60 protein-coding genes and 1 tRNA gene (1 of these 61 running past the window's edge) are annotated in these 57,671 nt (G+C 61.2%); 59 read left to right on the top strand and 2 right to left on the bottom strand.

Annotated features, from left to right (window positions below; all coding sequences use genetic code 11):
• The 48 genes from OSA81_09180 to OSA81_08945 form a co-directional block, all read left to right on the top strand.
• On the top strand, positions 1-210 hold the final stretch of the coding sequence (locus OSA81_09180; GenBank protein ID MDE0899176.1) for an outer membrane lipoprotein carrier protein LolA. The gene continues 474 nt to the left of window position 1, outside the view; the window shows 210 of its 684 coding nt (coding positions 475-684); its start codon lies beyond the left edge, outside the window; the stop codon is at positions 208-210.
• A gap of 16 nt (positions 211-226) precedes the next feature.
• Positions 227-1,690, top strand: coding sequence for a 30S ribosomal protein S12 methylthiotransferase RimO (rimO, locus tag OSA81_09175; GenBank protein ID MDE0899175.1), 1,464 nt, complete (start codon positions 227-229; stop codon positions 1,688-1,690).
• Between the two features lie 16 nt (positions 1,691-1,706).
• Complete coding sequence (locus tag OSA81_09170) at positions 1,707-2,384, top strand: hypothetical protein (GenBank protein MDE0899174.1); 678 nt, start codon at positions 1,707-1,709, stop codon at positions 2,382-2,384.
• Positions 2,385-2,416: 32 nt separating this feature from the next.
• On the top strand, positions 2,417-2,731 hold the full coding sequence (locus tag OSA81_09165; GenBank protein MDE0899173.1) for a Gfo/Idh/MocA family oxidoreductase: 315 nt from the start codon (positions 2,417-2,419) through the stop codon (positions 2,729-2,731).
• A 394-nt stretch (positions 2,732-3,125) separates the two neighbouring features.
• The gene (gene lnt, locus OSA81_09160; GenBank protein MDE0899172.1) at positions 3,126-4,664 is read left to right on the top strand and encodes an apolipoprotein N-acyltransferase; all 1,539 of its coding nucleotides are present in this window, start codon (positions 3,126-3,128) and stop codon (positions 4,662-4,664) included.
• A gap of 100 nt (positions 4,665-4,764) precedes the next feature.
• On the top strand, positions 4,765-4,977 hold the full coding sequence (gene rpmE, locus OSA81_09155; protein MDE0899171.1) for a 50S ribosomal protein L31: 213 nt from the start codon (positions 4,765-4,767) through the stop codon (positions 4,975-4,977).
• A 45-nt stretch (positions 4,978-5,022) separates the two neighbouring features.
• Positions 5,023-6,120, top strand: a complete 1,098-nt coding sequence (gene prfA / locus OSA81_09150) for a peptide chain release factor 1 (protein ID MDE0899170.1) — start codon at positions 5,023-5,025, stop codon at positions 6,118-6,120.
• A complete protein-coding gene (gene prmC / locus OSA81_09145; protein MDE0899169.1) occupies positions 6,117-7,010 on the top strand; it encodes a peptide chain release factor N(5)-glutamine methyltransferase in 894 nt (297 codons plus the stop codon). Before prfA ends, prmC begins: the two co-directional genes overlap by 4 nt.
• 48 nt (positions 7,011-7,058) lie before the next feature.
• The gene (locus OSA81_09140; protein ID MDE0899168.1) at positions 7,059-7,418 is read left to right on the top strand and encodes a YlbF family regulator; all 360 of its coding nucleotides are present in this window, start codon (positions 7,059-7,061) and stop codon (positions 7,416-7,418) included.
• A gap of 50 nt (positions 7,419-7,468) precedes the next feature.
• Positions 7,469-8,782, top strand: coding sequence for an inositol-3-phosphate synthase (locus OSA81_09135; GenBank protein ID MDE0899167.1), 1,314 nt, complete (start codon positions 7,469-7,471; stop codon positions 8,780-8,782).
• A 19-nt stretch (positions 8,783-8,801) separates the two neighbouring features.
• Entirely contained in the window at positions 8,802-9,449 is a 648-nt protein-coding gene (gene tmk, locus OSA81_09130; GenBank protein ID MDE0899166.1) for a dTMP kinase, read from the top strand.
• Between the two features lie 82 nt (positions 9,450-9,531).
• Positions 9,532-11,157, top strand: coding sequence for a S41 family peptidase (locus OSA81_09125; GenBank protein ID MDE0899165.1), 1,626 nt, complete (start codon positions 9,532-9,534; stop codon positions 11,155-11,157).
• Between the two features lie 148 nt (positions 11,158-11,305).
• Entirely contained in the window at positions 11,306-12,313 is a 1,008-nt protein-coding gene (locus OSA81_09120) for an asparaginase (GenBank protein ID MDE0899164.1), read from the top strand.
• Between the two features lie 2 nt (positions 12,314-12,315).
• Positions 12,316-13,341: a GTPase ObgE gene (obgE, locus tag OSA81_09115; protein ID MDE0899163.1), complete on the top strand. Its 1,026-nt coding sequence runs from the start codon at positions 12,316-12,318 to the stop codon at positions 13,339-13,341.
• A 108-nt stretch (positions 13,342-13,449) separates the two neighbouring features.
• Positions 13,450-14,637, top strand: coding sequence for a radical SAM family heme chaperone HemW (hemW, locus tag OSA81_09110; GenBank protein MDE0899162.1), 1,188 nt, complete (start codon positions 13,450-13,452; stop codon positions 14,635-14,637).
• A gap of 31 nt (positions 14,638-14,668) precedes the next feature.
• Positions 14,669-15,739 carry a heat-inducible transcriptional repressor HrcA gene (gene hrcA / locus OSA81_09105; GenBank protein ID MDE0899161.1) on the top strand — a complete coding sequence of 357 codons (1,071 nt, stop codon included), beginning with the start codon at positions 14,669-14,671 and terminating at the stop codon, positions 15,737-15,739.
• Between the two features lie 43 nt (positions 15,740-15,782).
• Entirely contained in the window at positions 15,783-16,934 is a 1,152-nt protein-coding gene (gene dnaJ / locus OSA81_09100; GenBank protein ID MDE0899160.1) for a molecular chaperone DnaJ, read from the top strand.
• A complete protein-coding gene (prmA, locus tag OSA81_09095) occupies positions 16,931-17,800 on the top strand; it encodes a 50S ribosomal protein L11 methyltransferase (protein ID MDE0899159.1) in 870 nt (289 codons plus the stop codon). The genes dnaJ and prmA overlap by 4 nt, the downstream gene beginning before the upstream one ends.
• 683 nt (positions 17,801-18,483) lie before the next feature.
• Positions 18,484-18,831, top strand: a complete 348-nt coding sequence (locus OSA81_09090; protein ID MDE0899158.1) for a histidine triad nucleotide-binding protein — start codon at positions 18,484-18,486, stop codon at positions 18,829-18,831.
• Between the two features lie 114 nt (positions 18,832-18,945).
• The gene (locus OSA81_09085; GenBank protein MDE0899157.1) at positions 18,946-19,386 is read left to right on the top strand and encodes a GatB/YqeY domain-containing protein; all 441 of its coding nucleotides are present in this window, start codon (positions 18,946-18,948) and stop codon (positions 19,384-19,386) included.
• Positions 19,367-21,766: an endonuclease MutS2 gene (locus tag OSA81_09080; protein ID MDE0899156.1), complete on the top strand. Its 2,400-nt coding sequence runs from the start codon at positions 19,367-19,369 to the stop codon at positions 21,764-21,766. Before OSA81_09085 ends, OSA81_09080 begins: the two co-directional genes overlap by 20 nt.
• Positions 21,759-23,612 carry a DNA primase gene (gene dnaG, locus OSA81_09075; protein MDE0899155.1) on the top strand — a complete coding sequence of 618 codons (1,854 nt, stop codon included), beginning with the start codon at positions 21,759-21,761 and terminating at the stop codon, positions 23,610-23,612. The genes OSA81_09080 and dnaG overlap by 8 nt, the downstream gene beginning before the upstream one ends.
• The gene (locus OSA81_09070) at positions 23,609-24,451 is read left to right on the top strand and encodes a hypothetical protein (protein MDE0899154.1); all 843 of its coding nucleotides are present in this window, start codon (positions 23,609-23,611) and stop codon (positions 24,449-24,451) included. The genes dnaG and OSA81_09070 overlap by 4 nt, the downstream gene beginning before the upstream one ends.
• The gene (recJ, locus tag OSA81_09065) at positions 24,448-26,205 is read left to right on the top strand and encodes a single-stranded-DNA-specific exonuclease RecJ (GenBank protein ID MDE0899153.1); all 1,758 of its coding nucleotides are present in this window, start codon (positions 24,448-24,450) and stop codon (positions 26,203-26,205) included. The genes OSA81_09070 and recJ overlap by 4 nt, the downstream gene beginning before the upstream one ends.
• Positions 26,206-26,254: 49 nt before the next feature.
• Positions 26,255-26,779, top strand: a complete 525-nt coding sequence (gene rsmD, locus OSA81_09060; GenBank protein ID MDE0899152.1) for a 16S rRNA (guanine(966)-N(2))-methyltransferase RsmD — start codon at positions 26,255-26,257, stop codon at positions 26,777-26,779.
• The gene (gene coaD / locus OSA81_09055; GenBank protein MDE0899151.1) at positions 26,776-27,276 is read left to right on the top strand and encodes a pantetheine-phosphate adenylyltransferase; all 501 of its coding nucleotides are present in this window, start codon (positions 26,776-26,778) and stop codon (positions 27,274-27,276) included. The genes rsmD and coaD overlap by 4 nt, the downstream gene beginning before the upstream one ends.
• A complete protein-coding gene (locus tag OSA81_09050) occupies positions 27,273-28,295 on the top strand; it encodes a phosphate acyltransferase (protein ID MDE0899150.1) in 1,023 nt (340 codons plus the stop codon). The genes coaD and OSA81_09050 overlap by 4 nt, the downstream gene beginning before the upstream one ends.
• Before the next feature lie 131 nt (positions 28,296-28,426).
• Positions 28,427-28,759 carry an STAS domain-containing protein gene (locus tag OSA81_09045; protein ID MDE0899149.1) on the top strand — a complete coding sequence of 111 codons (333 nt, stop codon included), beginning with the start codon at positions 28,427-28,429 and terminating at the stop codon, positions 28,757-28,759.
• 26 nt (positions 28,760-28,785) lie between these two features.
• Positions 28,786-29,226: an ATP-binding protein gene (locus OSA81_09040; GenBank protein MDE0899148.1), complete on the top strand. Its 441-nt coding sequence runs from the start codon at positions 28,786-28,788 to the stop codon at positions 29,224-29,226.
• 50 nt (positions 29,227-29,276) lie between these two features.
• Positions 29,277-30,812: a SpoIIE family protein phosphatase gene (locus OSA81_09035; GenBank protein MDE0899147.1), complete on the top strand. Its 1,536-nt coding sequence runs from the start codon at positions 29,277-29,279 to the stop codon at positions 30,810-30,812.
• A 7-nt stretch (positions 30,813-30,819) separates the two neighbouring features.
• Positions 30,820-31,647 carry a 16S rRNA (adenine(1518)-N(6)/adenine(1519)-N(6))-dimethyltransferase RsmA gene (rsmA, locus tag OSA81_09030; protein MDE0899146.1) on the top strand — a complete coding sequence of 276 codons (828 nt, stop codon included), beginning with the start codon at positions 30,820-30,822 and terminating at the stop codon, positions 31,645-31,647.
• 100 nt (positions 31,648-31,747) lie between these two features.
• Positions 31,748-32,380, top strand: coding sequence for a redox-sensing transcriptional repressor Rex (locus OSA81_09025; protein MDE0899145.1), 633 nt, complete (start codon positions 31,748-31,750; stop codon positions 32,378-32,380).
• The gene (locus OSA81_09020) at positions 32,377-33,243 is read left to right on the top strand and encodes an exonuclease domain-containing protein (GenBank protein ID MDE0899144.1); all 867 of its coding nucleotides are present in this window, start codon (positions 32,377-32,379) and stop codon (positions 33,241-33,243) included. The genes OSA81_09025 and OSA81_09020 overlap by 4 nt, the downstream gene beginning before the upstream one ends.
• Positions 33,244-33,248: 5 nt before the next feature.
• Positions 33,249-34,121 (top strand): MBL fold metallo-hydrolase, encoded by an 873-nt coding sequence (locus OSA81_09015; GenBank protein ID MDE0899143.1) that lies wholly within the window; start codon positions 33,249-33,251, stop codon positions 34,119-34,121.
• 102 nt (positions 34,122-34,223) lie between these two features.
• Positions 34,224-35,438, top strand: a complete 1,215-nt coding sequence (locus tag OSA81_09010; protein MDE0899142.1) for an acetyl-CoA C-acyltransferase — start codon at positions 34,224-34,226, stop codon at positions 35,436-35,438.
• 34 nt (positions 35,439-35,472) lie between these two features.
• A complete protein-coding gene (locus OSA81_09005; protein ID MDE0899141.1) occupies positions 35,473-36,057 on the top strand; it encodes a biotin transporter BioY in 585 nt (194 codons plus the stop codon).
• A 37-nt stretch (positions 36,058-36,094) separates the two neighbouring features.
• Complete coding sequence (locus tag OSA81_09000; protein MDE0899140.1) at positions 36,095-36,973, top strand: type II CAAX endopeptidase family protein; 879 nt, start codon at positions 36,095-36,097, stop codon at positions 36,971-36,973.
• A 1-nt stretch (position 36,974) separates the two neighbouring features.
• Positions 36,975-37,829 (top strand): 3-hydroxybutyryl-CoA dehydrogenase, encoded by an 855-nt coding sequence (locus OSA81_08995; protein MDE0899139.1) that lies wholly within the window; start codon positions 36,975-36,977, stop codon positions 37,827-37,829.
• Positions 37,830-37,857: 28 nt separating this feature from the next.
• Positions 37,858-39,024: an acyl-CoA dehydrogenase family protein gene (locus tag OSA81_08990; protein MDE0899138.1), complete on the top strand. Its 1,167-nt coding sequence runs from the start codon at positions 37,858-37,860 to the stop codon at positions 39,022-39,024.
• 12 nt (positions 39,025-39,036) lie between these two features.
• Positions 39,037-40,092, top strand: a complete 1,056-nt coding sequence (locus OSA81_08985) for a hypothetical protein (GenBank protein MDE0899137.1) — start codon at positions 39,037-39,039, stop codon at positions 40,090-40,092.
• Between the two features lie 4 nt (positions 40,093-40,096).
• Complete coding sequence (locus OSA81_08980; protein MDE0899136.1) at positions 40,097-41,353, top strand: serine hydroxymethyltransferase; 1,257 nt, start codon at positions 40,097-40,099, stop codon at positions 41,351-41,353.
• A gap of 36 nt (positions 41,354-41,389) precedes the next feature.
• Positions 41,390-41,770, top strand: coding sequence for a hypothetical protein (locus OSA81_08975; protein ID MDE0899135.1), 381 nt, complete (start codon positions 41,390-41,392; stop codon positions 41,768-41,770).
• Between the two features lie 99 nt (positions 41,771-41,869).
• Positions 41,870-42,073 carry a hypothetical protein gene (locus OSA81_08970; GenBank protein ID MDE0899134.1) on the top strand — a complete coding sequence of 68 codons (204 nt, stop codon included), beginning with the start codon at positions 41,870-41,872 and terminating at the stop codon, positions 42,071-42,073.
• 101 nt (positions 42,074-42,174) lie between these two features.
• Positions 42,175-43,695, top strand: coding sequence for an NAD(P)H-hydrate dehydratase (locus OSA81_08965; GenBank protein ID MDE0899133.1), 1,521 nt, complete (start codon positions 42,175-42,177; stop codon positions 43,693-43,695).
• Between the two features lie 28 nt (positions 43,696-43,723).
• A complete protein-coding gene (gene thiL, locus OSA81_08960) occupies positions 43,724-44,731 on the top strand; it encodes a thiamine-phosphate kinase (protein ID MDE0899132.1) in 1,008 nt (335 codons plus the stop codon).
• Positions 44,731-45,459 (top strand): lysophospholipid acyltransferase family protein, encoded by a 729-nt coding sequence (locus OSA81_08955; GenBank protein ID MDE0899131.1) that lies wholly within the window; start codon positions 44,731-44,733, stop codon positions 45,457-45,459. Before thiL ends, OSA81_08955 begins: the two co-directional genes overlap by 1 nt.
• Before the next feature lie 22 nt (positions 45,460-45,481).
• On the top strand, positions 45,482-46,765 hold the full coding sequence (eno, locus tag OSA81_08950; protein MDE0899130.1) for a phosphopyruvate hydratase: 1,284 nt from the start codon (positions 45,482-45,484) through the stop codon (positions 46,763-46,765).
• Between the two features lie 5 nt (positions 46,766-46,770).
• Entirely contained in the window at positions 46,771-47,112 is a 342-nt protein-coding gene (locus OSA81_08945) for a septum formation initiator family protein (GenBank protein MDE0899129.1), read from the top strand.
• Positions 47,113-47,117: 5 nt separating this feature from the next.
• Here OSA81_08945 and OSA81_08940 read toward each other — a convergent pair whose 3' ends face one another.
• Positions 47,118-48,059 carry a slipin family protein gene (locus tag OSA81_08940; GenBank protein MDE0899128.1) on the bottom strand — a complete coding sequence of 314 codons (942 nt, stop codon included), beginning with the start codon at positions 48,057-48,059 and terminating at the stop codon, positions 47,118-47,120.
• An 80-nt stretch (positions 48,060-48,139) separates the two neighbouring features.
• Between OSA81_08940 and OSA81_08935 the strand changes: the two genes are divergently transcribed.
• Positions 48,140-48,213 (top strand) — tRNA-Met (locus tag OSA81_08935).
• Positions 48,214-48,351: 138 nt separating this feature from the next.
• Here the strand turns inward: OSA81_08935 and OSA81_08930 are convergent.
• A complete protein-coding gene (locus OSA81_08930) occupies positions 48,352-48,555 on the bottom strand; it encodes a hypothetical protein (protein ID MDE0899127.1) in 204 nt (67 codons plus the stop codon).
• A gap of 300 nt (positions 48,556-48,855) precedes the next feature.
• Between OSA81_08930 and OSA81_08925 the strand changes: the two genes are divergently transcribed.
• The 10 genes from OSA81_08925 to OSA81_08880 all read left to right on the top strand — a co-directional run bounded on the left by OSA81_08925 (position 48,856) and on the right by OSA81_08880 (position 57,627).
• Positions 48,856-49,371 carry a hypothetical protein gene (locus tag OSA81_08925; GenBank protein ID MDE0899126.1) on the top strand — a complete coding sequence of 172 codons (516 nt, stop codon included), beginning with the start codon at positions 48,856-48,858 and terminating at the stop codon, positions 49,369-49,371.
• Positions 49,372-49,443: 72 nt separating this feature from the next.
• The gene (locus tag OSA81_08920) at positions 49,444-50,247 is read left to right on the top strand and encodes a glycerophosphodiester phosphodiesterase (GenBank protein ID MDE0899125.1); all 804 of its coding nucleotides are present in this window, start codon (positions 49,444-49,446) and stop codon (positions 50,245-50,247) included.
• Positions 50,244-51,608: a tRNA lysidine(34) synthetase TilS gene (gene tilS / locus OSA81_08915; protein ID MDE0899124.1), complete on the top strand. Its 1,365-nt coding sequence runs from the start codon at positions 50,244-50,246 to the stop codon at positions 51,606-51,608. Before OSA81_08920 ends, tilS begins: the two co-directional genes overlap by 4 nt.
• Positions 51,605-52,150 (top strand): hypoxanthine phosphoribosyltransferase, encoded by a 546-nt coding sequence (hpt, locus tag OSA81_08910; protein MDE0899123.1) that lies wholly within the window; start codon positions 51,605-51,607, stop codon positions 52,148-52,150. Before tilS ends, hpt begins: the two co-directional genes overlap by 4 nt.
• 57 nt (positions 52,151-52,207) lie before the next feature.
• Positions 52,208-54,217: an ATP-dependent zinc metalloprotease FtsH gene (ftsH, locus tag OSA81_08905; protein MDE0899122.1), complete on the top strand. Its 2,010-nt coding sequence runs from the start codon at positions 52,208-52,210 to the stop codon at positions 54,215-54,217.
• A gap of 140 nt (positions 54,218-54,357) precedes the next feature.
• A complete protein-coding gene (gene cdaA, locus OSA81_08900) occupies positions 54,358-55,164 on the top strand; it encodes a diadenylate cyclase CdaA (protein ID MDE0899121.1) in 807 nt (268 codons plus the stop codon).
• A gap of 140 nt (positions 55,165-55,304) precedes the next feature.
• Entirely contained in the window at positions 55,305-55,979 is a 675-nt protein-coding gene (locus OSA81_08895) for a MotA/TolQ/ExbB proton channel family protein (protein MDE0899120.1), read from the top strand.
• A gap of 95 nt (positions 55,980-56,074) precedes the next feature.
• Entirely contained in the window at positions 56,075-56,500 is a 426-nt protein-coding gene (locus OSA81_08890) for a biopolymer transporter ExbD (protein MDE0899119.1), read from the top strand.
• A 3-nt stretch (positions 56,501-56,503) separates the two neighbouring features.
• Positions 56,504-56,953, top strand: coding sequence for a biopolymer transporter ExbD (locus OSA81_08885; GenBank protein ID MDE0899118.1), 450 nt, complete (start codon positions 56,504-56,506; stop codon positions 56,951-56,953).
• Entirely contained in the window at positions 56,950-57,627 is a 678-nt protein-coding gene (locus OSA81_08880; GenBank protein ID MDE0899117.1) for a TonB family protein, read from the top strand. Before OSA81_08885 ends, OSA81_08880 begins: the two co-directional genes overlap by 4 nt.
• The last annotated feature ends 44 nt before the right edge of the window (positions 57,628-57,671 follow it).

Genomic DNA, 57,671 nt, shown 5'->3' with positions numbered 1-57,671 from the left:
CTCCTGATGGTACCCAAGAACCCCATGTCGTATCGCGCAGCCTTGGTCTGGATCGATGAAGGGCAGCCCGTACTTCGACGAGTTCGACTCGAGGAAGAGAACGGAAACGTGCGGACGATCACGCTTGAGAATGTCGGGTTTGGTGCTGATCCGGGTAGTGGGTTCTTTTCGTTCACCCCGCCGCCTGGCGCCTTGGTAATGGAGCGATGATCAGGATGCCTGCTCAATGACGATGAAAACCCGGGATCTTCCCGTATTCCCGATTTCTCCTGGCCCGGTCCGCCCTGGCGTCTCGCCTGATGTCGCTCCGGTTCATGTCGAGATCGACGCGACAGGCGATGAGAATGGTCCGCGCATCGCGCTGATCACGCTCGGATGTGACAAAAACACCGTCGACTCTGAACGGATGATGGCGGCGCTCGTTGGATACGGCGCACGCGTTTCGTCCGACGTCGCCGACGCCGAAGTCGTCATCGTAAACACGTGTGGATTCATCCAGTCGGCCAAAGAGCAGTCGATTGAGACGATCCTCGAAGCATGTGAGCTGAAGGACGAGGGCGACCTGAAGGCAGTTGTCGCGGTTGGTTGTCTCGTACAGCGCCACGGTGACGAACTTGAGCAGGAGATCCCCGAGGTCGACCTGTTCCTTGGGCTCACCGAGTTGCCGACGCTCATCCCGGAACTTCGAAGCCGTGGACTTCTTCCAGATGAAGAGTCGTTCGTTCCCACGATGGAGCAGCCTCTCCGAATTCTTTCGACAGAGACACCGCACACCTCTTTTTTGAAGATCAGTGAAGGTTGTGACCACACGTGTGCCTTCTGTGCGATTCCCCTAATGAGAGGGCTGCACCGGTCGCAACCGGTCGGCGAGCTCGTTCGTGAGGCTGCCGGACTCGGTGCAGCGGGCGTGAGAGAGATCAACATCATTTCGCAGGATACGACCTGGTACGGCCGGGATTTGCGGAGGCACGATCGGTCGGCGCCGCTGCTACCGGACCTGCTCAGGGCGCTGATCGCAGGCACTGATGTCCCGTGGTATCGGCTCTTTTACATGTATCCCTCGGGGATGACGCGTGAGTTGGTCGATTTGATTGCGAGCGAGGAGCGGATCGTCCCGTATCTCGACATGCCGCTTCAGCACGGGAGCGATCGAATCCTCGAGCTTATGCGGCGACCCGAGCGGAAGAACACGATTCGTGAGCGTGTGGGCTGGCTTCGCGATGCAGTGCCGGATCTGACGCTTCGGACGACGGTGATCGTCGGCTTTCCTGGCGAGACCGATGACGATTTCCGCGAGATGCTCGATCTCCTCGATGAGATGCGGTTTGAGCGGGTGGGCGCGTTCCCCTACTCGGTCGAAGTGGGGACCCGTGCGGTGGATCTTCCGGACCGGGTACCGGAAGACATCATCGAAGAACGCCTCGAAGAGGTCATGGAGGTGCAGCGCGGCATCTCCCTTGAGCGGAATCTCGAGCTTGTCGGATCGACGATGACTGTCCTGGTCGACGAACGTATTGAGAACGATCCTGATTTCACAGCCGCTGGCCGAACCGTCGGACAGGCGATCGACGTAGACGGGATTACACATCTTCGGGCCCCGGATAATATCCGCCCGGGGGATCTCGTGACCGCTACGATTGTCGAAGCCCTGGACTATGATCTGATCGCTGAAGTGAACGACTCCGTCTGACCTTTCCGGGATTACCATGATCCGACCAAGACGATTCGCTGTCGCTGTCGCTGCGGGTCTGTTTACCCTCGGTGGTTCGGCCGGGGCTCAGGACGTCTCCGCCGTCGACTATGCGCATCTCTCGCTTCGCGGTGTCGGACTGGAGGTCGGTTACATCTGGCCGAATCGAGTCCAGCCGACCGAGACATATACACTTCGCTTCGATCTCGGGTATGCCGGACCAGGGCTCCGCATAGCCCCGTCGGTCACCTATATGTCTTCGCGGCTCGAGGGCAGCGAGATCATGAAGTTCGAGGATCGGGTCCGTGATTTGGTAGCCGCGCAGAACAATGGCGTGCAGCCGAACCTCGACCTCGGGACGATCGAATACACGGACATCGCTATCACGGTCGACGCTCATGTAGTCTGGGAATTGCCGCTCCACCTGCTCACCTTCGGCGGTCTTGGCGTTTCGGCTCACGTCATCGACGGCGATGGCGTGGTGATTGCCGGGACCTTTGTCGAGGATCTTCTGGACTCCGTTGATCCAGGATTCAATCTCCACCTTGGGACCGAGTTCCCACTCACCAAGCGGCTCCGCATCTACGGATCGGGCCGCTATGAAGTGATGCCGAACCTGCAGTACTTCCAAGTGAGAGGGGGCCTGCAGTTCATGATCGGACCCAACGCGCCGGGGGAGGGTCGTGACAACTGACCGAGCTTCCCTGCGACGGGGGATCATCGGACTTGGGGCCGATCAGTCAGGTCGTGCACCTGCCCATCTTTGCGGAACGTGAGGACGTGGACCTGGTTGCGGTCGCAGACTCGGATCATCACAATGCGGAGACGCTCTCTCGCCGGTTCTTGGTACCGCTCGTGATCGCCGCGGTCGTTCTTTGTACAACGAACAGCATCCATGAGGATATGGCGGTATCGGCGCTCGAACACGACAGGCACGTGCTGGTGGAACGGCCGCTGGCCGCTATGTCGGAAGGAGCTTCACGACTGGCTGAGGCGGTTGTGCAGACCGGCTTGGTGCTCTCCGCACGGATGCCAGGATGATCGGGACTCGCGACAGGCTCTTCTCGCGAGAGGACTGGTTCTACCTGCCGTTTATGGGTTCGGGAAGGTCTGGATTAATCTCGCCTCTCCAAGTTTTCAAGCAGCTGGGTGGGCGCCCCCCAGACGAGATGCCCCGACAGCCGCGACCGTCAAGCGGAGAGAATCCGCATACCAACGTTTACCGTCGACTACTGGACGACTTCGTGCGACAGGACCGTGGCGTAGCTGAAGTATCGGCTCCGGTGGAGCAGGTCGGTCTCGCTCAACTTGTCGAAGCCGCTTATCGGTCGACGGAAACCGGGCGAGAGGGGGACTTATAGGTCGCAGGTCTTTTAAGGCCGGGTGGTTCCCTCGCCGTGGGGAGCGACTGCTTCCGGCGCTTTCAGCCGTTCTGCTGGCACTGTCCTTTCCGCCGCTTCACCCGCTGATTCTTCCCTTTGTAGGGCTGATTCCGCTTGCGCTCTGGATCCACGGGCTGCCGAAAGGGGCGGAGGGCCGGCGTGCGGCGCAACGCGGAGGACTCGTATTCGGGACGATCTACTTCGGCTCCGTCTTCTATTGGCTACTGGTCGCGTTGATCTGGTTCACTGGTCTCGCGCTCCCGGCGTATCTGGCGGCGCTGGCGCTCATTGTCTCGATCGCTGCGGTCTTCATGGGACTTCTGCACCGCACCCTCACGGATGCGCGGATTCCCCTTTGGATCGCGCTGCCCGTCGTGTGGACCGCGCTGGAGTGGACGCGAGCTCATCTCCCGAGCACGCTTGCATTCCCTTGGCTCGGCCTCGGAACGTCGCTCACTGGCTTCCCGGAGCTGGTCGGCGTCGCCGAACTGGTCGGGGCTAGGGGAGTCACGTTCTGGATCGCGCTGGTCAACGGCATCCTGGCCACTGCGCTGCTTCGCGTTCGTGAAGGCTTGGACTGGCGGCGCCCGGCCTTCGCGACGGTCGTGGTGCTGGCAGTGCCCATGGCATGGGGCGTCTGGCGGGCGAACACGATCGAGATGCGCCCGGCTGGCAGGGTAGCGGTGGTCCAGCCCAACATCGCGGAGCACCTCAAACTCGAAGCTGAGGTGGGCCTCGACAGTACGTTTGCTGCGCTCGATCGACTTATGGTGGACATCGAGCCGGGCAGTGCATCCCTCGTCGTTCTGCCAGAGATGGCACTCCCGATTGCGCCGAAGGCACCGGCATGGGGCGGAGAGGTGAGAGATCTGCAGCATTACAGCCGAGAAGTCGGCGCGCCGATTCTGTTCGGCGCCTACGGCTTCGTCGAGCGCGACGACGGAGGCGCGACCCCGTACAACTCTGCGTTCATGGTTAACCCTCAGGGGTTGATGGACTTCCAGTACGACAAGCACCACCTGGTGCCGGTTGTCGAGAGGGTGCCGTTTGTCCCCATGAGTCTGTTTCGCGGATTCCCGTTCTTCGGCGAGTACGGAATCGGAGAGGGGTGGCCGCTGGCGATGGTCGATGAGACCGCGTACGGAGTACTCATCTGCTATGAGTCGGTTTTTCCTGAGGCTTCCCGAGCGTTTCGCCGCGCCGGCGCGGATGTGCTGATCAACATTACGAACGATGCGTGGTACGGCCGCGAGCCGCTGTACTCCCGAACGACGGCGCTCTGGCAGCATCCGGCCCACATGGTCATGCGGGCGATCGAGAATCGCACGGGTGTGGCCAGATCTGCGAACACCGGGATCTCACTCTTCATCGATCCGGTCGGCCGGGTCCACCGGGCAACTCGCCTGTTCGAGGAGGACGTGGCGATCGAGGAGATCGTGACGACTGACGTTCTGACGTTCTATACCCGATATGGAGACTTGCTCGGGCAGGCTTCTGCGGCCCTGACGTTGCTGGTGGCTTTGTGGGGAATCGCAGAGAGTCGACGCCACAGGCAGAGCTTGTCACTAGACCGCCCTTCCCAGGTCGTTTAAGTTTTCCGGGCTAAGCACCGACGCGCTCAACAGGCGCTCGGTTCCGGGCCTAGGTCGATTCGACCCGGTCCGTTTTCAACTCAGCCGTTTGGAGCAGGACATGAGGCAGGGCATCCATCCCGACTATATGACAGCGACGGTGTCTTGCGCCTGTGGCAACAAGTTCGAGACCATGGCTACGCAGGAAGAAGTGCACTTGGACATCTGCTCTGTGTGTCACCCTTTCTACACTGGCAAACAGCGTCTCGTCGATACCGCAGGTCGCGTCGACCGATTCAAGAAGAAGTACGGCGAGCCGGCGGCTCAGCCGTAAGCCGATGATGGGCCGCTACGGCGGTCTTTGGTTCGACTTCGAATCATGAAGGCCGCGACGCTCGACCCGAGGTTGGACGACCGTCTGGCGGACGCTGAGCGTCGCTTTACCGGCGTCCAGGAAGCGCTCGGCAGCCCTGGAGTCCTATCGAGCCCGGACATGCTTCGGGAGCTGGGACAGGAGCGGGCGTATCTCGAGCCCATCGTCACTGCGGGGCAGGCCCTGCGTGATGCTCTTGGCGAGCACGCGGATGCGGTCGAGCTGATCGAGGAGTCAGTGGACCCCGAGATGAAGGCGATGGCGGAAGAGGAGGCCGAGTCGCTGGCCGGGCAGATCGAGACTCTCAGCGTGCGACTGAAAGAGCTTCTGATTCCGCCTGACCCTCTAGGGGATCGTCCGGCTGTGATTGAGATCCGCGCAGGTACGGGCGGCGACGAAGCGGGACTTTTTGCGGCCGACCTCATGCGGATGTACCGGCTGTACGCCGAGCGCAACAAGTGGAAAATGGAACTCATGAACGTCTCCGAAGGCATTCCGGGGTCCATCAAGGAAGCGATCTTCACGCTCCGTGGCCGAGGCGTATACAGCCGACTTCGTTACGAGTCTGGTGTGCATCGGGTGCAGCGGGTCCCTACGACCGAGAGCTCCGGCCGAATTCACACCTCAGCGGCGACCGTGGCTGTACTTCCTGAGGCGGAAGAGGTCGACCTGGAGATCGACCCGAATGATCTCCGTATCGACGTCTATCGATCATCGGGTCCCGGTGGTCAGTCGGTCAACACCACCGACTCTGCGGTGCGGATTACGCATATCCCGTCTGGGCTCGTTGTTTCGATCCAGGACGAGAAATCGCAGCTCAAGAACAAGGCGAAGGCACTGAAGGTGCTTCGGAGCCGACTGCTGGATCACATGGTTGCGGAATCCGAGGCAAAGCGTGCACGGGAACGGAGAACCCAGGTCGGTACCGGAGACAGGTCGGCGAAAATTCGCACCTACAACTTTCCCCAGAGTCGCGTGACTGACCATCGAATTGGCCTGACGCTACATCGACTGAACGATGTGCTGGGCGGTGATCTCGATGAACTGACGAGCGCGCTGCGGCTGGCTGATCAGGAAGAACAGATGGAGGCCGACGAGGCGTGAGCGCCAATGGCGCGGACTCCTCGAAAGAAAGCTGGACTGTCCTGCGTATGATTCTGTGGAGTGCGGACTACCTCGCAGACAAGGGCGTATCCTCAAGCCGACTGGATGCGGAGCACCTGCTCGCGCACGTCGTCGGTGTTGGCAGACTGCAGCTCTATCTGGAATTCGAGCGACCACTGTCACGCTATGAACTCGACGGATTCCGGCCGCTTCTCAAGCGGCGCGCTGCTCGAGAACCGCTCCAGTACATCATTGGGAGACAGCCATTCCGGGAGCTCGACCTTGAAGTCTGTCCGGGCGTCCTGATCCCGCGACCCGAGACGGAAGTGCTCGTGGATGTCATCCATGAGTGGACTGAGGTGGCGGCCCCGGTCAACCCGGTAGCCCTCGATATCGGCACGGGTTCTGGGGCAATAGCGCTATCCCTCGCCCATGAGGGGTATATTACACACGTCACGGCAACTGACATTATGGAGGTGGCGCTCGAGGTCGCGCGACGCAACCGTGATGCCGCCGAGCTGGTCGACAAGGTCGATTTGCGGTGGGGCTCGCTCTTCGAGCCCCTGTTGGAAGGGGAACGCTTCGATGTAATCGTTTCCAATCCACCCTATGTGGCAGAGGCAGATGAAGTGATGCTGGAACCCGAGGTTCGTCACTGGGAGCCGCGTGAGGCTCTCTTTGCCGGACCTGACGGACTTGATGTAATTCGCCGGATGGTTGGAGAAGCACGAGATCACCTGAAGGCTGGCGGATTGCTGGCCCTAGAGGTCGGCTCTGGGCACGCGCCGTATGTGGCGAGCCTGCTTGAGGGAGTCGGTCACTACGAAGAGATTCGAGTCCTGAGGGACTACGCGGGGAGAGAACGCTTCGTGCTCGCGCACGGGGTCTGACACTGCATTTGAACAGCGGTTCGACCGCTGCTGAAAGAGGAGATTGGGATGGCTGGAATTCAGGAGATGGCACAGGAGCTCGGTGGGGCGCTCGCTCGCACTGATGAGTACCAGGCGCTGAAGAGGGCGACGGACGCGGCCGATGAAGATCGAGATCTGGTCACGCTCCGGAACCGTATCCAGGAGCTGGAGGCGCAACTCGAGGCCCAGATGCGTGGAGGGCAGGAGCCCGATGAGGAGCTCCGGAGCCAGTATACGGCGACGGCGGAAGAGCTACAGGCGCTGCCGTCGTTTCAGAGAGTCATCTCGGCTCAGACGAATTTCGAGAAGGTCATGTACAAGGTGAATGAGACCGTGGCCAAGGGCATCGAAGAAGGCGCCGCCAGCCGCATCATCATCTCTTCATAGATCGACCACTTTGGTGATTGATCAGAACCACATAAAAATTGAGAGAAGACGTGGGAAGACCAAGAGAGATTACGCCGGCTGAGGGTAAGCTCGGTGTTCTGCTCCCGGGCTTAGGCGCGGTCGCGACGACGTTCGTCGCCGGCGTGGAAGGTACCCGGCAGGGGATCGCGAGGCCGATCGGCAGTCTGACTCAGATGAGCACGATCCGGCTTGGAAAGCGGACAGACGAGAATGCCCCCCTCATCAAGGATTTTGTCCCGCTGGCGGGGCTCGAAGACCTGGTGTTTGGCTCGTGGGATCCGATTCCGGACAATGGATATGAAAGCGCCCTAAACGCCGGAGTTCTCCACAAGGAGAACCACCTGGATCCGATCAAGGATTTCATGTCTTCGATCAAGCCGATGAAGGCCGCGTTCAGCTCGGCCTACGTAAAGAAATTGGAAGGCCCGAATACCAAAACTGGGACCAAGTTCGAGCAGGCCGAGGAGATCCGTGGCGACATCCGTCGCTTCATGAAGCAGAACGGTTGCGCTCGGGCCGTAATGATCTGGTGTGCTTCCACGGAGATCTTCCTTCGCGCAGGGGCCGCGCACGAAACGATTGAGTCGTTCGAGGCTGCGATGAAGGCTGATGATCCGACGGTAGCGCCGAGCATGCTGTACGCGTATGCGGCCATCATGGAAGGCATCCCTTATGCGAACGGTGCTCCGAACCTGTCCGCTGACTTCCCGGCGCTGGAGGACTTGGCCAAGGAGAGGGGTGTTCCGATCGGAGGAAAGGACTTCAAGACGGGTCAGACCCTCATGAAGACCATACTTGCGCCGGGCTTCAAGACGCGGATGCTCGGGCTGTCGGGCTGGTTCAGTACGAATATCCTGGGTAACCGGGACGGCGAGGTTCTGGACGATCCGGAGTCATTCAAGACGAAAGAGGAGTCGAAGCTCGGAGCACTTGAGCACATCCTTCAGCCGGAGCTCTACCCGGAGCTCTACGGCGACATGTACCACAAGGTGCGGATCAACTACTACCCGCCACGTGGTGACAATAAAGAGGGTTGGGACAACATCGACATCTTCGGATGGATGGGGTACCACATGCAAATCAAAGTGGACTTCCTCTGCCGTGACTCGATCCTGGCAGCCCCGCTCGTTCTGGACCTCGCCCTCTTTCTCGACCTCGCGGGTCGGTCAGGAATGGATGGCATTCAGGAGTGGCTGTCCTTCTACTTCAAGGCTCCGCAGACCGTCCCCGGTCTGTACCCCGAGCACGACATCTTCATTCAGCACTGGAAGCTCAAGAACACGCTTCGCTGGATGATGGGTGAAGAGATGGTTACGCATCTTGGTGTCGAGTACTACGACTAAAACTTGGGAGTAGCGCAGTATGACCGGGACGGCACGATTCATCGTTCTCGAAGGTGGGGATGGGGTTGGTAAGACGACTCAGATTGCGCTGTTGTCTGCCTGGTTCGATGCCATTGGGCTTCCTCATGTTTCGACACGGGAGCCCGGGGGCACGCCTGTGGGCGAGGCGATCCGGGAGCTTGTTCTTAGGCGGCGAGACCTGGATATGCCCCCCGAGTCCGAACTGCTGTTGATCCTCGCAGCCCGGGCCGCCTTTATCCGAGATGTCGTGCGGCCTGCACTTGATGCCGGTACGACGGTCCTCGCGGACCGATTCTCTCTTTCGACGCTGGCATACCAGGGATACGGGCGTGGGCTCGACCTCGACCAGGTTCGTAGCGGGATTGAGATTTCGACCGGAGGCCTCGCCCCCGATCTCTGCCTCGTACTGGATTTGCCGGCGTCCGAGGGTGAGCAGCGCCAGGCGAGGGACGGGGCTGAGCCGGATCGGATCGAACTGGCGGGCTCAGGATTCAGACAGGCCGTACGCGACGGGTATCTCTCTCTTGCGGCGTCTGAGCCCGGCGTCGAGGTCGTGAACGCTCGCGGATTGACTGAGGATGTTCACACACGGATCCGCGATCGACTCATCGCGCGTTTTCCGACAATCTTTCCCCCGTTCGGGTGACCGAAGATGTTCGGGTGGAGTATGCTAGGGTCTGGCGATCGTCTCTCCGACGATTCCTACAGACGAGGATGACAAGGGGATCATGAAACGAAGTGTTGTCGCGCCATTCCTGGTCGTGTTCTTTTCGGTTATCACCGGTGGGTGGCTGCTGCAAGAGGGCGTGGATCGGGCCGAAAACGTCTATGTGCGCGCCCGTGTGTTGCAGGAGGTCGTGGACCGTGTCGAATCTAGCTTCGTCGACGACGTTGATATGGAAGGGCTCTACAACTCCGCGATCGACGGCCTGCTCCGTGACCTTGGTGACCCTCATTCGTCCTTTCTTCCTGCGTCCGACTACGAAAACCTCCGAATCCGTACGGAAGGTGAGTACGGCGGCGTCGGGCTCGAGGTCATCGACCGTGGCGGCTATGTCACCGTCGTGAGCCCGATTCCTGGTGGCCCCGGTGGGCGAATGGGCATCCGGACTGGCGATCAGTTCTTCGAAATCGAAGGAGTCCGAGCAGATACGATGGTGACGGATGAGGCTGTGGAGCTTCTCCGAGGCCGGCCGGGGGATACGGTCACGATTCAGATGCTCCGACCGGGTGTTGAGGAACCGATCGAATTCACGATTGCCCGTGAGGTCATTCGCCTGAAAGCGGTCCCTTTCGCCCAGATGCTCGAGGATGGTGTCGGGTATGTGCCGCTTTTGACGTTCCGTGAGACCTCGGCCACCGAAGTACGGGCTGCCGTCGATTCACTCCTGCAGGAGGGAATGACTGGCCTGGTCCTCGATCTCCGTGGTAACCCCGGAGGATTGCTTGACCAGGGAATCGCCGTGACGGATCTCTTTCTGGCGCCGGGCCAGTCCGTCGTCGAGACGCGTGGACGGGCCGACGACCAGAACCAAACGTTCTCGTCTTCAACCCCCGATCGTTTTCCGGGGCTACCTGTCGTGACATTGGTCGACGGGTCGTCGGCGTCGGCGTCGGAGATCGTGGCGGGTGCGCTGCAGGACTACGATCGAGCGATCCTGATCGGTGAGGCGAGCTTTGGAAAGGGATCTGTCCAAAGCCTTTTCCGGCTGACGGGCGGCGACGTTCTCCGTCTGACCACGGCGAAATGGTTCACGCCGATTGGGCGTTCCATTCATCTTGAGTCCGGAGATCGAGGGGAGACTGAACCTTCCCACGTACTTTCGATCGCGGGACAACTCGTACAGCCGTCGAGTATTGAGGGGCGCCCGACGTTTGAATCCGAGTCCGGTCGCACCCTCTACGGTGGAGGCGGGATTACCCCAGATCTTTTTGTGGCTCCGGAGACGCTCGTACCGCGTGAAGTAGATGCGGTGCGTGGACTCTTCGCACGGGCAGGCGCTTTCTCGTTGACGCTTTTCAATTACGCTGTCGGTTATGTGGCCGAGCACCCGGAGTTGGAGATCGGCTTCACCGTCGGTACGGCTGAAATCGAGACGTTCTACACCATGCTTCCCGAGTACGGGGCGACGATTGATCGAGCTGATTTCGACAATGCGGAGCGCTTCGTCCGATATCACCTCGAGCGTGAAATCGCATTGCAGGCGTGGGGTGATCCAGGAGCATTCAGTCAGCTTCTTGCCCATGATCTGCAGCTTCTTCGGGCGGTCGAGATTCTGGGAAGTGCGCCGACACCTGGCCAGTTGATCACGGACGTGACCGGCCTGCAGACAGAGGCTGAACCCCAGGGCTGAGCTGGCAACTTGGGGTATCGATTGTCGGCGTGTCCCAGTCGGGTATTTCCGTGCCTCGCACTCTGTGATTGATTTCCCGCATGTTCAGTCATTCTGAGGTGCACCGAATCGCGCCCCCAAGCACGGTGCTGCCCTGCGAGGACGCGTCGTGAGCGGTGTCGTCTCCGTCGTTCGCGGTGACGTTGTGGAGTCGAGGCATGCCGTGTCTGTTGCGGTGTGGCACGAAACCGAAGGGCAGGTCGGGAGTGTGGGCGACGAGACGACGATGACCTTCTATCGATCGGCGGCAAAGCCGATGCAAGCCCTTCCGCTGGTGGAGGAGGGTGTAGTTGGGCGATTCGGACTGACCCCGGAAGAACTCGCGCTATGCTGTGCCTCACATGAAGGGGAACTGGCCCACGTTACAGGGGCGCGATCCATCCTTGCCAAAGCGGGTGCGGATGAATCACTGCTCCAGTGCGGCGCGCACGCTCCATTTTCGCCCTTCGCTGCGCAAATACTGGCGGCGGGTGGACATGCGCCTGATCGGATCCACAACAATTGCTCAGGGAAGCACGCCGGCATGATCGCCTTTGCTCTGGCCATGGGATGGGACCCCGAGCACTACCAGGAGGCGTGGCACCCGGTCCAGCAACGCATGCTCACGGAAGTGGAGCGGTGGACTGGTGTCGCTCGGGACGGCATCCGGAAGGGCATCGATGGATGTGGCATTCCGTGCTTTGCTGTGCCACTGGACGTCATGGCGGCCTCGTTCGCACGCTATGCTGCAGCCGCGTCGAGAGGGGAGCCAGCGGCCGTTGTCGTCGACGCTATGACGACGAATTCGTTCATGGTCGGTGGCACGGGCCGCACATGCACAGAGGTCATGGAAGTCGCGGGCGACCGGGTCTTTGTGAAGCTTGGCGCCGAGGGTGTGTACGGCGGAGGCGTGCCTTCACAGGGCCTCGGCTTCGCCATCAAGGTCCCGGACGGAGGACGACGAGCTGTTGAGGTGGCACTCATTCGGACGCTGGAGTGCCTCGGGGTGCTTGACGCGACAGAGGTGGAGCGGCTCCGGGTGCACGCGAATCCGGACGTGATGAACACGCGCGGTGAGATCGTCGGTGAGATTCGAGCTGAGTTTGATCTGCCAGCCATTGCGACGGCGGGGGCCTGACGATGTTCGTTGATCGCTCAGTAGTGGAGGTCATCGCCGGGACTGGCGGCTCTGGCTCGGCGGCTTTTCGCCGAGAGACCGGAGTGCCGAGGGGCGGTCCGGCGGGCGGAGACGGCGGGAAGGGTGGCGATGTACATCTCCAAGCCGACAGCCAGCTCGCGACCCTGCTCGACTTCGGCTACGGACGCCACTACAAAGCTGAACGGGGCATGCACGGGGCTGGAAAAGACATGACAGGCCGGTCCGGCGAAGACCTGGTTCTCCGGGTCCCACCTGGCACCGTAGCGTACGACGCCCAAACCGAGGAGTTGATCGGCGAACTCCTCACGGATGGCGAGTCGATTGTTATTGCGAAGGGTGGCCGTGGAGGGCGGGGGAACACTCGCTTTAAGACCGCGACAACCCAGGCTCCTAGGCACTGCGAACCGGGTGAAGAGGGGGAAGAGCGGACGATCCGGCTGGAGTTGAAGCTGATCGCGGACGTCGGCCTCGTCGGGGAGCCCAATGCAGGAAAGTCGACGATGCTGGCCGCGGTGACCGCTGCGACACCCAAGGTCGCCGCCTACCCGTTCACGACGCTCCAACCCAACCTCGGGGTCGTTCAGCTTTCGGGCTTCCGTTCGTTTGTCATCGCGGATATTCCGGGAATCATTGAGGGTGCGCATGAAGGGAAGGGCCTCGGGCACCAGTTCCTTCGGCACATCGAACGAACCAGAGTGCTCCTCCTCATGATTCCCGTCGACGCGGAGGACCCTCAGGCGGAATACGAGCGTATTCGTGCCGAACTCGAAGCGTATTCAGTAGATCTTGCTACGACCCCGTTCGTCGTGGGACTTAGCAAGACCGACATGCTCGGCCCGGACGATCCGGGTCCGACCGTATTAGCGGACAACGCACTGGGCGTTTTCTCTTTTTCGGCGATCGCTCGGAAAGGGCTGCCCGAGCTTCTCGAAAAGCTCTGGGAGGCGCGTGACGCGGTGACGGCCGAGGAACGAGGATCTTCGCCGGACGAGTGGTGGACGCCCTGATGCGAGACGGCCAGGGTTTCCCGAAGTGACGTCTGACGGCATTCCGGAGGATGCCGTCGATCTCTTGGTTCTCGATCAGCTGCCGGGAATGCGCTTCAGGCGAGCCGCATGACAGGGCGGGAGAACACCGCTCACGAGTCTGTCGCTCCTCAGGACGCTATCGAAACCGGCTCGGTATACGTGCACGCGCCATTTTGCGCCCGCAGATGCGTGTACTGTGATTTTGCGGTGACGGTGCGTCGTACCGGTGACCTGCCGGCCTGGATCGAAGCTCTTGGTCAGGAACTCACTCTTGTTCGCAAAGAAGGTTTGTTCGTTCTCTCGGAACGCCTCGACACCTTGTATGTCGGCGGAGGAACTCCATCGCTTCTTGGCCCGGGAGCGATGGAGGGGCTTGCTTCACTTTTCGGACGCGACCGTCTCGCCGACCCGGAGTTCGAGTGGACGGCGGAGGCGAACCCGGAGAGCCTGACCCGGGACGTCGCGTCGGCCTGGGCGAGCGCTGGAGTGAATCGCATCAGCCTTGGGCTTCAGACCTTCGACCCAGCCGGACTTAAGTGGATGGGACGCCTTCACGGTGCCGAAGGGCCGATCGCGGCGCTGGCGGCCGCTCGAGACGCCGGGATCCAGAACGTGAGTGTCGACCTGATTTTCGGACTGCCAGCCCGACTCGGACGTTCATGGGACGATGACCTCGAGCGAGTGCTGGATCTCGATGTGTCTCATGTCAGCCTGTACGGACTTACCGTCGAGTCCGGGACCGCGCTCGGCCGGGCTGTCCGCGAAAACCGAGAGGCTCCAGTCGATGAGGACCAGTATCAGGAGGAGTATATCAGGGCCGTCGAGGTTCTCACTGCTGCGGGTTACCGGCACTATGAAGTCTCGAATTTTGCCCGCCCGGGATCCGAGGCTCGCCACAACGCTGCCTATTGGTCGGACGTCCCCTACCTGGGTCTAGGCAACGGGGCCCATAGCTTCGCCTCCCCGATCCGGAGGTGGAATGTGAGGGATTGGGAAGCGTACCGACTCGAGGTCGCCGCGGGTCGATCGCCAGAGGCAGAGCGAGAGGCCATTGACGATGAGGCTCGACGCCTCGAGTCGGCCTGGCTCGGCCTCAGAACCGATGACGGGATCCCACGCCCGGCGCTAGGGTCCGACCAAGACAGCGTGACCTCCGGTTGGGTTCGCCGCGGGCTGGCGACTCGGGACGAGACCCGTGTTCGTCTCACCACAGAAGGGTGGCTTCTGCTCGATCAGCTTGCTGTTGAGCTCGACGAATCTGGCACGGCGGGTTGACCCGCACGTAACAGAGTTTCGATCTTCGACTATGGCTACCAACGATCGACGTGACATAGTCGGAACAGATTTGTCCGACCGAGAACGACAGGTTCTTGAGGCCGTCGTGCGCACCTATGTCGATACTGCGGAGCCTGCGGGAAGCCGGACTGTGTCGAAGGTTTTCGATCTAGGCGTCTCCGCGGCAACCATTCGGAACACGATGAGCGACCTCGAGGAGAAGGGTTACCTCTTCCACCCGCACACCTCTGCTGGTCGGATTCCGACCGATTTGGCATATCGGTTTTTTGTCGATCGCCTCATGGAGCCGTCGGAGCCGACGCCTCAGGATCGACAGAACCTGGAGCGGGAGCTCCAGGGCGCGAGTACTTCAGCGGTCGAGCGACTCGTATTTCACGCAACGCGGGCACTCAGTCTCATTTCTAACGAGCTCGGTGTGGCGGTTGCGCCAACGCTGGAAGAGGCCGTGTTGGACAAGCTCGAGCTGGTCAGGGTCTCGAGTAGCAAGGTGCTGTTGGTCGCGACGATCCGGGGCGGGGTGGTTCGAACGGTATACGTCGATCTTCCTGTCGAAATCCCTAGTGCGACTCTCGTGACGATCACCGTCGCTCTGAACGAGCGGCTGGCTGGTCAGACGCTGACCGAGATACGCCGCACGCTCCCGGAACGGCTTCGAGATTCGATCGATGATGAGCGCGGAGCGGAGTTATTGAATGTCTTCGTTCAGTCGAGCGCGGAGCTTTTCGATCTGAATTCACTCGCGTCGTCGAGACTTCACTTGGGCCCCGCGAGTGTGCTGGCAGCCCAGCCGGAGTTCGAGAGCGGGCAGCAGTTGAAGAACCTCATCAGCCTCACGGAAGAGCGGGATCTTCTGGCTGAGGCGGTGGGTACGCGCACCCACGGAGGAAGCCTCCGTATTACCATTGGCGGCGAGAACGATTCGAGTATTCTTTCGGACTTCACACTCGTGACCGCGGAGTACCGCGTGGGCGACCTGAAGGGCGTCATCGGGGTGATTGGCCCGACCCGCATGCCGTACGAAAAAATTGTAACGATCGTGGACTACACTTCATCTCTCGTTACGCGAATTCTCGCGACTTGACTCCTGCGCCTCGCAGGCGACGAGGGAGACCAACAGGAATTAGATGTCGGACTACTATACAGAGCTCGGGGTCCCGAAAGACGCGGACGCCGATCAGATCAAGAAGGCCTATCGGAAGCTGGCCATGCAGTACCATCCTGATAAAAATCAGGGGTCGGCAGAGGCCGAGGCGCGCTTTAAGGAAGTCACTGAAGCGTATGAGGTTCTCAGGGACTCCGAGAAGCGGACGATCTACGATCGCCACGGGAAGCAGGGGGTGCGGGGCGCTGGCGGAGGTGGCCACTCGGGCGCAGGGTTCGGCTTCGACGAAGCGATCGACGTTTTCATGCGCGACTTCGGAGGCTTCTCCAACTTCGGCATGGGTGGTGGCCGAAGCCAGCAGGGGGCGAGCCGGAAGGGAAAAACCGTTCGTATTCGCCTGTCGCTCACACTTTCCGAAGTCGCGGCCGGGGTCACGAAGAACGTCCGGGTCGCCTTGCTCGATGAGTGCGACACCTGCACCGGTTCAGGTGCCGCTGCGGGCAGCGCACCCACAGCGTGCCAGACGTGTGGTGGCTCCGGCGAGGAACGCTTGGTGCAGCGATCCATTCTAGGGCAGTTCGTCAGCGTCCAGCCCTGCCGCACGTGCCAGGGAGAGGGCCGTGTCATTGATAGGCCCTGTTCTAAGTGCTCGGGAGAGGGCCGGCGGCGACAGGAACGCGATCTTGAAGTCGAAGTTCCGGCGGGTGTGACGTCCGAGAACTATCTCACGCTACAGGGGCGGGGGAGTGTTGGCCCACGCGGCGGGCATCGTGGTGATCTGATCGTTTTACTCGAAGTGCAGGATGACCCGCGTTTCGTACGCGACGGATCGGATCTGGTTCACGAGCTGCCCGTCACGTTTACTCAGGCGGCACTCGGGACTGAAGTGGAAGTGCCGACGATTGACGGCCCGGCTAATCTCACGATCCCCGATGGAATCCAGAGTGGTGAAATCCTGCGCCTGAAAGGCCTGGGTGTCCCCGAGGTCAACGGTTCGGTCCGCGGCGATCAGTTGGTGCGGGTCGTGGTGTGGACGCCCTCGGACCTGACTGGCGAGCAGGAAGAGCTCCTGCGAAGTCTGGCCGAGATCGAGCGTGCGGCGCCAGACAAGGTGCGCAGAGGCTCCCACAAAGGGTTCTGGTCGCGTGTGAAGGAGGCGTTCACCGGCGGATGAGCCAGTCTCGCCGATGGCTGGAAGTGCGAGTTCGCTCTCCCGCGTCTGCCGATCGGAGTGCGTTACTGGCTGACGCGATAGTCGGGTCGGGCGCCCGTGGCGTCGAGGAGCGCGCAGGCTGGTTCATCGCGTGGTTTGAAGAGCCAGACGACTCGGTGGCCTTCGTCGCTGAGTTGCATGAGACACTGACCAGGGAGACGTACCTCGACCGGATTCACCTTGAGCACGACTGGCAGGAGCATGAGGAGTGGGCGGAGACGTGGAAACGCGGTCTGGTGTCCCGTCGGGTCACCGATCGGATCGTCATCCACCCTTCGTGGATCGACCCGCCAGACGTCTCGGAGGCAGACATCGTCATCGAGCTTGATCCGGGCATGGCCTTCGGTACCGCTGAACACGGAACGACGCGGGGCTGCCTGCGTCTGTTGGACGGGTTAGTCCAGCCTGGTGATCGGCTGTTGGATATCGGCGCGGGTTCCGGTATCCTCGCGATCGCAGCGGCTCGATTGGGGGCCGCTTCCGTGGTCGCGATCGAGGCGGATTCGCTCGCCTGCGAGGCAATGCGGGAGAACGTGGAGCGAAACGGAGTCGACGAGCAGATCGAAATCGTTGAGGGTTTTGCGACGACGGAGAACATCGCGGACCGGGGGGCGGTATCCGGTATCGTGGCCAATATCGAGGCGGGGTTGCTCGCACCGTTGTTCGATGGATGCGCCTCCGCGTTGCCCGCGGGAAGCTGGATGATCGTCTCCGGCATTCTCGACCATGAGTGGGCCGATGTCGAAGAGTCGATCGTCGCGCGCGGTTTTTCCGTTCAGGCGGTCGACGCAGACGGCGAGTGGCGCTCGGGGCGGTTCGACCGCTAGCCCGCTTGCTCCTTGCGGGATCAGAGCCAGTCCCCGACAGTGCCGGAACGTGTCGGCACACCGCTTCGCGGGCCGAGCGCTCTGGAATTTTAAGCGCAGCGCCTGACCGCCATGCGGGACCGACTGCCGAGATGTCGCGCCAACTGGCGCACGTTGGCGCTGGGGCTCCGAGGGTCCGGCCTTGAGCGCTCCGGTCCGGAGCAGTGGCACCTTTTGCGGCGCCCTGATCGCGAGTCCAGGGCTCGGTGATCGAGCCGACCCAGCTCCTTGATGCAGCCCCGCCTCCCTCCCGCGCGTACCCAAGTGTCCAGGTGTCGATGACTCTGAAGTGCTCAGGATGAGCGTTCGGGGCCAAGCGAACGCGATCTGCCGTAGCAGAGCTGGCCACGTCTGAGGCGACGCGCTCCACGAGATCACTTAGGGGAAGAGTCGGGTGTGGATGTCCGCGCAGGACCGTGTCCGCGGCGCTCGCAATTGCGTTCATGGGTTATTCGGTGGATGGTTCCCGCGGGCTGTCGCCCTCGGATCGGTTGTGGGGCTAGAAAAATCCGATGCAACTTAGGGCGGCTCCATGTCATGGAGGGACGGATAGATTTCCACCTCCGTACTGCCTACCGTGCGATGAATCGGCCTTGGCATAGCCAGGTTCGGTACCCTGCCGTCCGACTCTGAGGATATTCCCGGTGACCGACTCCTGTCTTTTCTGCAGCATCGTTGCCCGTGACATCCCTGCGGACATCGTCTATGAGACGGACGCGGTCATCGCGTTCCGGGACATCGGGCCGCAGGCGCCGGTTCACATACTCGTGATCCCGAAGCGACACATACCGTCGCTGGCCCAAGCAGCCGTCGAGGACGCTGAGCTGATGGGGGAGGTGCTGCTGGCTGTGCGCGAGGTGGCGGAAAGGGAAGGGCTCGCAGAGGTAGGTTTTCGTACTGTCCTGAATACCGGTGATGACGGGGGACAGACGGTCCACCACCTGCACGCGCACGTTCTTGGTGGACGTGGGCTGGGTTGGCCTCCGGGATGAAATATTAAGCCCAGGCTGACTGCCCCTGCCGATCGTGTTCGCGTTGATTGGTGCTCCTTTCGACGATAGCTTCACTCCCCCGAACGAGAACCGAAGCTCTGAGGTGATCCCGCCGTGGCCAGCGAACTCAAGACACGTCTCCAGAACGATCTCAACGCCGCCCGCAAAGACCGGGATAAGCTTCGCACACTCGTGATCTCGACCGCGATTTCCGAGGTCCGGAACGTGGAAATCAATACCAAGGAAGAGATCGACGACGACGGTGTGATGCAGGTCGTGTCGCGTGGAATCAAGCAACGAAAAGACGCTTCTGAACAGATGCGAGAAGCGGACCGTGGCGAGCTGGCAGACAATGAAGACGCTCAGGCGGCGGTGCTTGCCGAATACCTTCCTGAGGGCATGACGGAGGATGCCGTGCGCGCTGTGGTCCGCGAGTTGATCGACTCCGGTGTCGATCAGATGGGCGCACTGATGGGGCAGGTGATGCCGCGAATTCGGGGTCGCTTCGACGGGAAGGCTGCCAACCGGATCGTGCGTGAGGAGCTGGCGGGGTGATCGTCTCGCGATGAGCGGGCACGCGCTCGAAGTTCTGGAGTTCGAGCGTGTCCTCGAGCATGTGGCCCGCCGTGCGTCGAGCGACGTCGGCCGCGCGCGCGTGTTGGCGCTCCGCCCACGTGACAACGCAGAGTCGATCGTCCGTGAACTGAGCCGCGTGGCAGCTGCGATGCGTTTCCTTGACGCGACATCTTCGTGGGGACCGGGGGCGATTCCAGACGTTCGGAATGAGCTCGCGCAACTCGTTGTCGACGGCGCGGTTCTGGACCCGATCGGGATCTTTCGGATTGGAGTGCTGCTTTCGTCCACGCGACTCCTTCTCAAGGAGATGTCGGCGCACCCCGGCGGCTACCCTGAGCTCGCGACGACCACCGATCGTCTCTTTGAGCGGCGTGAGCTGGAGAAGGCGATCGAGCGATGCGTCGATGTCGATGGCACCGTGTTGAGCACGGCTTCCCCTGAGCTGAAGAAGATTCGGGATCAGTTGAGGGGTGCACACGCTCGCATCGTGCGCAGCCTCGAGAAGTACATGGCGAATCTGCCGGACCGTTTCCTCGTGCCGGACGCGTCGGTCACGATCCGTGAGGGTCGGTATGTCGTTCCGGTGCGCCGCGAGGGGAAGGGTGAAGTCGGAGGGATCATTCATGATGAGTCCCAAACAGGAGCCACTCTCTTCGTCGAACCTCCAATGGCGCAGGAGGCGATGAATCAGCTCCGGGACCTCGAGCGTGCCGAGAACCGGGAGGTTCGTCGCGTGCTTGGTCAAATGACCGAACGGCTTTCGCCAGACCGCGACGAGATCATGGGCGCATTTGAGGCGCTGTCAGACTTTGACAGCCTCTATGCACGCGCTCGAACAGCCAACGCCTGGGGAGGGACGCCCCCGCGAGTGATTTCAGGCGACCCTTCTGGGATCGAACTCTATGAGGCTCGCCACCCTCTTCTGATCGAAGCCGGGGAGGGTCCGGTCGTGCCCTATGATCTGGTGATCGAAGGAGACGAGCGATGCCTCGTCATTTCTGGACCCAACACCGGAGGGAAGAGCGTATTTTTAAAGGCCACCGGCCTCATTTCTGCGCTCGCACAAAGCGGGATCGTTCCGCCTGTAGGTGATGGGACAAAGCTCCCGGTCTTTGGTTCTTTTTTTGCGGATATCGGAGATGGGCAGTCGATCTCCCAAAGCCTGTCGACCTTTTCTGCACACCTCGCAAATCTTTCTGCGCTCGTCGGCGAAGCAGACGCGCGGTCCCTGGTGCTCATCGACGAGATGGGCACGGGCACGGACCCGTCCGAAGGGGCTGCGCTCTCACGAGCTGTACTCGAAGAGCTCGTCTTTCGAGGCGCGACGACACTCGCCTCATCCCACCTCGGCGAGCTGAAGCAGCTGGATGCTCCGGGCAGTGGCATCGTGAATGCGTCACTCCAGTTCGATACCGACCGGATGGAGCCCACGTACCGACTCATTAAGGGGCGTCCGGGCAGGAGCTTCGGTCTGGCGATCGCCAGACGTCTCGGATTCCCCGGACAGGTACTCGACCGAGCTGACACATATCGCGACGAGGGTGCCGCCAGTATGGAGGACGTCCTTGCACGCCTCGACCAGCAGGAAAATGAGGTCGAGCGTCTTCTAGCCGAGCTCGCGATCGAGCGCATACAGACCGAACGTCAGAAATCGGACGTTGAGAGCCGGGAACTGACCGTCAAGAAAGCCGAACGCAGCGCCGAGGACCGAGCGCGTGCCGACGCGCGTCGTCTCCTCATGGACGCACGGAACGAGGTCGAGTCTGCGATCGCGGATTTGAAGAGAGCGGTCGACGCTGGTGCATCATTGGATGAGGCTTCGAAAGAGGCACGGAGGCGTGTTGAAAAGGCCGCCGGTCGTCAGAAAGTCGATCGCGCGAAGCTGACGAGGTCCAAGAAAGGACGGCATTCGGGTGCAGCTCCGACCACTGGCGAGTCCGTTCGTGTGAGAGCGAGCGGCGCCCGCGGAAAGGTCGTCAGCGTACGCGGCGATCGTGTCCAGCTTGTGGTCGGGGGGCTCCGACTGGAGGTGCCAGCGGCGGACCTCGAACCGATTGATTTGCCGGGGCCAGCGAAACGGGGAGGCGGGTGGTCGGGTCCGCCGACGAAACAGGCACGCATCGAAGTGGATATGCGGGGCATGCGCGTGGATGAGCTGGGGCTCGCCCTGGATCGAGCCCTCGACGACGCCGTGTTCGAGGACCTCGAGCAACTTCGGATTATTCACGGGAAGGGGACGGGGGCTCTCCGACAGCGCGTTAGCGAAGTCCTCTCCAACGATGCGCGCGTCCGGGATTTCCGTATGGGTGGCCCGACCGAGGGTGGGGCTGGCGTAACGGTGGCGGTTTTCCGTGGCTGACGGCCTGATTCCGCAGAGCATCATCGACGAGGTGCGGGAGAGAGCCGACCTCGTCGACATCGTTGGCGACTCGGTATCGCTGAAGAAGGCCGGCCGAGAGTTCAAGGCGTGTTGCCCGTTCCATGATGAGAAGACGGCCAGTTTTTACGTCGTACCGGACAAGGGCTTCTACAAGTGCTTTGGCTGTGGCAAGTCGGGCAGTGTCTTCGATTTCGTTATGGAGCACCTGGGCATGGACTTCGTCGAGGCTGTGGAGCACGTAGCAGGGCGTGTCGGAGTCGAGGTGCGCCGCGAGCACCGAGTGCGGCCCGAGGATGACCCTGACCGCCCGTACTACGAGATCGCTGCCTTCGCCCAGTCGTGGTTCCGCGAGCAGCTCCTCGCAGAGGATGTGGGGGCTACGGCGAGGAGTTATCTCGAGAACCGAGGGGTCGACGCGGCGACCGCTGAACGGTTTGGGATCGGTTATGCGCCTGACGAGTGGCGTGCCTTTCGGGAGGCCGCCCTGGTACATGGCTTCGACGAAGAGGTGATGCTGGTATCCGGGTTGCTCAAGAAGAGTGAGAAGAGCAAGGAGCCCTACGACGGATTCCGCGGACGGGTCATGTTCCCGATCGAGTCCCTGGGTGGAAAGGTCATCGGTTTTGGGGGCCGGATCCTGGAAGGAGACGCGCCGAAGTACATCAACTCGCCAGAGACCCCCATCTACGAGAAAGGTAAGAATCTCTACGGGCTTTCTTGGGCGAAGAATACGATTCGTCTCGAGAAGTGCGCTCTCGTAGTCGAGGGGTATATGGATGCCGTCTCCCTTGCGGCCGCGGGCTTCGAAAATGTCGTTGCCCAGCTCGGCACGGCCCTGACGGAGGCCCAGGCGGTCAGGCTGACGCGTTACACGACTCGCGTTGTTCTCCTCTTCGATTCTGACAAGGCGGGTCTCAAGGCGACGTTCAAGAACGGCGACATCTTGCTCGAGGCCGGTCTGCGCCCTGCGGTGGTCAGTCTTCCAGAAGGAGAGGACCCCGACACCTACGTACGCTCCAACGGTTCGGTTGCGATGGCCCAGATGATTGGAGACGCCATCGATGTCCTCGATCGGAAGATCCAGATCCTGCAGGCGGGCAACTATTTCGCTTCGATCGAACGCAAGCGAATGGCGGTCGACAAGCTTCTCCCCACGCTCCGTGCCGCCACAGACCCGTCGCTGCGGGATATGTATGTGGCGCGAGCTGCCGAGATGACCGGGGTACGGAGAGAAACTCTAGAGGCGGAGATGGAGCGGGAGCGACTGAATCACGGCCGACAAGGCACGCGAGCCGAGCATGGCAATCGAGGCATGTCGAGGCCTGCGCCAAGCGCCCCACCGAGCCTGAGGCCGGCGATAAGGAACATGGGCGCCGAGCCACAGCTACTGAAGGTGATGGTACGTGGCGTCGAGTGGGTGGAGCGAGCCGCCGAAGTCATATCGCCGGAGGACTTTGAAGATTCATACCACAGAGCCATCTTTGAGGTGCTTCTCGAAGACCCCGAGGTGCGCGCTCCACCAGTGGCCATGGATTTCGTGGCTGCCCAGAGGTTCGAGGAGATTCTCGCGGACCAGGAAGAGCTCTCGCACGGGATCAATGTCTTCACCGAGTCAGTGAATCGAATTCGTGTGCTGGCCCTCGACCGCCGTGTCCAGGACCTTCAGCGACAGATTGAGGCTGCGGCGGGTGAAGAGGAGAAGCTGGAGTTGATGTCGAACAAGACGAAGCTCGCCGCGGAACTGAGGACGTTGGACCCCAATTACTGGGCATCGGCGATGCGCCGAGACCCGGTCAATCGAAACCCGAACGAATCGAGCAGATGACGCAGCAGCGCCGCACCGCACTCAAGGAACTCCAGAAACTGGACATCCGGATTCAGGGGGCCCGCCAGGCGATCCGCGAGTTCGATCCACTTTTCGAAGCGGCGGAGGAGCCGGCACTGCTCCTCGAGAGCGAACTCAACACCGCTCGGAAACGAGCGACTGAGATGAAGCTCGAAGAAGCCCGTTTGGAGCTTTCAAGCGTGGACAAGGGCGAACGCCTTCGTCAGCTCGAGGAGCGTCTCAATGGGGTGCGGAATCTCCGCGAGGAGGCTGCGGTGAGTGCAGAACTCGAGATGATGCGGCGCTCTCTCGAGAGTGACGAAGGAGAGGCGCTCAACCTGATTGACTCGGTTCGGAAGGGTGAAGATCGAGTAACTGAACTCGAAGCTGCTCTGGCTGAGGCCAGGGGCATCTGGGAGCCGCGTAAGGCCGAGTTGCTCGCTGAGCGTGAGACAGCGAAAGCCGATCGCGTGTCCATGCAGAGTGAGCGCGATGTGTTTACGGATGGCATGGATCCGCGGGAACTCAAGATCTACGATGCGATCCGAGGTGACGGACGCCGTGCGGCGGTCGCTGAGCTCACCCAGGACGGTGCGTGCGCCCACTGCTTTGGGATCGTGCCGCTACAGCATCAGAATGACATTCGGCACAGCGAAACTCTCATTCGGTGTGAGGCCTGCGGCGTGATTCTGGCGGCACCGGATCCGGTTGAAGAAGGTGCGGAAGAGGAGATGACTGAGGACGCCGGCCCGGCCGATTCTGAAGGAACAGGAGAGGCCGCTGCGGAGTCCGACGAGACATCGGCCGTCGGTGCCGACGAGGACAAAGAAGCGGAGTGACCCAGGCCGGGCGTTCGGGGAGCGAGCATTCGCGTCTTCACGCCCCGTCGCCGCGATGGATGGAGCCCGAAGCGCCCGCCGCGTCTGCGGTGGCCCTGCTTGAGAAGGAACTAAGGCTTCCAGGGGCCGTGTGTACGGTGCTCGCCGCCCGGGGGTATGTTGATCCTGAGCAGGCGAAGCGACACCTTCGCCCCAAGTGGGAGCACCTGGGCGATCCAGCTGAGCTCGCCGATGGCGTTCGAGCGGCCAGCAGAATCGCCCAAGCGGTTCGGGATGGAGAACGCATCTTTGTTCACGGCGACTATGACGTCGATGGTATTTGTGCGACGGCGCTCCTCACCCGCTGGCTCAGAAGCATCGGCGGGGATGTCGTGCCGTTCGTGCCGCACAGGGTTCGGGACGGCTACGATTTTTCTGCATCAGGCCTTGCCGCCGCGATTGCGGCGGATGCCCGACTGATCGTCACCGCCGATTGCGGCACCGTCGCCCATGAAACTGTGGCGAGCGCGAATGAAGCTGGCCTCGAGGTGATCGTTACTGACCATCACATGGTGAGCGAGGCGCTTCCGGACGCGTACGCTGTGGTGAACCCCCAGCGGTCGGATTGTCCGTATCCTGAGAAGGGACTGTGTGGCACGGGATTGGCGTTTCGGGTCGCGGAACTGGTTGCAGTCCAGCTCGGTGTCGATGCGGAGTCGTTGTTCGGGCTTCTCGATCTCGTAGCCCTCGCAACCGTAGCGGACCTCGTGCCGTTGGACGGTGAGAATCGAGTGCTGGTGCACTTCGGTTTGAAGACGTTTCGCAAGACGCAAGTGACCGGTATTCGCGCCTTGGCGAAGGTCGCGAAGGTCGAGATCGACCAGATCAATGCAGGACATCTCGGCTTTCAGTTAGCGCCACGGATCAATGCCGCGGGTCGCATCGGCGATTCTGCCGATGCATTGGAGATGCTTCTCGTCGAGGATGAGAAGGAAGCCACGCGGATGGCCCGGCAGCTCGATGAAACGAATCGAGAAAGACGCGAAGAAGATCAGCGGATGTTTGAAGAGGCTCTGCTGGACCTCGAGTCTTGGTATGACCCGGCCGTCCACAGAGGCGTCGTCGTGGCGGGAACTGGCTGGCATCCGGGTGTCATCGGCATCGTGGCTTCCCGTGTAGTCGAGCGAGTCTATCGCCCGGTGGTCGTGGTGGCCCTTGGCGACGAATTCGCACGTGGCAGCGCGCGCTCGATCTCCGGTTTTCATCTGTACGAGGCTCTGTCCGATTGTTCGGAACACCTCGAACGGTTTGGTGGCCACAAGCAGGCAGCCGGCATGGACCTTCTCCCCGAGGCACTACCAGCGTTCAGGGATGCGTTCAATCAGGCGGCGTCAGCCCGGCTGGGTGATGAGAATCCACGCCCCGTGCTGCGGCCCGACATCGAGATCGACTTCGCTCAAATCAATGTTCAGCTGATCCATTGGCTCGGCTACCTCGGTCCCCATGGTATGGGGAATCCTGGACCGCTGTTCGTAGCCAAGCACATCTATGTCACCGGCGCCCACACGGTAGGCAAGAACCACCTGAAGGCCACGCTACGAAAGGGCGAGGGCATGCTGGAGGCGATCGGATTCGGTCTCTCCGATCGACACGCGCCCGAGTCCATAGGAGACGGTGCCTACGACGTGATTTTTCGTCTTGAGAAGAACGAGTGGCGGGGGCGGGTCACCGCCCAAGCGAAACTGGCCGACCTCAGACTCTCGGCTTCCGCGTGAATAGGAAGCATTGTTGCCCACGGCAGCTATGCTCTTCGGGGAGGACTTGTTGAGAATCATTGCGGGCCAATGGAAGGGGCATAGCCTCCGACCGCTCAAGGGGCGCGATGTTCGGCCCACGACCGATCGCGTGCGCGAGGCGTGGATGTCCGCCCTGGGGCCACGACTGCATGACGCCTCCGTGCTGGATCTGTTCTCCGGCTCCGGTGCGCTGGGCCTCGAGGCACTGAGTCGAGGAGCCCGCTCGGTCACGTGTGTCGAGCAGGCCCGAAAGTCGCTCGATGTGATTCGGGCCAACGTGGATCAACTCAGAGCTCGCGACGAGTGTGTGGTTGTAGGAGATGATGTCTTTCGCTTCCTCTCTCGGCTGACCGTACCAGCGGACCTGGCCCTCGCTGATCCACCCTATTCTACAGGGGCCGCCTCTCGACTGGTTGAACTGTTTCGCGAGCAGCCGTTTGCCAAGGAACTCTGGTTGGAGCATCCTTTTCGCGAAGAGTTGCCCCTGCCACCCGGCGTGAAGACCCGTCGCTACGGGGATACTGCCATCACGACCCTCCTGCGCGACCCATGAGCCGACCCAACCCGATCATCGCCCTTTACCCGGGCTCTTTCGACCCAATCACACGCGGGCACGAAGACATCGTGCGACGTGGCCTCCGGGTCGCTGACGAAGTCATCGTGGCTGTCGCTCACACGAGCACAGAATCGAAGCGTGGCCTCTTTTCGGTCGACGAACGAGTGGCCCTCATCTCGGAGGTGTTTCGGGAGGAACCGCGAATTCGAGCGATTCCGTTCTCCGGATTGACCGTCGATTTCGCCGAGGCACAGGGCGCACATCTCGTCATTCGTGGTCTGAGAGCGGTGTCTGATTTCGAGTACGAGCTCCAGATGGCGCAGATGAACCAGGAGCTCCGATCCGAACTGGAGACGCTGTTTCTGGTGCCCGAGGTTCATCATTCGTTTATCTCGTCCTCACTCGTACGAGAAGTCGCAGCTCTTGGCGGGGACGTGTCGAGTTTCGTCTCCTCGTCTGTATTGGCTGAGCTGGAGCAGAAATTCGCCGGATGACCGCGGGTGCCGGCGTACCTGCCTCCGCCGACTTCCGGACGTCGCTCCGCTCGCGTGCGGCTGCGCGAGTGCGCCACATCGTCTTCCCGGAGTCCGATGACCCGAGAGTACAGCGCGCCGTTGCTGAACTCTCCCGCGAGCGACTCGTCGTTCCGGTTCTAATGGGCGACGCACAGACGCTGAACGAAGGACTTTCCGTCGCCGGTGCCGACCTGTCGGCCGTAAAAATCATGGACTCGGACGCCAATGATTTGCGTGCGAGCACGCTGGCACATGTGCAGTGTCGGAGGGCAGGGCGGGGCGACAGCGAATCTGCGCTGAATACGATGGCCGAGGACCCGTTGATGCAGGCGGCTTCGCTTGTTGCCACAGGTGTCGTCGACGGAGCCGTCGCAGGCTGCGTGCGGCCCACGGCGGAGGTCGTTCGGGCGGGACTCGTTTGCGTAGGTCTGGCCGAGGGGATCAGCACGCTCAGCTCCGCCTTCTACATGGTGTTCGGCCACGAACACCATGCGGGGCCATCTGTCCTGACCTTCACCGACGCCGGCGTCGTGCCCGACCCCGATGCAGCACGCTTGAGCGATATCGCGGTCTCGGCCGCCTCGGCGCGCTCGAAGATCGTCGGTGACGAGCCTCGAGTTGCCTTCCTGTCCTATTCGACGCACGGATCAGCTGAAGGGGACTCGGTCGCCAAGGTTAGGGAGGCCCTCACGCTGTTCCTCCAGCGTATGCCCGAAGTGATGGCAGATGGTGAACTGCAGGGCGACGCAGCGCTCTCGGCTGCTGTATCTGAGCGAAAGGCGCCGAATTCGCCGCTGAGGGGACGGGCGAACGTGCTCGTCTTTCCAGACCTTGGTGCCGCGAATATCGCCTACAAGCTCGTCCAGTACCTCGGAGGCGCTGAGGCACTAGGTCCGATTCTGCAGGGACTGGCTCGCCCGTTCAATGATCTTTCGCGTGGCGCTGCCGCCGCAGACATCGTGCAGGTCGCCTGTATCACTGCGTTGATGTGCGAATAGCAAATGTATGCGGACGACTTCCTTGCCTGTTCATTTGTTTCCTTTTTATTATTACCGATGCTGATCGGGAGATGGGGCGTGCCCTCTCTGGCTTGCGCCTCCCCTTACCACACGCGAGGAGCGACAAATCCATGAGCTTTCAGGTGTCGAAGAGCAGCGAGGTCACGCTCATCGAGGTCGAGGGCCAACTCATTGTCGGTAACCGTCAGTTGCTCAAGCAGCGGGTGCTTGAGCAACTAGAAGGTGGTGACATGAAGTTTGTCATCGATTTTTCCAACACCGATTACATCGACTCGTCGGGTCTTGGAGTTCTGGTCAGCCTTTCGAAGAAGATTCGGGAACAGGGCGGAGAGCTCCGCCTTTCGAGTCTCAACGAGGATCTGCGGATGCTTTTTGAGCTCACGAAGCTCGATACGCTATTCCGGATCACGGACAACAAGGAAGAGGCACTCGAGGGATTTTGAGGTCAATTCGGGCCGTGACAGGCGGCATGGATAAGGACCTCGTACTTGAGCTTCCGACCGACGTTCAGTCGATCGAGGGCGCGGTTGATTTCGTCATGGGCCGCTGTTCCGGTTGTCTGGAGCAGGGGCGTAAGCTGAATCTAAACTTCCGGGTCGGGCTCACGGAGGCGTTGTCGAACGCGATGCTTTATGGCAACATCAAAGATCCTTCGCAGAGCGTGACACTGGAAGTGACGATCGAGTCGGGTCGCCTCAAGGCTACAGTGCGTGACCAGGGAGCGGGCTTCGACCCTGCGTCGATACCTGACCCGACACGGCCGGAAAATGTGAGTCGACCTTGCGGCCGTGGCCTGTTCCTCATGCGGCAGCTACTGGATGAAGTCTGGCACAACGACCGCGGTAACGAGGTGACGCTGGTTCTTCGGCTCGACTCGGGCAGCGCCCTCGAAGGCGGCGCCCAGGCTTGAGTACTCCGGACCGGCTCGTCCTTGGGGCGTTGCCGGAACCGGTCCTTTCGATGCTTCAGCACTTCGAAGAAGCGTTTGGAGCCACACTACGCATCATTGTCCCCGCCGGGGAGATGGGCGCAGCTGACGAGGTCCTGTACCAATCGGCGGGTGCCGAGCACGGCGAGGCTCCACCGACGTCCTCCACGATCGTGCCTCACCTTGGAGCCGAACTTGAGCTTCAAGTTCTGGCGGCCACGGGAGGTGCTACAGAGGCAGTGTCCGCAGCTCTGACCCCTGCACTGGTGCAGGGCTTCGCGCATACTCGCGAGGTCGACTTCTTCACCACCGAGCTTTCGGAGCGATTCGAAGAGATCAATCTCCTCTACTCGATCAGCGAAACGCTCGGGTCCACGCTCGATATGGATACCGGGGCCGCCATGATTTTGGGCGAAGTCCGGGACGTCATGGGTGCCAAGCGGGGTTCGCTCTGGGTGCACGAGTCTGCCGACGATGAACTCCACCTCGCGGCAGAGGTCGGTGATGATGGGCGGTCTGGCCCGTTGTCGCCCGATGATCCTGATACCATCACCTCGATGGTCTTTCGAGAGGGCCGCTCCATTATCGCCTCCCGTCAGCCGAACTCGAAGAAACGCGCCGCTAGAGCCGGGGGGGATTCATTCCTCTCTGTTCCCATTCGCTATTCGCCGGGGACCGGGAGGTCAAGGACGGTCGGAGTCATCAACCTCATCGGGCGGCTCGACGGAGGGAAGTTCAGCCCTGCGAATCAAAAACTACTGGCGGCGATCGCGTCTCAGATTGGTGCTGCGATCGAGAATCACCGGCTCGTTCAGGAGAGTCTATCTTCGGCTCGCATGGCAAAAGAGATGGAGCTGGCGCATGATCTTCAGATGAAGCTGCTGCCGGTCGCTGAGCGTTTCGAGGCGGCTGATGCAGCCGGTCGGGTTCAGCCCACGGAACAGGTCGGGGGCGATTTCTACCAGCTTTTCGAGCTGCCGGGCGGGCGAGTCGGCGTGATGCTTGGTGACGTGTCTCTCCACGGGTTCCCGTCGGCACTGATCATGACGCTGACCATGAGCGCCGCGGGCATCTACGCTCGGGAAGCAGAGTCGCCCGCCCAGGTTCTGCGGAAACTCGATGATGCTCTGGCGGAGGAGCTCGCAAACACCGAAATGTTTCTCACCGTGTTCTATGGCGTGATCGATCCAGCCGCAGGGGTCCTCACATACGCAAACGCCGGCCACCCTCATGCGTTCGCAATCCGAAAGGATGGGACGCCGGAGCGACTCACCGCGACCGATCCGCCGCTCGGGTTTGCAGGGCCGGATTCCTATGGGGAAGAGAGCGTTGTCTGGAGCGAACAGGAGGACCTCCTGTTTCTGTTTACCGACGGCCTGTCCGATACCCTTCCAACGCGAGGCCTCAAGAATGGCGAGTCGCAGGTTCTCGACGCTGTGATCGAGTACCGCTTCCGCAGTCCACCGGAGATTATCGAGTCGCTCTTCGAACTGTCGCCCGATGCACATCTATCGACACTCGGCGACGACCGCACGGCCCTCGTCGTCCGAGGCCGACGGCCGAGCTGATACGCGTGTGAGCCAGCAGCCGTCCTACGCACGAGCGAAGAAGTCGCTGGGCCAGAATTTTCTGGTCGATCCGAACCTGCAACGGAAGATTGTGCGCGCGCTCGAAGTTGGGCCAGGCGATGAGGTACTCGAGATCGGCCCGGGGCAGGGTGCGCTGACCTCTCACCTGGTCGAAAAGGCAGGCCGGGTCGTAGCCGTAGAACTCGACGATGATCTTGCCAGCATTCTTGTGTCTCGCTACGTGGACGAGCCGTCAGTTGAGATTGTCCACGGCGATGTCCTCAAGGTCCCGCTGGACGAGCACCTGCATCGGCCCGACGAGACTTTGGTGATTGGCAACATCCCCTACAACATCACGACCCCGATCATCTTTCGCCTTCTCCAGCGGCCGCGACCACGTCGCATCGTCCTGATGATCCAAGGGGAGGTCGCGGACCGGATTGTGGCGCCTGTTGGTTCCAAGGCGTACGGCGCGCTTTCCGTCGGTATTCGAAGTGTGGCGAAGGTCGAGAAGCTGTTTCGAGTTCGTCGCGGCGCGTTCCGGCCTGTACCGGGCGTCGACTCGGCCATCATCCGGATCACTCCATTCTTACCCGCTCCTCTTGAAGCTGCAGAGGAGGAGGCCCTTCGTCGACTTGTGCGAGCCGCCTTCCAGTGGCGGCGCAAGCAGCTGGGTAAGATTCTTCGCGATCACCCCGACCTTGAGGTTGCCGAGCCTCGCCTGGAGTCCGCGGTTGATCAGGCCGGGATAGAGATCATGGATCGGCCCGAGCGGCTCGCTCCAGAAGACTTCATCCGGCTGTCTTTCGCTCTGGCCCTCACGAAGCGCCTGTAGCGATCAGGCGCTCGTTGCCGTGGCCTCTCCCCGCTCCTACATTCGTGAAGAATTTCACAAGAGCGGATTCACCGCATAAACGTTGGATTCTCGGCGTATTTTGAACAAGAAGATCCCTGACAGTACGGTTCGCCGGCTTTCGCACTATCTGCGCTCGCTTGAAGGGTTTGAGGGCGAAGGTGGAACTGTTTCGAGTGAGGAGCTGGCGGCTCGGGGTCAGACTACGGCAGCGCAGGTTCGAAAGGACCTCTCTCACTTCGGTTCCTTCGGGAAGCGTGGACTAGGCTATCGAGTCGAAGAACTCCGCGAACGCCTGGGAACGATTCTGGGCGTGGATCGGACGTGGCGGGTCGCCCTTGTCGGGGCCGGCCGCATCGGTCTCGCTCTTTTTGAATACCCGGCCCTTCGGTCTCGAGGCTACGAGTGTGTCGCGATCTTCGACTCCGACCTGGAGAAGGTCGGCTGCCTGTGGGGGGATCTTCCCATTCGTGGACCTGAGGAATTCGAGTCCACTCTTTCGGAACTCGACGTCGAGCTCGTCATCCTCGCGATACCTGCAGCAGGGGCTCAAGACATGGCAGCGCGAGCTGTGGAAGTGGGTGTGAAGGGGATACTCAATTTCGCGCCGATTCGTCTGAACCTCCCTCCGGCGGTTTCCGTGGAAGACGTGAACCTCGTGATGGAGCTGGAAGCGTTGTCGTTCTCGATTACCCAAAAAGAGCAGGAAGGGTGACTAAGGGAGGCGACTCCTCTCTAGTCCGCTCGGCCGCGGATGTACTCGCGGTCGGACCCACACACACACTGGAACTCGCGAAGAAAGTCCTCGGGCTCAGCAGGCATCCAGGGGCGGCCGCAACGGCGGTTTTACACCTCCTCGGAGCCGACCCACGGTTTCAGGTGGATGGCGAAGGTATCTGGACGCGTGACCCCAACGTGGTACCGTTCGGCGCGCCTCTCGACACGGTTCCTTTTGCGGTCGTCGATGTCGAAACAACGGGCGGCGCTTCGTGGCGAGGCCACCGCATCACGGACATTTCGATTGTCGAGGTGCTTGGCGGTGAAATCGTGGCAGAGTACGAGACTCTGGTGAATCCGGACCGCGCGATCCCGCCGATGATTACTGGGTTGACCGGCATCACCAACGACATGGTGAGCGCTGCCCCGTACTTCGACGATGTCGCAGACGAGATCGACCAGAGGCTGAGAGGGCGGGTCTTCGTTGCCCACAACGCGACATTCGACTGGGGCTTCGTGTCCAGCGAGCTACTTCGTGCCTCGCGCGATGCGCCCGACGTGCCCCGTCTCTGCACGGTTCGAATGTGCCGACGTCTGGTCCCGGCGCTGCGGCGGCGCAACCTGGACGAGGTGACACGCCACTTCGGCATCGACATACACGCGCGTCATCGTGCGCACGGAGATGCACTGGCCACTGCGCGGGTGCTGTTGCGGCTTCTCGACGAAGCCGCGGGCCGGGGCATCGAAGACCTCGAAGCGCTACAATGGTATCTCAAGAGAGACCGACTCAAAAAACACTTCGACTCGGAGCAGTATTCGCTTGATCTCCCGGGCTACGAATCCACACGAAGACAAGGATAGGCGAGATGCACGAAGGGTTGCCGCTTAGCCGGTCCACGCAGGTTGGTTCAATTCGTATCCACGGTATCGAAGCAGGTGTTCAGCAACTCGACGGTGGGGCGATGTTCGGAGTTGTTCCAAAGCCCCTCTGGGAGCGGCGTATACCTGCCGACAATCGGAATCGAATCCCTTTGGCCATGCGGTGCTTACTTGTCGAGGCTCCGAACGCTCTCGTCCTCATCGATACCGGAGTGGGGAACAAGTACAGCGAGAAATTCGCTGACATTTATGGGATCTCGAACGCAGGAGATCCGACCCGACTTGAGGATGGTATTCGAGACGCCGGGTTCGATCCTTCCGATATCGACATCGTGCTTAGTACGCACCTTCACTTCGACCATGCAGGCGGAAACACGTTTCGCCGAGATGATGGCGAGATTGTGCCGGCCTTCCCGGAAGCTCGTTATGTCGTGCAGAGGGGTGAACTTGATTTCGCCCACAGTCAGAATGAACGCATCAGGGCCAGCTACCTGCGCGAGAATTTTGAGGCGGTCGGAGCAGCTGGGCTCTGGGATCTAGTTGAGGGCGAGGGGCAAGTCACGGAGGGAATTGAGGTCACACTGACCCCGGGACATACGCCGTTCCATCAGTCCGTACTCATCAGAAGTGGGGGGGAGACGGCGTGTTTCTTGGCGGACGTATGTCCGACGTCCGCGCATCTGCCTTTGCCGTGGATCATGGGATACGATCTCGAGCCACTCCTGACCCTTGAGTCGAAGCGCGTCCTCTGGGAGCGAGCCCTCGAGGAGGACTGGCTACTCGTGTTCGAACATGATCCTCGGGTTCCGTGGGGTCGACTCGATCCCGACGCGGGCCGGATACAGCTTCGCGAGGAATAACCGCGATATTCGTGCATTAGGGTGACCCGAGCCATGACCCGATGTGGGATGTTTGTTATCTTCACGGGCTAACAACGGTACGAATCGAAGGGCTTTGAATAGATGAGTGACGCATCCCGTACCGCGGTTATCCTGAAGGGTGGCGCCCGTACGCCGATCGGTCGTTTCCTGGGCGGTCTCGCCGGCTTCTCTGCGCCCGATCTGGGCGCGATTGCCGTTCGAGCCGCGACAGACCGTGCGGGCATCAATGTGGGCGATATCGATGAGGTGATCATGGGGCATGTGGTCGCTGCGGGAGCCGGCCAAGCTCCTGCGCGTCAGGCTGCGGTCAACGGCGGGGTGCCCGCGACCGTGCCGGCACTCACGATCAACAAGGTGTGCGGTTCCGGGCTCAAAGCAGTCATGTTGGCTGCACAGTCGATTCGTGCGGGCGATAGCCGCCTCGTGGTAGCTGGCGGAATGGAGTCGATGTCGAGCGTCCCTTACTACGTCCGCGGTATGCGTGGAGGTGTGAAATTCGGAAATCAGACCATGGAAGACGGGCTCATCCAAGACGGGCTCTGGTGCTCTTTCGGGGACTGTCACATGGGTGGTCACGCGGAGTACACGGCGACGAAGGCCGGCGTGTCGCGCGATGATGCCGACGACTTTTCACTTCGTTCGCACCAGAAGGCTGTGGAGGCCACCGAGGCCGGCCGTTTCCGCAATGAAATTGTGCCCGTCGAGGTGAAGACGCGGAAGGGAGTCACGGTGTTCGCTGCCGATGAGAGCCCCCGAGCCGACACTTCCGTCGAGGCCCTGGGACGCCTTCGCCCCGCCTTCGTGCGCGATGCTCCCGACGACATCGAGGAGCACGTCGTCACAGCTGGGAACGCGCCTGGCCTGAACGATGGTGCGGCGTCGGTCGTGGTGGCTTCGCTCGAGTATGCCCAGGCACACGGGCTTGAGATCGACGCGGTGATCTCTTCCTATGCCACCGGTGCCATGGAGCCACAGGATCTCTTCTTCGCGCCCATCGCTGCGGTACAGAATGTGATGGCGAAGGAAGGGAAAGTGATCGACGACTATGGACTGTTCGAGGTGAACGAGGCGTTCGCTGTTCAGGCGATCGCCGATATGCGTGCCCTCAACATGGACGAATCACTGGTGAACGTGAACGGCGGTGCGGTGGCACTGGGACACCCGATTGGTGCGTCAGGAACGAGAATCCTGGTCACGCTGCTCGGCGCCATGCAGGCCCGGGGTGTTAGCACCGGCCTCGCAACACTCTGCCTCGGTGGTGGAAACGCCGTGGCCCTCTCGGTCGAGAAGGTCTGACACGGGTCAGACCAAGAGAAAACGGAGACTGCAAATGAATACGATGACGGAAACCCTAAGAGACCGTACCCAGCTTATCTGGGTCGAAGACACGCGCGGCCGGACCGCTGTAAGTGTGGTGGTGTTCGCACTTCTGGCAGCGTTCAGTGCGCAGATTGCCGTTCATCTTCCGCTCACTCCTGTACCGGTCACGTTCCAGCCGCTCATCGTCGTGCTGGCGGGTGTACTGCTCGGGCCTCGGGCCGGTGCACTTTCTATGGCAGCGTACGTCACCGTGGGTGCGATGGGTGCGCCGATCTTCTCGTTTGGGGGCGCGGGGCTGCCTTGGCTATTGGGCCCTACAGGTGGCTACCTGCTTGCTGCTCCGGCAGCAGCGTTCGTCGCTGGCTTGGTGTCTGGGCGTGGTGATGTAGCGTGGCGCCTGTTCCTCGGGCTTACGCTCGGTGTCTCAACCATGTACGCGGGTGGTGTCGCGCAACTGATGATGATGACGAGCCAGGGTCTTGGTGCAGCGATGGCACTGGGTGTCATTCCTTTTGTCGTGGGTGACGTCATGAAGGTCCTGTTCGGGTTCTTCGCGGTGTTCGGGGTCCGTAAGACGCTGGGCCGGAACGGCTAGAGAACCTGTTCGGCGAACCTCGAACCTCCGAGGTCGTGTGACACTCGCGACCCTTCTCAGTACTGCTGAGGGGCGGCTGCGACTGGGGTGGCGCCTGACCCTGTTCGTGTTCGGCACGGTCTCGGTCACGTTGCTCCTGAGTGCTCTTCTGCCCGCTGGTTTGATCGGCGGGTCGGCGGGGCTCCTGTGCGGGGCGCTGCTCACTGGCTCCGGGTTGTTGAAGCTGGATGGGATGGGACCGGGGTCACTGGGTTTTTACGCCTCCGCGGAGGCGGTGAGCGAAACCGGGAAGGGCTTCGGGCTCGGGGTGACTCTCGGTCTGGTCGTTGTCGGACTTATGGCGGCTATGGGTGGCCTCCAGTGGGAGGTCGGTGTGGGATCGCCAACCGAGTGGGTGTGGAGCGGCATGTCTGGCGCGCTCCTACTCTTGTTGCCGGCGGCCGCAGAGGAAGCGTTCCTCCGCGGCTACCCGCTGCAGGCGTTGGCAGAAGTGTGGGGACGGTCGAATGCGGTCGCGGTTACTGCGTTCGCATTTGGGCTTCTCCACTTGGGAAACCCGGGCGCGGGCGTGTTGTCGACGGCAAATGTGATGGTCGCTGGAGTGTTGCTCGGTGTGGTCTACATCAAGACGCTGAGCCTTTGGTGGGCGACGGGCGTGCATCTGGGGTGGAACTGGGCCCATGGTTTTGTAGCCGATGTGCCCGTGAGCGGCCTCGAGGTCATGGACACGCCGATGTATGACGGTGTGCCTATGGGATCGCCCTGGATTGGAGGCGGATCCTTCGGCCCAGAAGGGAGTGTTGTGGCCACGGTGGTTATACTCGGCGTGGCTGGGGCTTGTTGGTATGGACCTTGGCTCCGACCAGGCAATGCGGCGCGTGCCGTGGGATCATTGAGCACAAGAAACGAGGATTGAGATGAGCATTGATCGAATCGCGGTCATTGGTGGTGGCACTATGGGCAACGGGATCGCGCATGTCGCGGCCCAGCACGGGAAGTCGGTCCGGCTGATCGACTTATCGGATGATGTACTCTCTTCTGCCGTCGCGACGATTTCTAGGAATCTGGATCGTCAGGTGAAAAAGAAGATCATCGATCGGGCTGAGCTGGACGCCACCCTGAGCCGGATCGAAACTGTGAATTCGATTGAAGAAGGATCGACTGGAGTGGACCTGGTCGTGGAAGCGGTTCCCGAGCGTGCAGATCTCAAGTACGGCATCTTCGAGACCCTCGATCGGGTTACTGATCCAGGAACGATCCTCGCGTCGAACACGTCGTCGATCTCGATTACTGAGATCGCGGCGCGGACGAGTCGCCCCGAGGACGTGATCGGCATGCACTTCATGAACCCCGTGCCGGTCATGAAGCTCGTCGAGGTCATTCGTGGGCTCGCGACCAGCGACGAGACTACAGCCGCGACGCTCGCCCTCTCAGAGGAACTCGGAAAAACACCTGTAGAGGTCAACGACTTCCCCGGATTCGTATCGAATCGCGTTCTCATGCCGATGATCAACGAGGCGGTGTTCGCGTGCATGGAGGGAGTCGCTCAGCCTGAAGCCATCGACACGGTAATGAAGCTGGGAATGAATCACCCTATGGGCCCTCTGGCACTCGCGGATCTGATCGGACTCGATACCTGCCTGAATGTCCTCGAGGTCCTGCACCGGGACTTGGGCGATGACCGTTATCGTCCCTGTCCGCTCCTTCGCAAATATGTCGCAGCGGGTTGGGTTGGTCGGAAATCCGGTCGTGGCTTCTACTCATACGGTTGAGGATGATGATGATGAGGAGTGAAGGGTGATGCTGACGGACGAGCAGCTCGAGCTGCAGGCGCTGGCGAGGGACTTCGCGAAAGCGGAGCTACGCCCGCATACGGCCGAGTGGGACGCAGCCCGAGCCCTCGATCCTGAGGTCTTTACAAAGCTGGCCGAGTCGGGATTCCTTGGGATGCTGATTCCGGAGGAGCACGGCGGGCTCGGCTTCGATCTATCGACGTACCTGATCGTGCTGGAAGAGCTGTCCTGGGGAGACGCGGCGGTGGCGCTGAGTGTCGCAATCCACAACGGGCCCGTGACCGATTTGGTGCTCAAGCGCGGTACGGAAGAGCAAAAAACTCAATGGCTTCCACAGATGGCTGCAGGAGATTGCCTCGGAGCGTTCGCTCTTTCCGAACCTGACGCCGGATCGGACGCTTCGTCGGTTGCCACGACCGCGACGCGTGACGGTGACGGATGGCGCCTCGACGGGGAAAAACGCTGGATCACGAACGGTGGTCGAGCCGGGCTGGTTCTCGTGTTTGCGAGGACTTCAGAGGACGGTCTGAGCGTGTTCCTCGTGTCACCGGATGCCGAGGGCTACCACGTAGGCGCTCAGGAAAAGATGCTCGGGCTGCGCGCGTCACAGACGGTCCGGGTCTCTCTAGATGGCGTGGGTGTCGGTGCCGACGCCCTGCTTGGCGAACTAGACTCGGGGCTGCGGTATGCTCTCGAGGCGCTCGACGTGGGTCGCATTGGTGTCGCGGCGCAGGCCGTAGGGGTTGGAAGGGCTGCGATGGAGCACGCCGCCACATATGCCCTCGAGCGGGAGCAGTTCGGAACTCCGATCGCCCGGTTCGGGGCGCTCCAGGCCAAGTTGGCTGATTCTGCACAGCGGCTCGCGGGAGGGCGTGCCCTCGCGCACGAGGCCGCGAAGGCGTGGACGGCATTGACCACGAGCGGGTCACGCAGAGGAGTCCGAGGCGTCACCGCTCGTGCGGCCATGGCTAAGCTCGCAGCGTCGGAAGCCGCGAGTTTTGCGGCGGACGAAGCGATTCAGATCTACGGTGGCTACGGGTATATGAAACACTACCCGGTCGAGCGCCTTCTCCGTGACGCCAAGGGCGCGGAGATTTATGAAGGAACGAACGAAATCATGCGCCAAATCATCGCTGCTGAGATCCTCCGCGACGCTGGCGGTCAGAATCAATAGAAGGAGCAGAATATGAAAATATTCGATCTGATGTCTCATCGGAATCATGAGCAACTCTCGTTCTGGAACGATCCGGAACTTGGGTACCGGGGCATCATTGCGATCCACGATACGACGCTCGGTCCGGCGCTGGGTGGCACCCGTTTCTGGAACTATGAGTCCGACGAAGCAGCTGTAGTCGACGCACTCAGGCTCTCCCGCGGCATGACCTATAAGGCCGCGATCACAGGCCTGAACCTCGGCGGCGGAAAGTCTGTCATCTGGGGCGACAACAAAATGATCGATCGGGAGATGGTCTTTCGCGCGCACGGGCGAGCTGTTGAAGCTCTTGGCGGCCGGTACATCACCGCTGAAGACGTCGGTACCTCGCCGGACGATATGGAGTTCGTGTCGATGGAAACCGATCATGCCGTCGGACTTCTCGGGCGCTCGGGTGATCCATCACCAGTGACCGCATACGGCGTGTACGTCGGCATCAAGGCGTCGGCTGCGGCTCGCTACGGCAACGACTCTTTGGCCGATAAGCATGTCCTGGTCCAGGGGCTCGGACACGTTGGCTACTGCCTGTGCGAGGACCTCGCCAAGGAAGGCGCCAGGCTGACCGTGACGGACATTGATCAGGCCCGTGTCGATCGGGTTGTGGAGGAGTTCGGCGCGACCGCGATCGCCCCGGAGGCGGTGTACGACACGGAGGCGGATATCTATGCGCCATGCGCACTCGGTGCGGTCGTGAATGACGACACGATCGACCGACTGAAGTTCGATATCATCGCCGGTGCGGCGAACAACGTTCTCGCCAGAGGGCAGGTCCACGGGCCTGCGATCAATGAGCGCGGGATTCTCTATGCTCCCGACTACGTGATCAACGCGGGCGGACTCATCAATGTCTACGGTGAGATCCACGAGTGGACTGCCGAGCGTAGCAAGCGCAAGGCCGGTGACATCTACAACACGCTGCTCCGTATCTTCGATCTGGCGAAATCCGAGGGTATCGGAACACACGCCGCTGCGAATAAGGAAGCTGAACGAAGGGTGATGGAAGCAAGGCACCTGCAGCGTACCTGGTAGGCAGATGGATCACCTGAAAGAGTTCGACCCCGAAATCTACGAGGCTATCGTGGCGGAAGCGGGTCGTCAGGGCGACGGGCTCGAATTGATCGCGTCGGAGAACTTCGTGTCGCGTCCGGTACTTGAGGCCGTGGGCTCCGTCATGACGAACAAGTATGCCGAAGGCCTCCCTGGTCGCAGGTACTACGGCGGCTGCGAGTTTGTGGACGTTGCCGAGACGCACGCGCGTGACCGAGCGAAGGAGCTGTTCGGAGCCGAACATGCGAACGTGCAACCGCACTCGGGCGCGCAGGCCAATATGGCTGCGTATTTCACGTTTCTCGATCCGGGAGACAAGATCCTCGGTATGGATCTGAGTCACGGTGGACACCTGACACACGGCTCCCCGGTGAACTTCAGTGGCCAGCTCTTCTCCGTGTCGTCCTATGGCGTGCGAGAAGAGGACGACCTGCTCGACTACGACATGGTTCGAAGCAGAGCCAAGGCTGAGCGCCCCAAAATGATTGTGGCCGGTGCGAGTGCTTATCCGCGCGCCATCGACTTCTCGGCTTTTGGTGAGATCGCTCGAGAGGTGGGCGCGACCTTGCTGGTCGATATGGCGCACATCGCAGGCCTCGTCGCGACCGGTCACCACCCCTCGCCGGTGCCATACGCCGATGTGGTGACGACGACAACGCACAAGACGCTTCGAGGGCCCCGGGGGGGGCTGATCCTATGCCGGGAGGAGCACGCGAAGGGCATCGACAAGTCGGTGTTCCCGTTCATGCAGGGCGGGCCACTCATGCATGTGATCGCGGGTAAGGCGGTGGCGTTCCGCGAAGCGTTGAGCCCGGACTTCGCGGACTACTCTGGCCAGGTGATTGCGAACGCTCAGGCATTGGGCGCGGGACTCATTGAGCACGGCTTCAACCTTGTCAGCGGTGGGACCGACATCCACTTCCTGTTGGTCGATCTTCGCCAGAGTCATGACGAACTGACGGGAAAGGCCGCGGAAGAGGCACTGGAGGCTGCGGGTATCACCGTGAACAAGAACACGGTGCCCGCGGAGACTCGGTCGCCATTCGTGACCTCCGGGCTGCGAATCGGCACCCCCGCACTGACGTCTCGTGGAATGAAGCAGCCCGAGATGGAGCAGATCGCCGACTGGGTGTCAGAGGTGCTGAGTGCTCCTGATGACCAGGTGCGCATCGCGGCGGTTCGGGCCAGCGTCACCGAGCTGTGCGATAGATTTCCGTTGTATCCCGAACTTGAGCGCGGCTGACTAGCGAACAGCGCTGTCGTTTAGCACATTTGGGCTATGAACGGACTGCAATTTCACGAAGAGGTACTCGACCAGCTCCAGGAGCGGAACCCGCGTTTCCACGCGCGCTCCTACGAGTTTGTCATGATGGCGTTGCATTCGGTCATTCAGTCTCTCGGAGAGCCCCGTCACATTTCGGGACGTGAACTCAGCGAAGGCGTTCGAGAGCTGGCGTTGGGACAGTATGGCGTGCTCGCCGGGACCGTACTGGAGCACTGGGGTATCCACGAGACAGAGGACGTGGGGCACGTTGTGTTCGCGATGGTGGAGCAGGGGATTCTTGTCAAAGAGGATGACGATGGTCCGGAGGCTTTTGCGGATGTGTTCGACTTCGAAGACGTTTTTGAGACGAACTATCCATGGAATGCTCACTCCTGAAGTGAATCGGCTCAGCTCTGTGATGGGCTGGATAACCAAGACGGGCCCGGCTGTTCCGGGCAACCCGACGACCAGGGTCGTCGAAGCTCATGGGAGGGGATGAAGATGGTGTCAGACAATGGTTTTCCCGGCTGCCAGAAGTGCGACGACGGACTGTTGCTTCCGCTCTCGGACTACGGGAGGGATGGAGCGCCGATTCAATACAAGGCATGGGTTTGTTCGAACCCGGAGTGTGGGTTCAACATCCGCATCGATAACGGTGAGATCACGCTCGGGCGGCAGATCGGGCAGAGCTACAAGTAGAGCTCGCCCCTCCCCCCCGGTGTCGCGCGAACACGTGGCTCTGTTGTTAACCGAACATGAGGCCTGAGTCTCCCGGTTTACGGCCGTATGGTCTGGGTGACGTGTACGCGCAAACCGGCGCTGAGGCGTCACGGTTCGATGCGCGCTCGATCGACGAAATCGGCGTGCCTCAACCGGTCCTCATGGAGAATGCTGGACGCTGCGCTGCGATTCTGCTTGATCTGCTGTACTCGGGTGCCACAGTCACAGGTCTGGTCGGTGACGGGAATAATGGCGGCGATGCGTTGGTCGTACTTCGGACACTGCAGAGCTGGGGCTATCGCGTGCGGGCCGTAGCGGTCTCGGACCGCGACATGACTGACCCACTTCTCCATGGTTGGTCTTTGAACATCGTTGCGGACCACGAACTCGATGAGGCCGGGTGGTCGCGGCTACTGGCTCCCGGCACGGTGGTTGTGGACGGGTTGCTCGGCACCGGGGCTCGCGGTGCCCCGCGTGAACGCCAAGCGGCGGTCATTCGACGAGTGAATGACTCCAAGGTGCCAGTGCTTGCGCTCGACGTGCCTTCCGGTGTGGACTCAGATACCGGCCTGGTGGAAGGTGACGTTGTTCAGGCTGCGGTCACGATCGCGTTCGGATCTCCAAAAATCGGATCGCTCCTTCACCCTGGACGAGGCTTCGCTGGGCGACACGTCGCCGTGGAGATCGGGTTCCCACCTCTGGGCTGGGACCATGCGAATGCATTGGTCGTAACACCGGAATGGGCAGGAAGCCGAATACCCAGACGAACCACCGACACGCACAAGAATCGTGAAGCTCGTGTGTTGATCATCGGCGGTCAGGTAGGGATGGCAGGTGCCGTCATCCTGGCGGCCCGGGCCGCGTTCGCGGCGGGTGCAGGTCTCGTTCGCATTGCGTCGGCGGTTGAGAATCGGGAGATCATCCAGACGGCGCTTCCTGAGGCAATGTTCCTTGCTTGGGACGACCCGGACGACGTTGGCACCGTGTGCGCACAGAGCGACGCGATCGTGGTCGGGCCGGGGCTCGGGGGGGGCGAGGCCGCCAGCGCCGCACTCGACCGGGTACTCGCGGCGGGGGACTGCCCGGTCCTTTTGGACGCGGACGCCCTGAACCTTGTCGCCGCTCGGTCGATCGACCTGAGTTCGGTTACACCGACTCGGTCCGTCTTACTTACCCCCCACCCGGGTGAGATGGAGCGACTTCTTGGAGTGACGAAGAGCGATCCAATGGCCACCGTCGAGTCAGCGGTCTCGCGGTTTGGGTGTGCCGTGCTCTACAAGGGCGCGCCGTCGATCGTCGGGGCTCCGGGCAGACCTGTCTTGATCGACACGCAGAGTTCGTCTGACCTAGCCGTGGCGGGAATGGGCGACACGCTATCAGGTGTGTGCGCGACGCTTCTGGCTCAGGGCCTGGGGCCCGACGTCGCGGGAGCGCTCGGGTTGTATCTTTCCGGGAGGGCCGCCCATCTCGCAGCGCGTGGGGTGGGCCTTACGCCGTCCGACGTCACACGTTTCCTTCCCGATGCACTCGCTGAAGACGGAGATTCGTCATCCGACCTCGCCTTTCCGTTCGTCCACTTCGACGCGGACCCGCCGCGCTGAACTGTCTTGGCCGCTCATGGAGTCGACCATGGGCCTGAGTGCCCATCTGGGCGGCGGTGGCGAGTTCGAATTGATCCGTCGGTTCATCGCCGAGGACGGCCCCATGCCGCACGATGTCCTGATTGGTCCCGGAGACGATGCGGCGGTGCTCGAGGGAGGCTGGGTGATCAGCACGGACATGGCTGTCGAGGACGTTCATTTTCGCCGCTCCTGGCTGACTGACCGTGAGATCGGCTATCGGGCTGCGGCTGCCGCGCTGTCCGACATGGCGGCGATGGCGGCGAATCCGGTAGCCCTTCTCCTCTCCACAGCGGCTCCTCTTGGCGGTGCCGTGGACCTCGAGGAGATCAATGCCGGCGTTCGCGCGATGGCAGCGACCGTCGGCGCCTGTGTGATCGGGGGCGATGTGTCCCGTTCGCCCGGTCCGCTCATGCTGGACGTCGTTGCCCTTGGGCGCGCCGGTTGGCCTGTCCAGCGCGACGGCGCCGAACCCGGCGACCACGTTTGGGTCACGGGCTCACTCGGTGCGAGCGCCGCCGCCGTCCACATCTGGCAGTCCGGGGCGGAACCCACGCCGGAACTGAGGGCCCGGTTCGCGGTCCCGGTTCCCCGGGTTGAGGCCGCGCGCTGCCTTGTTGAACAGGAGGTCGTCGACGCGATGATCGATCTGTCTGACGGCCTGGCGGGCGACCTAGCCCACATAGCGGCAGCTTCAGGTGTCGAGATCACGATCGAAACAGACCGCGTGCCGGTCGACGACCTGGTCGTGGAAGCGCTGGGACCCGACGACGCTCTCGACCTCGCGCTACATGGAGGGGAGGATTACGAACTCTGCTTCGTCACCGACCCGGACGTGGTCGATGTGGGCTATTTCGCCGAACGCTACGGTTTGCGAGTCACTCGAGTAGGTACAGTCGCGGTCGGCGATGGGGTGTGGCTCCGATCCGCCGACGGCACCCGGACTGAGGCCAGTGCCGGTGGTTTCGACCACTGGCCCTTCGAGCCTGACAAGCACCCGAGCCCAGAGGCCGCCTGATGCTAAGGCTTGTCGTGGTATTTCTAGGCATCGTGCCCGCCACGCTGTTCTACGGCTCACGCATGCTGTGGGCGGTCGCGCGAAAGTCACCCAACGTGCCGTGCTTGTGCGACGCAATGCCCCGCAGATGGGCCCGTTTTCTGCTACGGCTCTCGGGTGTAAAGGTCGAGGTCGAGAACGTAGGTGTCATCGATCCGGACAGAGCGCAGATTCTCGTTGCGAATCACGGCTCGTGGTATGACGTCCTGGCGATGCTCGATCAGATCCCGGGGAGCTTCATCTTCGTGGCAAAGAAGGAACTGTTCTCCATCCCGATCTTCGGATCTGCTGTTCTCTCCTGCGGCCACATCTTCATCGACCGCAAAGACCGTGGGCAAGCCTTCGAATCGTTGGCCACGGCTCGAAAAAGGTTGGATGAAGAGAGTCCTACCATCATCATGTTCCCTGAGGGGACGCGGTCGGAGACCGGAGAAGTGCGGCCCTTCAAGAAGGGAGCCTTCGTGCTCGGGATCCAGGCCGGTGTCGATGTCGTGCCGGCAGCGATCACGGGTGCTCGTGGGGTCATGCGAAAAGGCTCGTGGGTAATCCGGCCGGGCACTGTCCGGATTCAGTTCGGTCAACCCGTCAGTGTGCAGGGCTACGGCATCAAAGACAGAAATGAATTAACGGAGCGGGTGCGGGGCGAGCTGATCAGAATGCTCGACGACGCCGCTTCGAATCCAATATAAAGACAGAAGAAAGGGAGGCGCTGTGTCGGCCATCGTCGACGTTCGTGGACGGGAAATTCTCGATTCGAGAGGCAATCCTACCGTCGAAGCCGAGGTGACCCTCGAAACCGGAGTCCGTGGTAGGGCTGCGGTACCGTCTGGGGCTTCGACTGGGGCGCATGAGGCGGTCGAGCTTCGCGATGGCGATCGGTCACGCTTCCTTGGGAAGGGTGTCCTGACCGCGGTGGAGAACATCAACACGACGATCGCGGAAGCGATCCGCGGCTTCGATGCGCGTGAGCAACTCGAGATCGATCGGACGATGATCGAGCTCGATGGGACGCCGAACAAGCGCAATTTAGGCGCGAACGCGATTCTCGCGGTTTCCATGGCTGCGGCCCGCGCCGGAGCTGCAGCGAATCACATGCCGTTGTGGCGCTACCTTGCCGAGACGACGAATGCAGACCTGCTTCCCGTCCCGATGATGAACATTCTGAATGGCGGGACGCACGCCCCCAACAACGTCGACATTCAGGAATTCATGGTGATGCCGATTGGCGCGGAGACTTTCTCTGAAGGTCTGCGCATGGGGGTGGAGGTCTTCCACCACCTCAAGAAGGTGCTGTCGGATCAAGGGAAGAACACTGCGGTTGGAGACGAAGGCGGCTTCGCTCCTGACCTCGCGAGCAACGAGGAGGCCGTTGAGGTCGTACTGCAGGCGATCGAGAAGGCTGGATACCGTCCCGGGGAAGATTTCGTCATTACGCTCGACGCTGCTGCGACGGAGTTTTTTGAAAATGGCGAATACGTCTTCAAGTGGTCAGGTGGAGAGCACCGCGACGCAGCTGGAATGGTTGAGTTCTGGAAGGAATGGATCGCTAAATATCCAATCCGGTCACTCGAAGATCCGCTTGACGAGAATGACTGGCACGGCTGGAAGGCGTTGACCGATGAGGTAGGTTCGGACGTGCAGATCGTCGGAGACGATCTGTTCGTGACCAATTCCACCCGCCTTGGGCAGGGGATCAGGGATGGCGCGGCGAACGCGATTCTTATCAAGGTGAACCAGATAGGTACGCTCACGGAGACCCTCGAAACCATGCGCATGGCCCGCGAGGCCGGCTACAACAGCGTGGTGTCACACCGGTCAGGTGAAACCGAGGATACCCTGATCGCGGACCTCGCGGTTGCGACTGGAGCCGGACAGATCAAGACAGGCAGCGCGAGTCGGACAGACCGGGTCGCCAAGTACAACCAGCTCCTTCGCATCGAGGAAGAGCTCGGGTCCGCGGCGCGGTATCGTGGCCGCAGCCTCTGGTCCAGCTGACTCATATGGGACGTAGACGGAATGCCGGCCTGTCGTTGTCGATAAAGCGACTGGTCGTTCCGAGCATACTTGCTCTGGCAGCCTACTATGCGGTTTTCGGTGGCGAGTACTCCGCATTCGAGCTACGTAGTGTCCGGGCCGACATCGATGTCGAGGAGTGGGAGCTTTCCGAGGTTCAGCAAGAGATCGACTCGCTGTCGGCCTGGGTGGACCTCCTCGAGAACGACGCTGCGACCATCGAGCGGGTCGCTCGCGAGGACTTCGGTATGATTCGAGACGGCGAAACACTGTACCGGTTCGCCGAGCCCGACGTTGAACCTGAGGCGATGCCAAGGCCCATTCGATAGCGCGGCTAGACTTTTTCGGTGTCCGCTTCCGCGGGCATCCCCTGCTCGGCATTCGGGTCGGCTGGTCCGATCCTCGAGCCGCCAGGTACTCCATCACGAAGTGCGGCCGCTGCGGCGTCAGGCGCCGGGAGTTTCGAGACCATCGCGTCCGTCGCAGCCTTGAGCGCTTTGGCGCGAGCATCGGGTGATGCGGGCTTCCCCTCCGAAATGAACGGAGTAAAGAGATCGATCGGGATCGGGAAAATCGTTGTGGAGTTGTTCTCCACCGCGACCTCGCTCACGGTCTGGAGAAACCGCAGCTGCATGGCGACGGGGAACTGTTCAATGATCTCCGCAGCCTGCACGAGCTTTGTGGACGCCTGATACTCACCCTCAGCGTTGATGACCTTTGCCCGGCGTTCCCGCTCCGCTTCAGCCTGCTTGGCCATGGACCGCTTCATTTCCTGTGGCAGGTCGATGTCCTTGATCTCGACTCCAGTGACCTCGATGCCCCACCGATCGGTACCTTCGTCGATGATCACTCTGACCACCTCATTGATTCGCTCACGCTCTGCGAGCAGCTCGTCAAGCTCCGATTGGCCGATCACGGATCGGAGCGTGGTCTGCGCCAGCTGGCTCGTAGCGAAGTAATAGTCCACGATCTCTATGACGGCCTTGGTTGGATCCGCGACGCGAAAATAGACAACAGCGTTCACCCGGACCGAGACGTTGTCTTTCGTGATCGTGTCCTGCGGGGCGATGTCGAGCGCAACGATGCGCAGGTCCATCTTCTTGAGGCGATCGATGCCGAATGGCACCAGAAAAATGAGACCGGGTCCCTTGGCTCGTGTGAGCTTTCCGAGCCTGAAGACGACTCCGCGCTCGTATTCAAACAGAACTCGGACGCTGGTGAGGACTGCGCCGACGGCTGAGACGGTAGCGACGATAAGCAGTACGGTGAGGTCCATCGAGTTCTCCTGCCGCGGGGTGAGTGCCCCTTACCCCATGGCGTTGACATCGGTTCAGGCCGCCATGATTTTTCGCCCCTGCCGGAGTAGCTCAGCTGGTTAGAGCAGCGGAATCATAATCCGCGTGTCGGGGGTTCAAGTCCCTCCTCCGGCACTGGCCCAGTGCGGCCAGTCGAAAATGGCCTCTACTTCGGTGGGGGCCATTTTCTTTACCGGGTGACGTTTGTATCGCTTGAAGCAAAGACAAGCGTTGGGATAAAGCCTGCGCTGAGCAGCGTGGGGAGAGTGCGCGCTATTCCCTTGCGTCTTCTTTTGCAAAGGCCTGAAAGCGGGACTCTTTATTTACTTCCTCACGGGCGGCACCGGAGGGTCGCGTCTGCGCCATGATGCGCAGAATACCTGCGCTGAGGATCAGTGACATTGTCATTGCGATCATCCGGGCTTGCTGCATGACGTCACCGATCGCCTCATCCTTCGAAAGCCTGCCGTATTTCATCGGCACCACGGTCCAGTTGTGGCTATCTGCATCGACTGGTTCGAACGTTGATAACAGAGGAAGTATCTGGGCCTGGTGTCGGCAGTTCAGGCGCCGGAACCGACCAGCGCGGTGCCGATCCAGAAGAGGCACACTGCGGCGCCGAATGAACCGCGCTGTTTTAGTAGAAGCTATGCGACGGCCATCACCGGGCAGGTTTGTCTGCAGGCTTGATTCCCACCTCGGGCAAGGTCCCTTATCTTGACCTGTTGCGGGCGCGCGCTTGCAGGGCACAGTGAAGCGATACGATAAGGAAGGATCATGACTGGACGGGCGAAGACGCTTCTCACCGGACGCCGTGAGCAGATGGAGCGTATCCTCGATCGGAAACTCGAGCCGCCGACAGCAGGAGCAGGTCAGCCGATTCCTGCCGAGACGCGGGAATACCTTCTCTCTGAGGCTCAGGACCTGTACTGGAATGAGCTCGAATGGGAGTACCTCACCGACGAGGAGGCCTTGGAGCAGGGGCCTATCGCCGAGCTGACCTTCCCCGGTCTCCTCGCCTACGTGCGGGGACTTCTGCTTTCCAAGGTCATGCCTGATTCCCTGTCGCCGGCGAATCCTAGACCGCAGGTCGTTTCCGACCTTATGGACTTCCTCGCCGGGCGTGTCATTGAGCTGGAAGACGGTCTGGCCGAACCCGGTGTGCCTGAAGTGGAGCGTCTCCGAGCTGAGCTCGACATGACCGACGGCGTGGTGGATCGCGTTCTGTTTCTGTATCACGCGCTCGCCGCGGCTGACGTCGAGAAAGTGGAGGCCGCGCAGGCCTCCGCGTAGAGGCAAACGCGGCGACCCATGTCTACCCGGCTGCGGCCGAGGCCCGGCCGGACGTACCTGGCGGGTGCGCCGATGTGCGTCGCGCACCGAGGTGGGGCCCAACTCGCTCCAGAGAATACGCTCGCGGCGTTCCGATCTGCGGTTGACGACTGGGGCGCCGACATGCTTGAGCTTGACGTTCGTCTCACACGGGATGGCGAGGTCGCAGTCATCCACGATGACACTGTGGACCGGACCACCGATGAATCAGGGGTGGTGTCGGACCGGACGATGGCTGAGCTGCAGACCCTCGACGCTGGCTATCGCTTCACCTCCCTCGGTGGTGCCTTCTCGTTCCGCGGGCGCGATGTGCGAATTCCGACCCTTTCTGAGGTGCTCGACGCCTGCCCCGACGTCTGTATAAACGTGGAGGCGAAGGACCGCCATGTGGCCGGTCCAATGGTCGCGCTGATCCGGGAGCGGGGCGAAGAGCACCGAGTTCTGGTTGCTGCCGAGCATGAACGGAATCGGGCAGCCGTGCGAGGCTATGCAGGGCCGTGGGGTGCGAGTCGCAGAGATTGCGCTCTCTTCTGGTTCCGTCATTGGCTGCCCGGGGGGGAGAGCTACACCCCTGATGTCGATATTTTTCAGGTCCCCGAGCGGTTCAAGGGGCGGCGCATTCTGACTCCACGTCTCATCGAAGAGGCGCATCGTCGAAATATCCCCGTCCACGTATGGACCGTGAACGATCCGAACGACATGCGACGCTTGCTCCAATGGGGCGTTGATGGAATCCAGACGGATCGACTCGATCTGCTCACGGAGGTGCTCTCGTCCGTGACCGGACGTCCTCCACCTCCCTGTCAGCGCCGAGCCGCTGCCGACGCTTCGCCGTGAGTGCCGAGGCTGTACGAACCGCGTTCCGGACCGCGCTGCACGAGCTCGGGGTGGACCGTTGTGGCGCGAGTCCTGTAGTGGTCGCGACCTCCGGCGGCCTGGATTCAATGGTGCTACTGCATCTGATGCGTTTCTCAGGCGACGAAGGGGGCAGGCCCGTACAACCCAACCTCGTGGTGGCACATCTTGACCACAGCATGCGATCGACCAGCGGCGATGACGCGCTCTGGCTCCGTGGCACGTGCACCGCGTGGAGCGTTCCACTGCGTGCCGGAGTCGTAGAGCATGCACCCGTCTCCGAAGAGTCTGCACGCGATGTCCGATATGAGTTTTTCGAGTCCGTCCGAAGGGAGGTTGGCGCGGGACTGGTTCTCACCGCGCACCACGCGGATGACCAGGCGGAGACGATCCTGTTTCGCGCCCTGCGTGGCACAGGCCTGGAGGGCCTGCGAGGCATTCCGGAGAAGCGGTCGCCAGGAATCGTGCGCCCGTTGCTCGGACTCTGGAAAGACGATTTGGCTTCGTACGCGGCCGCGACAGGTCTCCGGTGGCGGGAAGACGCAACCAATACTCACCTCACCTTTGCTAGGAATGCGCTCCGTCATGATGTGATCCCGGCCGCGGAGGCGAATGTTTGGGGCAGCGCTCGGAAGTCGCTTGTTCGGCTCGGGCGCCTGGCTGAAGAGAACGAGGTCGCCTGGGTGGCTGTGCTGCCTTCCGTCCTCTCAGGCCTGAGGGCAGAAGCCACCGAGGTTAGCACTTCAGTGGATGCGAGAGCGCTCCACGACCTAGATCCCGCTCTGCAGGCGCGGGTGGTTCGGTATCTCTCCTCTGGGCTCAGCGTTTCTCTTGACCGCGCCGCCGTTCAGCGTGCGCTCGTCCATATCGCGAGGGGCAGGAGCGGAACCGGCGTTGATCTAGTCGGAGGAGTGACGTTTCTGCGTGAACTCGACCGCTTCGTCCTGAGGAAAACAACCAGGCCCCTTCCTGACCAGTTTCTGGAGATCGCCACTCCAGGGTCCGGGGCCGGCGAGGTGAGGCTCGGAGATCGTGCCACCGCGGTGGAGTGGTCGCTGGGGTCCTCAGGCACGGCCCTTCATGGCGCCGAACTTTTTGCGATTCCAGACCTGGAGTTTCCGCTGTGCGTACGAGCGAGAGCCCCCGGCGATCGAATTAGATTGCCGGGGGGGACCAGGAAGGTGAAGAAATTGCTCCTCGAGGCCCGTATCCCTGCTAGCGAACGAGGGACTCTTCCGGTTCTGGTAGATCGTGGTGGCCGGGTTCTGTGGGTCCCCGGGGTCGCGCGCACTGATGCCGTGGCGGCGTCCGGCGACACACTGATGATCGGGATCGAAACGTGACGGAGATCGATCAGGCGCAGCTAGGCGAACGGACCCTGAAGACGGTCGTGTATACGGAGGACGTGCTGCGACGGAGAATCGCAGAGCTGGCTGAGGAAATCAGTGAGGCTTACAGTGAAGACGATCGCCTGCTGGTGGTCGGCCTACTCAAGGGCTCTTTCCTGTTTATGGCCGACTTGGTGCGTCAGATCAGGCTGCCCCTGCAGATCGACTTTCTCGTTGCATCCAGCTATGGCGACAAGGCCGTTTCCAGCGGTACCGTCGACCTCCTCTATGACCCATCTGCGGACTTCTCGGACCGCGCCGTGTTGATCCTGGAGGACGTCGTAGACAGCGGAACGACACTTGAAGCCCTCATTCCTCGTCTGGAATCGAGAGGCGCTACGAGGGTGGACGTGTGCACCTTGCTCCACAAGCGGTTGCCCTCTGCCCTGTACGAGCCCCGCTGGGTGGGGTTCGATGCACCTAATTCCTTCCTCGTGGGGTATGGATTGGACTACGCTGAGGACTTTCGCCACTTACCCTATATCGCGAGCATTTAGAGGCGGAATCCCTGTCCGCCAAGGCCTGCTACTGAACCCCGTATGTCAAAAGATCCAATGAAATCTGACTCCAACGAACGGTTGGGTCGGATATCCAAGAACGCGGCATTTCTGATTCTGTTGGCGCTTGCGGCGATGTTCGCCATGCAGAGCTTCAACGGTCAGGATAGTGCCCCGGCGCGCGTCACCTATAGCCAGTTCCTGCAGTACTTGGATCAGGGTGTCGTGCATAAGGTCATCTTCCGCGATCGCGTGGTTATGGGCGAGTTTAGCATGCCGACCACGATCGAAGATCAGGAATACATCGCGTTCGAGTCGATGACTCCCGGGGATGTCGGAGATGACCTTCTTGATCGCCTCGCATCTGAAGGGGTGATTGTTGACGCTGAGGTACCGCAGGCCGGGTGGGGAAACATCCTGCTGGGCGCGTTGCCTTGGCTACTCTTCATCGCCTTCTGGATCTGGATATTCCGGACGATGCAGGGTGGCGGGAATAAGGCGTTCCAGTTCGGTCGTTCCAAGGCCAAGCTGATTTCGCCGGACATGCCGAAGGTCACTTTCTCCGATGTCGCGGGTGCAGACGAGGCTAAAGAGGAACTCCAGGAAATTATCGAGTTCCTGAAGGATCCTGGGAAGTTCTCTCGTCTTGGTGGGCGTCTTCCCAAGGGGGTTCTGCTGGTGGGCCCTCCTGGCACAGGAAAGACTCTTCTCGCCAGAGCGTGCGCGGGAGAGGCTGGTCGGCCGTTTTTCCAGATGTCCGGCTCAGACTTTGTCGAGATGTTCGTCGGCGTCGGCGCATCTCGAGTGCGCGACCTGTTCGAACAGGGCAAGGCGCACTCCCCATGCATCATTTTCGTCGATGAGATCGACGCGGTGGGGCGCCACCGGGGCGCAGGTGTGGGTGGAGGGCATGACGAAAGAGAGCAGACTCTCAACGCTCTACTCGTCGAGATGGACGGCTTTGAGTCGAATGAAGGCGTGATTCTCCTCGCCGCGACGAACCGGCCCGACGTGCTCGACCCGGCATTGCTGCGCCCGGGCCGATTCGACAGACAGGTCGTCGTTGACCTCCCTGACGTCCGTGGACGTGAGGGAATCCTCCGGGTTCACGCGAAGAAATTGCCTCTCTCAGACGATGTGGAACTCTCTTTGATTGCGAGAGGGACTCCGGGCATGAGCGGCGCAGATCTGGAGAACATCTGTAACGAGGCCGCCCTGCTTGCCGCGCGGCGGGGCGGAGACAAGGTGTCGATGCTGGATTTCGAGCAGGCCAAAGACAAGGTCATGCTCGGGACCGAACGAAAGAGCCTTGTCCTCAACGAGCACGAGCGAAAGCTGACGGCCTACCATGAAGCCGGTCATGCAGTGCTTGGCCTCAAGATTCCGGGCCTCGATCAGGTTCACAAGGTCACGATCGTGCCCCGTGGACGGGCCCTCGGCATAACGGCGAGCCTTCCACAAGAGGACCGCCACTCGTACACGAAAGAGTGGATGGGTGGTCAACTGGCCATGCTGTTCGGCGGACGTGTCGCGGAGGAACTGATCTTCGGGCCCGAGGCGGTCACGACTGGTGCAGGGAATGACATCGAGCGCGCTACCACGATGGCCCGCCGCATGGTGACAACTTTTGGCATGAGCGAGGTCATTGGCCTCGTTGCGGTCGCAGACGCCGAACAGGGCATGTTCCTTGGGCGTGACATCCAGCAGAGACGGACGGTTTCCGAGCACACGCAGCGGCTGGTCGATGAGGAGATCAAGCGATTCTTGGATCTGGCTCACAAGCGTGCGCACTCGGTTCTCGCTGAACACGGCGACCTGCTCGAATCCATCGCCCAGGCTCTTCTCGATCGGGAAACGTTGGATCGAGATGCCATCAAGGCACTTGAACGGGGAGAGGAATTGCCTCCGTTGCCAGGTGTGGAGGAGGCGGTGGAGACGCTAGAACCGACGCTTGATCGCCCGGCGACGGAAGAGGCCTCCCGCTCGTTTGGTCTGGGGGGAGATGGGCTGATGCCGGATCCTGCGCCGAGCGTTGTTGAGTCTTTCGACAGTGAGGAACTTCCCTGATTGGGTGAGGTTGACCGAGGGCGTGTGGGGGAGGACCGGACCAAGGTCCGGTCCTCTTGTCCTGAGCCTTCTCTGGTGTGCCTGAGTCACTACTTTGCAGAGTGTAATCGCCCCCCTGTAGCGCGTGTGGAGCCCACGACGTGACGATCTTGGAAGACCTCCAGTTCCTGGGACCCGGTTGGACCGACCTGGTCGAGATACTGATCGTGGCGTTCCTGCTGTATCGGGTGCTTCTGGTATTGCAGCGCACGCGGGCCATGCAAATCATGCTGGGCGTCGTGCTCCTCGCCTTTCTGTACGGTGTTTCTCGGCTCCTTGACCTGATTCTGATCCGGACGCTGCTCGAGGCTGCTTTTCAATATGGCGCGATCGCGGTGCTGATCGTTTTTCAGCCAGAACTCCGTGCCGCGCTGGCGCGTTTGGGGCAGAGCAGGATGATCAGGGCTTTTCAGCGATTGGAGGGGAGTAGAGTTGCCGAAGAGATCGTGGAGGGGGTGGGGCGGCTTTCTCTTTCTCGACACGGCGCGATCATCGCTGTTGAGCAGGAGGTCGAACTAGGCGAGTACGCCGAGACGGGCACGCGGATTGACGCCCGAGTCTCGGCCGAGATGCTGACGACGATCTTCACGCCGTATTCTCCTCTACATGATGGCGCTGTCCTGATCGTCGGTGACCAGATTCGGACCGCCGGAGCCATTCTTCCGCTGACGCAGTCTTCTGTGAACGATCGTTCGCTGGGGACACGTCACCGGGCGGCCCTGGGACTATGCGAAGAGACCGATTCGATCGTAATCGTCGTCAGCGAAGAGACCTCACAGATCTCGGTAGCGATTGGTGGTCGTCTCGACAGGGACGTCGGGCTCGATCGACTCCGTTCGATATTGGAGGGGCTGACTCCTTCAGCAGAGGCCGCACCAGTCGTAGGCACACCGATAATGACTCGGTAGTAGCGACATAAAAAAAGAGTGAAATCTCCTCGTTGACACTTCGACGAGAACCCATCTACATTGCCGGGTCTTTTCAACTTACGGGTTCACACAGGACCGGTGAGTCTACTTACAAGCAGGTTGCCAGGAGCGAAGTCTTCGTGGGATCTCAATATCGGCTGCTGACGCTGTTCGCAGATGGCGGCTTCATGATGTATCCTCTTGTGCTGTGTTCGATGATCGGATTTGGCGTAGTTATCGCGAAAGCCATCACGCTGCACATCTCGCACAAGGGCACCCGCAAGGTCCTCGAAGAGGTGGAGGAGCTGACACTGGCTGGAGATCTCAATGGCGCGGTCCAAGTCGCGACTGAGACGCCTGGTCCGGCATCAGCGATCTTGCTCGCTGGGTTGCGTCGACTCCAGGGTGGTCGTCTCAACGCAGGGGAGCTTGAGGCAGCAGTCGCGACGACTGGAACCATTGAGCTCAGCTTCCTCGAAAGAGGGCTGGTGATTCTGGCGACCATCGCCAATGTCGCCCCGCTCATGGGCTTCTTGGGCACGGTGGCAGGAATGATCCTCGCCTTCGCCGCCATTGAGGCCGCTGGTAACGTGGACCCGGCCTTGGTCGCCGGAGGCATTAAGGTCTCGCTGCTTACGACCGCGGCAGGTCTCACGATCGCGATACCGGTCAACATCGCCTATAACTTCTTCGTGACCCGCATCGATCGGCTGATCGTCGATATGGAGCAGGGAGCGCAGAAAATTATCGGCCTGGCTTGGGCTCTCGAGAAAACCGGCAAAATTGAGATCCTTAGTACGGACAACACTGGCTGAGCGGTCACGGCGCCTCCGGCGTAAGTCAACGGAGAAGACGTGCATCTGACACCCTCGCACTCGGTACCTTCTAGAAAGCACGAGGCTGGACCAAAATGGCAGTTTTGAACAAAAAGAAATCAAAGGTCAGCGACGAGGTCCCGACCTCGTCGATGGCGGACATCGCGTTCCTCCTTCTGATCTTCTTCCTGGTGACCACGACATTCCCGAAGGACAAGGGACTCGCGGTGGTCCTGCCCGAGCCGGGCGAGGAAGCTCAGGTTAGTCAGAAAAACATCCTTCACCTGATCGTTCAGCCGAACGGCATCGTTGACGTCAAGCGCGGTGAGAGCCAGCAGGTGCAGCAGATGCGTCCGCGTGAAATTGAGGGCCTCTGGCGCCAGGAAGTCAGCGCCAATCCCAACATGATAGCCGCGGTCAAGACACACCCGGATGCATCCTATAGGTATATGATGGACGTGCTCGATGCGCTCCATTCGGCGAACGCGGAGCGTATTTCGCTCCAGCTCTTGGAGAACTAAACCATGGCTATCAAGGGTGGTGGTTTTAAGAAAAACTCGGAGGCTTCGTCGGAGGTTCCGTCGTCGTCACTTGCCGACATCGCGTTTCTGCTTCTGATCTTCTTCATGGTTACGACCGTCTTTCAGGCCGACAAAGACCGCCCGATCGAGTGGGCCGAGGCTGAGGCGGCTGAGAAGATCGACGAAAAAACAAAGAACATCCTGAACATTTGGATGGAAAGAAACGGTGGGATCTTCATCAACGACCAGGGTTACCCGATGGAAGACGTTTCAGCGGTGGTGGCACCGCTGTATGCCGCCTCTGAACGGGCGCTGGTCATTTCGATCCGCGGGGACCGGGAGGTGCCATACCGGTTCATGAATCTTCTCCAGCAGGAGTTGGTCGCCGCGGGTGTTGTACGCGTTGTATTTGCCGCGCAGTTGGAACAGAGCATGCAGAGGGAGAGACGATGACACCGGAAGCCGTACCTGCCGATATCCTGGCTGAGACCGCGAACGACCGCCTGAAGAGGACTTTTGGGTCGTGGTTCTGGGGATCGATGATCGCCGCTACGCTGTTACACGGGGGCGTGTTCGCGTTCTATCCGGAGCTGACAGCTGAGGACTTCACCTTCGAATCATTGGAGATCGAGGCTATCGAGCTCCCGCCCGAAATCGAGATTCCTCCGCCACCACAGCAGATCTCCCGTCCCGCTACTCCGGTCATGGCTACCGCCGAGATCGACGAGGACATCACGATCGCTCCGACGACGTTTGAGGAGAATCCTGTCGAGGATCTCCCGCCGCCGCCGGAAGAGCAGGCGACGGACCTCTCGTCTGCGCCGACGTTCACGCCGTTTACGGTCGCGCCTACGATTCAGAACCGGGCTCAGGTTATCCGGGCGATGGAGCGCGAGTATCCGCCGCTCCTTCGTGATGCCGGAATTGGTGGAAGCGTTCGCGTCTTCTTCTTCATCGACGAGAACGGTTCTGTTCAGGACTACCGGGTCGATCAGAGTTCAGGCCACCAGGCACTCGACGACGCCGCGCTTGCGGTCGCCGATGTCTATCTCTTCACGGCCGCGCTCAACCGGGACAAGAAAGTGCCAGTATGGGTCTCATTCCCGATTACCTTCCAGGTTCGGTAAGTCCGGAGCTGAGAGGATCCCGAAGGGGACCCCGCCGGTCTTCC

Source organism: Longimicrobiales bacterium (genome assembly GCA_028823235.1).
Classification (GTDB): Bacteria; Gemmatimonadota; Gemmatimonadetes; order Longimicrobiales; family Gaopeijiaceae; genus UBA2589.
Note: the sequence above shows the minus strand (reverse complement) of the source record. Positions and strands in the feature narration are given on the sequence as shown.

Bases quoted from the DNA above. Each gene is read 5' to 3' on its own strand.
- OSA81_08925 (MDE0899126.1), top strand. From the start codon at position 48,856: ATGACTGGACGGGCGAAGACGCTTCTCACCGGACGCCGTGAGCAGATG.
- OSA81_09035 (MDE0899147.1), top strand. From the start codon at position 29,277: ATGCTTCAGCACTTCGAAGAAGCGTTTGGAGCCACACTACGCATCATT.
- OSA81_08975 (MDE0899135.1), top strand. From the start codon at position 41,390: ATGAACGGACTGCAATTTCACGAAGAGGTACTCGACCAGCTCCAGGAG.
- OSA81_08880 (MDE0899117.1), top strand. From the start codon at position 56,950: ATGACACCGGAAGCCGTACCTGCCGATATCCTGGCTGAGACCGCGAAC.
- OSA81_08885 (MDE0899118.1), top strand. From the start codon at position 56,504: ATGGCTATCAAGGGTGGTGGTTTTAAGAAAAACTCGGAGGCTTCGTCG.
- prfA (MDE0899170.1), top strand. From the start codon at position 5,023: ATGAAGGCCGCGACGCTCGACCCGAGGTTGGACGACCGTCTGGCGGAC.
- OSA81_08980 (MDE0899136.1), top strand. From the start codon at position 40,097: ATGGATCACCTGAAAGAGTTCGACCCCGAAATCTACGAGGCTATCGTG.
- rimO (MDE0899175.1), top strand. From the start codon at position 227: ATGACGATGAAAACCCGGGATCTTCCCGTATTCCCGATTTCTCCTGGC.
- OSA81_09040 (MDE0899148.1), top strand. From the start codon at position 28,786: ATGGATAAGGACCTCGTACTTGAGCTTCCGACCGACGTTCAGTCGATC.
- OSA81_08995 (MDE0899139.1), top strand. From the start codon at position 36,975: ATGAGCATTGATCGAATCGCGGTCATTGGTGGTGGCACTATGGGCAAC.
- OSA81_09125 (MDE0899165.1), top strand. From the start codon at position 9,532: ATGAAACGAAGTGTTGTCGCGCCATTCCTGGTCGTGTTCTTTTCGGTT.
- OSA81_09140 (MDE0899168.1), top strand. From the start codon at position 7,059: ATGGCTGGAATTCAGGAGATGGCACAGGAGCTCGGTGGGGCGCTCGCT.
- OSA81_09170 (MDE0899174.1), top strand. From the start codon at position 1,707: ATGATCCGACCAAGACGATTCGCTGTCGCTGTCGCTGCGGGTCTGTTT.
- thiL (MDE0899132.1), top strand. From the start codon at position 43,724: ATGGGCCTGAGTGCCCATCTGGGCGGCGGTGGCGAGTTCGAATTGATC.
- OSA81_08920 (MDE0899125.1), top strand. From the start codon at position 49,444: ATGTGCGTCGCGCACCGAGGTGGGGCCCAACTCGCTCCAGAGAATACG.
- OSA81_09045 (MDE0899149.1), top strand. From the start codon at position 28,427: ATGAGCTTTCAGGTGTCGAAGAGCAGCGAGGTCACGCTCATCGAGGTC.
- OSA81_09070 (MDE0899154.1), top strand. From the start codon at position 23,609: ATGACGCAGCAGCGCCGCACCGCACTCAAGGAACTCCAGAAACTGGAC.
- OSA81_08985 (MDE0899137.1), top strand. From the start codon at position 39,037: ATGAAAATATTCGATCTGATGTCTCATCGGAATCATGAGCAACTCTCG.
- OSA81_08945 (MDE0899129.1), top strand. From the start codon at position 46,771: ATGGGACGTAGACGGAATGCCGGCCTGTCGTTGTCGATAAAGCGACTG.
- coaD (MDE0899151.1), top strand. From the start codon at position 26,776: ATGAGCCGACCCAACCCGATCATCGCCCTTTACCCGGGCTCTTTCGAC.
- ftsH (MDE0899122.1), top strand. From the start codon at position 52,208: ATGAAATCTGACTCCAACGAACGGTTGGGTCGGATATCCAAGAACGCG.
- OSA81_08890 (MDE0899119.1), top strand. From the start codon at position 56,075: ATGGCAGTTTTGAACAAAAAGAAATCAAAGGTCAGCGACGAGGTCCCG.
- OSA81_09050 (MDE0899150.1), top strand. From the start codon at position 27,273: ATGACCGCGGGTGCCGGCGTACCTGCCTCCGCCGACTTCCGGACGTCG.
- OSA81_09005 (MDE0899141.1), top strand. From the start codon at position 35,473: ATGAATACGATGACGGAAACCCTAAGAGACCGTACCCAGCTTATCTGG.
- prmA (MDE0899159.1), top strand. From the start codon at position 16,931: ATGAGCCAGTCTCGCCGATGGCTGGAAGTGCGAGTTCGCTCTCCCGCG.
- OSA81_08990 (MDE0899138.1), top strand. From the start codon at position 37,858: ATGCTGACGGACGAGCAGCTCGAGCTGCAGGCGCTGGCGAGGGACTTC.
- OSA81_08955 (MDE0899131.1), top strand. From the start codon at position 44,731: ATGCTAAGGCTTGTCGTGGTATTTCTAGGCATCGTGCCCGCCACGCTG.
- obgE (MDE0899163.1), top strand. From the start codon at position 12,316: ATGTTCGTTGATCGCTCAGTAGTGGAGGTCATCGCCGGGACTGGCGGC.
- hemW (MDE0899162.1), top strand. From the start codon at position 13,450: ATGACAGGGCGGGAGAACACCGCTCACGAGTCTGTCGCTCCTCAGGAC.
- OSA81_09015 (MDE0899143.1), top strand. From the start codon at position 33,249: ATGCACGAAGGGTTGCCGCTTAGCCGGTCCACGCAGGTTGGTTCAATT.
- tmk (MDE0899166.1), top strand. From the start codon at position 8,802: ATGACCGGGACGGCACGATTCATCGTTCTCGAAGGTGGGGATGGGGTT.
- OSA81_08930 (MDE0899127.1), bottom strand. From the start codon at position 48,555: ATGAAATACGGCAGGCTTTCGAAGGATGAGGCGATCGGTGACGTCATG.
- rpmE (MDE0899171.1), top strand. From the start codon at position 4,765: ATGAGGCAGGGCATCCATCCCGACTATATGACAGCGACGGTGTCTTGC.
- OSA81_08940 (MDE0899128.1), bottom strand. From the start codon at position 48,059: ATGGACCTCACCGTACTGCTTATCGTCGCTACCGTCTCAGCCGTCGGC.
- OSA81_08970 (MDE0899134.1), top strand. From the start codon at position 41,870: ATGAAGATGGTGTCAGACAATGGTTTTCCCGGCTGCCAGAAGTGCGAC.
- OSA81_09010 (MDE0899142.1), top strand. From the start codon at position 34,224: ATGAGTGACGCATCCCGTACCGCGGTTATCCTGAAGGGTGGCGCCCGT.
- dnaJ (MDE0899160.1), top strand. From the start codon at position 15,783: ATGTCGGACTACTATACAGAGCTCGGGGTCCCGAAAGACGCGGACGCC.
- hrcA (MDE0899161.1), top strand. From the start codon at position 14,669: ATGGCTACCAACGATCGACGTGACATAGTCGGAACAGATTTGTCCGAC.